48 protein-coding genes (2 of these 48 cut by a window edge) are annotated in these 56,529 nt (G+C 72.4%); 24 read left to right on the top strand and 24 right to left on the bottom strand.

The window, feature by feature from the left end; all coding sequences use genetic code 11:
• The 6 genes from IB242_RS20480 to tkt all read left to right on the top strand — a co-directional run.
• On the top strand, window positions 1-377 hold the 3' portion of the coding sequence (locus IB242_RS20480) for a DUF4381 family protein (protein WP_225540548.1). The gene continues 73 nt to the left of window position 1, outside the view; 377 of the gene's 450 nt are visible here — the last part of the coding sequence; the start codon falls outside the window, past its left edge; its stop codon occupies window positions 375-377.
• A 65-nt stretch (window positions 378-442) separates the two neighbouring features.
• Window positions 443-1,399: a VWA domain-containing protein gene (locus IB242_RS12100; protein ID WP_225540600.1), complete on the top strand. Its 957-nt coding sequence runs from the start codon at window positions 443-445 to the stop codon at window positions 1,397-1,399.
• Window positions 1,396-3,147 carry a tetratricopeptide repeat protein gene (locus IB242_RS12095; protein WP_192279631.1) on the top strand — a complete coding sequence of 584 codons (1,752 nt, stop codon included), beginning with the start codon at window positions 1,396-1,398 and terminating at the stop codon, window positions 3,145-3,147. The genes IB242_RS12100 and IB242_RS12095 overlap by 4 nt, the downstream gene beginning before the upstream one ends.
• Before the next feature lie 68 nt (window positions 3,148-3,215).
• The gene (locus IB242_RS12090) at window positions 3,216-4,865 is read left to right on the top strand and encodes a BatD family protein (RefSeq protein WP_225540599.1); all 1,650 of its coding nucleotides are present in this window, start codon (window positions 3,216-3,218) and stop codon (window positions 4,863-4,865) included.
• A gap of 164 nt (window positions 4,866-5,029) precedes the next feature.
• On the top strand, window positions 5,030-6,373 hold the full coding sequence (locus tag IB242_RS12085; protein WP_192279629.1) for a dicarboxylate/amino acid:cation symporter: 1,344 nt from the start codon (window positions 5,030-5,032) through the stop codon (window positions 6,371-6,373).
• Window positions 6,374-6,619: 246 nt separating this feature from the next.
• Window positions 6,620-8,620 carry a transketolase gene (tkt, locus tag IB242_RS12080; RefSeq protein ID WP_192279627.1) on the top strand — a complete coding sequence of 667 codons (2,001 nt, stop codon included), beginning with the start codon at window positions 6,620-6,622 and terminating at the stop codon, window positions 8,618-8,620.
• Window positions 8,621-9,605: 985 nt separating this feature from the next.
• Here the strand turns inward: tkt and IB242_RS12075 are convergent.
• From IB242_RS12075 to IB242_RS12065, 3 genes are all read right to left on the bottom strand, one after another.
• Entirely contained in the window at window positions 9,606-10,289 is a 684-nt protein-coding gene (locus IB242_RS12075) for a M23 family metallopeptidase (protein WP_192279625.1), read from the bottom strand.
• 40 nt (window positions 10,290-10,329) lie between these two features.
• Window positions 10,330-11,310, bottom strand: coding sequence for a L,D-transpeptidase (locus IB242_RS12070; protein ID WP_192279623.1), 981 nt, complete (start codon window positions 11,308-11,310; stop codon window positions 10,330-10,332).
• Window positions 11,311-11,409: 99 nt separating this feature from the next.
• Window positions 11,410-11,730, bottom strand: a complete 321-nt coding sequence (locus IB242_RS12065) for a BolA family protein (RefSeq protein ID WP_192279621.1) — start codon at window positions 11,728-11,730, stop codon at window positions 11,410-11,412.
• Between the two features lie 222 nt (window positions 11,731-11,952).
• Here IB242_RS12065 and mprF point away from each other — a divergent pair, with 222 nt between their 5' ends.
• Complete coding sequence (gene mprF, locus IB242_RS12060) at window positions 11,953-14,526, top strand: bifunctional lysylphosphatidylglycerol flippase/synthetase MprF (RefSeq protein ID WP_343237139.1); 2,574 nt, start codon at window positions 11,953-11,955, stop codon at window positions 14,524-14,526.
• Window positions 14,523-15,908, top strand: coding sequence for a virulence factor family protein (locus IB242_RS12055; protein ID WP_192279618.1), 1,386 nt, complete (start codon window positions 14,523-14,525; stop codon window positions 15,906-15,908). The genes mprF and IB242_RS12055 overlap by 4 nt, the downstream gene beginning before the upstream one ends.
• A gap of 207 nt (window positions 15,909-16,115) precedes the next feature.
• Here IB242_RS12055 and IB242_RS12050 read toward each other — a convergent pair whose 3' ends face one another.
• On the bottom strand, window positions 16,116-18,062 hold the full coding sequence (locus IB242_RS12050) for an acetyl-CoA hydrolase/transferase C-terminal domain-containing protein (RefSeq protein ID WP_192279616.1): 1,947 nt from the start codon (window positions 18,060-18,062) through the stop codon (window positions 16,116-16,118).
• 124 nt (window positions 18,063-18,186) lie between these two features.
• On the opposite strand from IB242_RS12050, the gene IB242_RS12045 reads away from it, so the two are divergent.
• The 3 genes from IB242_RS12045 to IB242_RS12035 are packed head-to-tail and all read left to right on the top strand — an operon-like array spanning window position 18,187 to window position 20,778.
• Window positions 18,187-18,552: a BlaI/MecI/CopY family transcriptional regulator gene (locus tag IB242_RS12045; RefSeq protein WP_192280533.1), complete on the top strand. Its 366-nt coding sequence runs from the start codon at window positions 18,187-18,189 to the stop codon at window positions 18,550-18,552.
• The gene (locus IB242_RS12040) at window positions 18,545-20,236 is read left to right on the top strand and encodes a TonB family protein (protein ID WP_192279614.1); all 1,692 of its coding nucleotides are present in this window, start codon (window positions 18,545-18,547) and stop codon (window positions 20,234-20,236) included. The genes IB242_RS12045 and IB242_RS12040 overlap by 8 nt, the downstream gene beginning before the upstream one ends.
• A 5-nt stretch (window positions 20,237-20,241) precedes the next feature.
• The gene (locus IB242_RS12035) at window positions 20,242-20,778 is read left to right on the top strand and encodes a hypothetical protein (RefSeq protein WP_192279612.1); all 537 of its coding nucleotides are present in this window, start codon (window positions 20,242-20,244) and stop codon (window positions 20,776-20,778) included.
• A 12-nt stretch (window positions 20,779-20,790) separates the two neighbouring features.
• On the opposite strand, the gene IB242_RS12030 is transcribed toward IB242_RS12035, so the two are convergent.
• From IB242_RS12030 to IB242_RS12000, 7 genes are all read right to left on the bottom strand, one after another.
• Complete coding sequence (locus tag IB242_RS12030; RefSeq protein WP_192279610.1) at window positions 20,791-21,348, bottom strand: flavin reductase family protein; 558 nt, start codon at window positions 21,346-21,348, stop codon at window positions 20,791-20,793.
• A gap of 26 nt (window positions 21,349-21,374) precedes the next feature.
• The gene (locus tag IB242_RS12025; protein ID WP_192279608.1) at window positions 21,375-22,832 is read right to left on the bottom strand and encodes a carbon-nitrogen hydrolase family protein; all 1,458 of its coding nucleotides are present in this window, start codon (window positions 22,830-22,832) and stop codon (window positions 21,375-21,377) included.
• Window positions 22,833-23,120: 288 nt separating this feature from the next.
• Window positions 23,121-23,738: a molybdenum ABC transporter ATP-binding protein gene (gene modC, locus IB242_RS12020; protein ID WP_192279606.1), complete on the bottom strand. Its 618-nt coding sequence runs from the start codon at window positions 23,736-23,738 to the stop codon at window positions 23,121-23,123.
• Between the two features lie 19 nt (window positions 23,739-23,757).
• Window positions 23,758-24,459 (bottom strand): molybdate ABC transporter permease subunit, encoded by a 702-nt coding sequence (gene modB, locus IB242_RS12015; RefSeq protein WP_192279604.1) that lies wholly within the window; start codon window positions 24,457-24,459, stop codon window positions 23,758-23,760.
• 3 nt (window positions 24,460-24,462) lie between these two features.
• Complete coding sequence (gene modA / locus IB242_RS12010) at window positions 24,463-25,242, bottom strand: molybdate ABC transporter substrate-binding protein (RefSeq protein WP_192279603.1); 780 nt, start codon at window positions 25,240-25,242, stop codon at window positions 24,463-24,465.
• 39 nt (window positions 25,243-25,281) lie between these two features.
• Window positions 25,282-26,133 carry a S1/P1 nuclease gene (locus IB242_RS12005; RefSeq protein WP_192279601.1) on the bottom strand — a complete coding sequence of 284 codons (852 nt, stop codon included), beginning with the start codon at window positions 26,131-26,133 and terminating at the stop codon, window positions 25,282-25,284.
• Between the two features lie 85 nt (window positions 26,134-26,218).
• Complete coding sequence (locus IB242_RS12000; protein WP_192279600.1) at window positions 26,219-26,863, bottom strand: OmpW family outer membrane protein; 645 nt, start codon at window positions 26,861-26,863, stop codon at window positions 26,219-26,221.
• A gap of 214 nt (window positions 26,864-27,077) precedes the next feature.
• On the opposite strand from IB242_RS12000, the gene gap reads away from it, so the two are divergent.
• Window positions 27,078-28,079, top strand: a complete 1,002-nt coding sequence (gene gap, locus IB242_RS11995; protein WP_192279598.1) for a type I glyceraldehyde-3-phosphate dehydrogenase — start codon at window positions 27,078-27,080, stop codon at window positions 28,077-28,079.
• Window positions 28,080-28,242: 163 nt separating this feature from the next.
• Here the strand turns inward: gap and IB242_RS11990 are convergent, their stop codons facing one another.
• Window positions 28,243-29,316, bottom strand: a complete 1,074-nt coding sequence (locus IB242_RS11990) for a cache domain-containing protein (protein WP_192279590.1) — start codon at window positions 29,314-29,316, stop codon at window positions 28,243-28,245.
• A 166-nt stretch (window positions 29,317-29,482) separates the two neighbouring features.
• Between IB242_RS11990 and IB242_RS11985 the strand changes: the two genes are divergently transcribed.
• The 3 genes from IB242_RS11985 (at window position 29,483) to IB242_RS11975 (ending at window position 34,997) form a co-directional block, all read left to right on the top strand.
• Entirely contained in the window at window positions 29,483-32,227 is a 2,745-nt protein-coding gene (locus tag IB242_RS11985; protein WP_192279588.1) for a DUF2339 domain-containing protein, read from the top strand.
• A complete protein-coding gene (locus tag IB242_RS11980; protein ID WP_192279586.1) occupies window positions 32,224-33,573 on the top strand; it encodes a DUF3999 domain-containing protein in 1,350 nt (449 codons plus the stop codon). Before IB242_RS11985 ends, IB242_RS11980 begins: the two co-directional genes overlap by 4 nt.
• A gap of 251 nt (window positions 33,574-33,824) precedes the next feature.
• A complete protein-coding gene (locus tag IB242_RS11975) occupies window positions 33,825-34,997 on the top strand; it encodes a phosphoglycerate kinase (protein ID WP_192279584.1) in 1,173 nt (390 codons plus the stop codon).
• Window positions 34,998-35,480: 483 nt separating this feature from the next.
• Here IB242_RS11975 and rnk read toward each other — a convergent pair whose 3' ends face one another.
• The 4 genes from rnk to ahpC all read right to left on the bottom strand — a co-directional run bounded on the left by rnk (window position 35,481) and on the right by ahpC (window position 39,535).
• A complete protein-coding gene (gene rnk / locus IB242_RS11970; RefSeq protein WP_192279582.1) occupies window positions 35,481-35,912 on the bottom strand; it encodes a nucleoside diphosphate kinase regulator in 432 nt (143 codons plus the stop codon).
• Between the two features lie 170 nt (window positions 35,913-36,082).
• The gene (gene oxyR, locus IB242_RS11965; protein ID WP_192279580.1) at window positions 36,083-37,042 is read right to left on the bottom strand and encodes a DNA-binding transcriptional regulator OxyR; all 960 of its coding nucleotides are present in this window, start codon (window positions 37,040-37,042) and stop codon (window positions 36,083-36,085) included.
• Window positions 37,043-37,184: 142 nt separating this feature from the next.
• Window positions 37,185-38,774: an alkyl hydroperoxide reductase subunit F gene (gene ahpF, locus IB242_RS11960; protein ID WP_192279578.1), complete on the bottom strand. Its 1,590-nt coding sequence runs from the start codon at window positions 38,772-38,774 to the stop codon at window positions 37,185-37,187.
• 197 nt (window positions 38,775-38,971) lie between these two features.
• Window positions 38,972-39,535 (bottom strand): alkyl hydroperoxide reductase subunit C, encoded by a 564-nt coding sequence (gene ahpC / locus IB242_RS11955; RefSeq protein ID WP_192279577.1) that lies wholly within the window; start codon window positions 39,533-39,535, stop codon window positions 38,972-38,974.
• Window positions 39,536-39,711: 176 nt separating this feature from the next.
• On the opposite strand from ahpC, the gene prmC reads away from it, so the two are divergent.
• From prmC to pip, 3 genes are all read left to right on the top strand, one after another.
• Window positions 39,712-40,560 (top strand): peptide chain release factor N(5)-glutamine methyltransferase, encoded by an 849-nt coding sequence (gene prmC, locus IB242_RS11950; protein WP_192279575.1) that lies wholly within the window; start codon window positions 39,712-39,714, stop codon window positions 40,558-40,560.
• Between the two features lie 69 nt (window positions 40,561-40,629).
• Window positions 40,630-42,030 (top strand): VOC family protein, encoded by a 1,401-nt coding sequence (locus IB242_RS11945; RefSeq protein WP_192279573.1) that lies wholly within the window; start codon window positions 40,630-40,632, stop codon window positions 42,028-42,030.
• 119 nt (window positions 42,031-42,149) lie between these two features.
• Window positions 42,150-43,091, top strand: coding sequence for a prolyl aminopeptidase (gene pip, locus IB242_RS11940; protein ID WP_192279571.1), 942 nt, complete (start codon window positions 42,150-42,152; stop codon window positions 43,089-43,091).
• Window positions 43,092-43,136: 45 nt separating this feature from the next.
• Here the strand turns inward: pip and IB242_RS11935 are convergent, their stop codons facing one another.
• From IB242_RS11935 to IB242_RS11915, 5 genes are all read right to left on the bottom strand, one after another.
• Window positions 43,137-43,844 carry a DUF2242 domain-containing protein gene (locus tag IB242_RS11935; protein WP_225540542.1) on the bottom strand — a complete coding sequence of 236 codons (708 nt, stop codon included), beginning with the start codon at window positions 43,842-43,844 and terminating at the stop codon, window positions 43,137-43,139.
• A gap of 136 nt (window positions 43,845-43,980) precedes the next feature.
• Entirely contained in the window at window positions 43,981-44,760 is a 780-nt protein-coding gene (locus IB242_RS11930) for an N-formylglutamate amidohydrolase (protein WP_192279569.1), read from the bottom strand.
• A complete protein-coding gene (locus IB242_RS11925; RefSeq protein ID WP_192279567.1) occupies window positions 44,753-45,322 on the bottom strand; it encodes an NUDIX hydrolase in 570 nt (189 codons plus the stop codon). Before IB242_RS11925 ends, IB242_RS11930 begins: the two co-directional genes overlap by 8 nt.
• A 10-nt stretch (window positions 45,323-45,332) precedes the next feature.
• On the bottom strand, window positions 45,333-46,289 hold the full coding sequence (locus IB242_RS11920; RefSeq protein ID WP_192279565.1) for a 5'-3' exonuclease H3TH domain-containing protein: 957 nt from the start codon (window positions 46,287-46,289) through the stop codon (window positions 45,333-45,335).
• Complete coding sequence (locus tag IB242_RS11915; RefSeq protein WP_192279563.1) at window positions 46,286-46,861, bottom strand: nitroreductase; 576 nt, start codon at window positions 46,859-46,861, stop codon at window positions 46,286-46,288. Before IB242_RS11915 ends, IB242_RS11920 begins: the two co-directional genes overlap by 4 nt.
• A gap of 130 nt (window positions 46,862-46,991) precedes the next feature.
• Here IB242_RS11915 and IB242_RS11910 point away from each other — a divergent pair, with 130 nt between their 5' ends.
• From IB242_RS11910 to IB242_RS11900, 3 genes are all read left to right on the top strand, one after another.
• Window positions 46,992-49,214 (top strand): DUF1631 family protein, encoded by a 2,223-nt coding sequence (locus IB242_RS11910; RefSeq protein WP_192279561.1) that lies wholly within the window; start codon window positions 46,992-46,994, stop codon window positions 49,212-49,214.
• Window positions 49,215-49,377: 163 nt separating this feature from the next.
• On the top strand, window positions 49,378-51,699 hold the full coding sequence (locus tag IB242_RS11905) for a DUF1631 domain-containing protein (RefSeq protein WP_192279559.1): 2,322 nt from the start codon (window positions 49,378-49,380) through the stop codon (window positions 51,697-51,699).
• Window positions 51,700-51,792: 93 nt separating this feature from the next.
• Window positions 51,793-52,908 carry an NAD(P) transhydrogenase subunit alpha gene (locus tag IB242_RS11900; RefSeq protein ID WP_192279557.1) on the top strand — a complete coding sequence of 372 codons (1,116 nt, stop codon included), beginning with the start codon at window positions 51,793-51,795 and terminating at the stop codon, window positions 52,906-52,908.
• Between the two features lie 15 nt (window positions 52,909-52,923).
• Here IB242_RS11900 and IB242_RS11895 read toward each other — a convergent pair whose 3' ends face one another.
• The 3 genes from IB242_RS11895 to IB242_RS11885 are packed head-to-tail and all read right to left on the bottom strand — an operon-like array spanning window position 52,924 to window position 54,259.
• Window positions 52,924-53,349 carry a DUF3106 domain-containing protein gene (locus IB242_RS11895; RefSeq protein ID WP_192279555.1) on the bottom strand — a complete coding sequence of 142 codons (426 nt, stop codon included), beginning with the start codon at window positions 53,347-53,349 and terminating at the stop codon, window positions 52,924-52,926.
• 5 nt (window positions 53,350-53,354) lie between these two features.
• Window positions 53,355-53,738, bottom strand: a complete 384-nt coding sequence (locus tag IB242_RS11890) for a hypothetical protein (RefSeq protein WP_192279553.1) — start codon at window positions 53,736-53,738, stop codon at window positions 53,355-53,357.
• Window positions 53,735-54,259, bottom strand: coding sequence for an RNA polymerase sigma factor (locus IB242_RS11885; protein WP_192280528.1), 525 nt, complete (start codon window positions 54,257-54,259; stop codon window positions 53,735-53,737). The genes IB242_RS11890 and IB242_RS11885 overlap by 4 nt, the downstream gene beginning before the upstream one ends.
• Before the next feature lie 232 nt (window positions 54,260-54,491).
• Between IB242_RS11885 and IB242_RS11880 the strand changes: the two genes are divergently transcribed.
• The 3 genes in view from IB242_RS11880 to IB242_RS11870 are tightly spaced (each overlapping or abutting the next) and all read left to right on the top strand, a layout consistent with a single transcriptional unit that may run on beyond the window.
• The gene (locus tag IB242_RS11880; RefSeq protein WP_192279551.1) at window positions 54,492-54,800 is read left to right on the top strand and encodes an NAD(P) transhydrogenase subunit alpha; all 309 of its coding nucleotides are present in this window, start codon (window positions 54,492-54,494) and stop codon (window positions 54,798-54,800) included.
• The gene (locus IB242_RS11875) at window positions 54,797-55,291 is read left to right on the top strand and encodes a hypothetical protein (protein ID WP_192279549.1); all 495 of its coding nucleotides are present in this window, start codon (window positions 54,797-54,799) and stop codon (window positions 55,289-55,291) included. Before IB242_RS11880 ends, IB242_RS11875 begins: the two co-directional genes overlap by 4 nt.
• Window positions 55,288-56,529, top strand: partial view of an NAD(P)(+) transhydrogenase (Re/Si-specific) subunit beta gene (locus IB242_RS11870; RefSeq protein ID WP_192279547.1) — the 5' portion only. 213 nt of this gene lie beyond the right edge of the window; only the first 1,242 of its 1,455 coding nucleotides appear in the window; it begins with the start codon at window positions 55,288-55,290; its stop codon lies off the right edge, out of view. Before IB242_RS11875 ends, IB242_RS11870 begins: the two co-directional genes overlap by 4 nt.

Raw genomic sequence — 56,529 nt, 5'->3', positions numbered from 1 at the left:
GCTGGTGGCTGCTGGCCGGCGCGCTGCTCCTGCTGGTGCTGCTGGCCGCGGGCTGGCACGGGTGGCGGCTGCGCCGGCGTCGACGCTGGCAGCGGATGTTCGCCAGCGAATGCGGCGCAGGCACGCCGTCGGAGCGTGTGGCCGCGATGTCGGCGTTGCTGCGCCGTGCCGCGCGCCGCGCCTGTCCGGGCAGCGAACAGCTGCAGGGCGAGGCCTGGCTGGCCTGGCTGGACGGCGAGGGCACTGCGTTCACGCAGGGAGAGGGACGGCTGCTGCTGGACGGGCCGTTCCGCCCAGGCATCGAGCAAGCAAGCTGCGAGCGGGTCACCGCGCTGGCGCAGGCGCGCTTCGTCGCACTGATGGAGCGTCGCCGGTGAGCGGATGGCTGCCCGCCTGGCCGGGCGACTGGCTGGCCGACTTCGCCGGGTTCGCCTGGCCGTGGATGTGGCTGCTGCTGCCGCTGCCGTTGCTGCTGCGCCGGGTGCTGCCGCCACGGCGCAGTACGGCGGCCGCGCTGCGCGTGCCGCCGGGGATGGCACTGCCGGCAGCGGCGGCGTCCAGGCGCCTGGTGTCGCTGCGGCACGGGCTGTGGCTGCCGCTGCTGGCGTGGAGCCTGTTGTGCGCCGCCGCGGCCCGCCCGCAACTGCTCGGTGCGATGCAGGTGCCGCCGCAGCAGGCGCGCCAGCTGATGCTGGCGGTCGACCTGTCCGGCAGCATGGCCGAGAACGACATGTACCTGGGGGGCCGCCCGGTCGACCGCCTGACCGCCGCCAAGGCGGTGATCGCCGACTTCCTGCAGCGCCGCGCCGGCGACCGGGTCGGCCTGCTGGTGTTCGGCCAGCGCGCCTACATGCTGACCCCGCTGACGCTGGACCTGGCCTCGGTCCGCGACCAGCTGCGCGACAGCGTCGCCGGACTCGCCGGTCGCGAGACCGCACTGGGCGACGCGATCGGGCTGGCGGTCAAGCGCCTGCGCGAGCAGCCGCCCGGCCAGCGCGTGCTGGTGCTGCTGACCGACGGCGTGAACACCGCCGGCGTGCTGGAGCCGCTCAAGGCGGCCGAACTCGCCCAGGCCGAAGGCGTGCGCGTGCATACCATCGCCTTCGGCGGCAATGGCGGCGGATTCTCGGTGTTCGGGGTGCCCATGCAGGTGTCCGGCGGCGAGGACGTCGACGAGGAGACGCTGCGCACCGTGGCCAGCCAGACCGGCGGGCGCTTCTTCCGCGCCCGCGATACCGAGGAACTGGCCGGCATCTATGCCGAACTCGACCGGCTGGAGCCGGTGGCCGCTGCGGCGGCGCCGGTCCGGCCGAGAATCGAGGCGTATCCGTGGCCGCTGTTGCTGGCCGGGCTGCTCGGCGGCGTGGCCGTCCTGTCCGCCCTGGGGCGCAGGCGATGAGCGACTGGCTGCCGATGCTGCATTTCCAGCGGCCGTTGTGGCTGTGGGGACTCGCGCTGCTGCCGCTGCTGGCCCTGGCCTGGTGGCGGCTGACCCGCCGCGGCGATCCCTGGCGCGACGCGGTCGATCCGCACCTGCTGCCGCATCTGATCGAGCCGGCGCCTGGGCGCGGCTGGACCGGCCCGGTGCTGGGCATGCTGGCCGCCGCGCTCGGACTGCTCGCCCTGGCCGGACCGGGCTGGCGGCAGGAGGCGCAGCCGCGCTGGCAGTCGCATGCGCCGCTGGTGGTCGCCTTCGATCTGTCCTCGGCGATGACCACCCCGGACCTGCCACCGTCGCGCCTGCTGCAGGCGCGGGCCAAGCTGAGCCGGCTGCTGGCGCAGCGTGTTGGCGGCGACATCGGCCTGGTCGCGTGGGCGGAGGATGCGTTCACCGTGGCACCGCTGACCGGCGATGCGTCCAACGTCGCCCTGTTCGTCGATGCGCTGTCGCCCGAGGTGATGCCGGTCGATGGCCAGCGCCCCGCCCGTGCCATCGCGCAGGCCTCCGCGCTGCTGCGCCAGGCCGGCTTCTCCAGTGGCGACATCCTGCTGCTGGGCGGCACCGCCGACGCCGCCGCGCGCGATGCGGCGGCCCAGGCGCTCGCGCAGGGCTATCGGGTGTCGGTGCTCGGATTGGGCACGGCCGAAGGCGCATTCCACCGCGACCGTGGCGGCCAGCTCCGGCGCGCCGTGCTGGAGGCCGACGCGCTGCGCGCGCTCGCCCGGGCCGGCGGTGGCCGCTATGCCGCGCTGACCACGGACGACGCCGACCTGCAGGCATTGGGCGTGCTGCAGCCGCCGGCCGAAGCGCTGGTACAGGACGATGCCGCCGGCGCGCGCGGCTGGCTCGACCAGGGCTACTGGCTGCTGCCGGCGCTGCTGCTGCTCGTGGCGCTGGGATTCCGTCGTGGCGGCCATGCCGTGGGCGCGGTACTGCTCGCGGTGCTGCTGGTCCCGGCGACGGTGCCGCCGGTGCAGGCGGCCGATGGCAGCCTGTGGCAGCGCGCCGACCAGGCCGCGCAGCGCCGGCTGGAGGCGGGCGTACAGGCCTATCGCGCAGGCGATTTCGCGGCCGCGCAGCACGCGTTCGAAGGCCAGCCCGGCGCCGAGGCGCAGTACAACCTGGGCAACGCGCTGGCCCGGCAGGGCCGGTACGACGAGGCGATCGCCGCCTACGACCGTGCCCTGGCCGCGCGCGCGGGCATGGCCGACGCGCAGGCCAACCGCGCGGTCGTCGAGGCCGCGCGCCGGCGCCAGCAGCAGGCCGGCGGCGGCACGCCACCGCCATCCGGTGACGGCGGGTCCGGACAGAATCAGGCGCAGCAGCAGGGCGACGGCGAAGCTGGACGCGATGCGCCGCCGCAGGATGAACCCGGGCAGCCGGCCCCGCCGTCCGACGACCGTGGCGAGCGCGGCAATGCGCCTGCGCGGGAGGGCGAACCACCACCACGGGCCGAGGATGCAGAGGCGGCACGACGCCAGCAGGAGGCCGATGCCGCCCAGCGCGAACGGATGCGCCAGGCGCTGGAGGCGCAGGGCGAGGCGGCTGCCGGCGAGGACCAGGCCGCGCAGCAGCCGAGTGCGGAGGTCCGTGAGCAGCGGCAGGCGCGCGAAGCCTGGCTGCGGCGCGTGCCCGACGACCCGGGCGGCCTGCTGCGGGCGAAATTCCAGATCGAACACGAGCGCCGACGCAGGGAGGGGCGATGACCCAGGGCAACGAACACGCGCGGTCCCGACACGTCGACCGACGGCCGCGCCGCGTCGCGTTCCTGCGGATGGCCACCGCGCTGTGCATGCTGTCCGCGCTCTGCGCGCTGCTGCCGGCGTCGGCCGCGACCCGCGCGTGGCTGGACCGCGCCACCGGTGTGGAAGGCGAGCCGGTCACGCTCAACATCGAGACCGACCAGCAGGGCGTGGCACCGGATTACACGCCGCTGCAGCGCGATTTCGCCCTCGGGACGCCATTCCGCAGCCGGACATCGGGTGGGGCCGGGCAGGTGTTCGGCATCGCACTGACGCCGCGTCGCAGTGGCCTGCTCGAGGTGCCGCCGATCCGGGTGGGACGCGAGGCCAGCGCGCCGATGCGGCTGCAGGTCGATGCCGCGCCCGCGGCGGCCAGCAGCGACGCGCAGGTGTTCGTCGAAAGCAGCGTCGACGACGCCGCGCCCTACGTGCAGCAGAGCGTCGGCGTGACGGTGCGCCTGCATTACGCGGTGCCGCTGCTGTCGGGCGAGCTGACCCAGGATGCGCCAGCCGGCGCATCGCTGCAGCGGGTCGGCGACGACGTGCAGAGCACGCGCCAGATCGGCAACCGCCGCTTCAACGTGGTCGAGCGCCGCTACCTGCTGGTGCCCGAACGCAGCGGCCCCCTGCAGCTGCCGGCGGCCCGCTTCCGGGGCCAGGCCGCGGGCGGGTTCTTCGACGACATGTTCGGCGAGCGGCGCGAGCTGTCCGCGCAGTCGGCGCCGCGGCAGCTGCAGGTGGCCGCGCAGCCGGCGGCCGCGGCCCAGCCCTGGCTGCCGCTGCACGGCCTGCGGCTGCGCTACGTCGCGGCGCCGCAGCAGGCGCGTGCCGGCGAGGCGGTGGAGCTGGTGGTCGAGGCGGTGGCGCAGGGCGGCACCCAGGCGCTGTTCCCCGAGCTGCCTGTCCCGGAACTGCCGGGTGTGCAGGTCTTCGCCGAGCCGGCGCAGTTCGCCGAACGTTTCGTCGACGGCGCCCCCGAGCTCACCGTCACCCGGCGTTTCGCGCTCGTCCCCGGCGCCGCCGGCAGCCTGCGGATCCCGGGGCCGGCGCTGTCGTGGTGGGACGTCGGCGCCGGTGCCGCGCGCCGCGCCAGCCTGCCGCCGCTGACCCTGGAGGTCGCCCCGGCGGCGGCCGTGGGCGCGCGTGCGCCGGCCCGCCATCCCGCCGACGTTCCGCCCCCTGCGGACGACGCGATCGTGGCACAGGACGAGGACGCGGGCGCCGTGTCCTGGCCGTGGCGCTGGATCGCGCTGGGCCTGGCGCTGCTGTGGCTGGCGACGCTGGGATGGGCGCTGCACCTGCGGCGGCAGGCGCCGGCCGGGGTGCTGCCAGCCTCCGGCCCGGTCGCCGGGAGCGTGCCGGTGATGACCCGGGCCGACCTCAGGCGCGCGCTGGATGCCGGCAGTTTCGAGGACGTGGTGGCCTGCCTGCGGCGGATGCGCTCGCCGATGCCGGTCGATCTGGATGCGCTGCTGGTCAGTCTGGACGATGCTGCGCAGCGCGAGGCGCTGGAGCGGATGCGGCGCGCGCTGTGGGCCGACGATGGCGCTCCGGCGGACGCGCGTGCGGCGCTGCGCAGTGCGTTCCGTACCGGTCCGGTCTGGCGCGCGGAGCCGGCGCCAGTGCGTGCGGCACTGCCGCCGCTGTATCCGGAACGGGCCGGCCGCCGCCCGGCCGGGTAAGCGGCAGGGGCCTCCCTCGGTTGCACGCACGGAATGCTGCAGTGCGACGGCCGGCGGCCGTTGCCCGAGTGTTCGCCGACGATCGCAGGTGTTGAGGTGCGGCGTGTAGCACCGCACCGCCGCTTTGACTAAGCTGCCGGACGCACTCACGTCAGGAAGCCCCGATGGTCGACCGCTCCGCCACCCCCAGGAAACGCTGGCCCCTGCACTGGAAGATGGGCGTCGGCTTCGGCCTGGGCCTGCTGTTCGGCCTGATCGTCCACAGCACGGTCGGCGGCGACTCGAGCTGGGTGACCGCGTTCACCCGCTACGTCACCACGCCGTTCTCCAGCCTGTTCCTCAACCTGATCTTCATGCTGATCGTGCCGCTGCTGTTCTCGGCACTGGTGATGGGCGTGGCCGAGATGGGCGACATCCGCGCGCTGGGCCGGATCGGCTGGAAGACGCTGGCGTGGACGGTGATCCTGTCGGGCATCGCGGTGCTGCTGGGCCTGGTCCTGGTCAACCTGCTGCAGCCCGGCGTGGGCGTGGACCCGGCGCTGGCCGAGCAGCTGCTGACCCAGAACGTCGAGCGCAGCCGCGAGATCGTCGCCAGCGTCGGCAGCCAGCCGCAGGGCATCGACATGCTGCTGTCGATCGTGCCGAGCAACGTGATCCGCGCCGCGTCGGACAATGGTTCGATCCTGGCGCTGATGTTCTTCGCGGTGATGTTCGGCGTCGGCATGGTGCTGGCGCCGGCCGAGAAGGTGGCCACGCTGAAGAGCGGCATCGAGGGCATCTTCGAGATCTCGATGACGCTGATCGGCCTGGTGATCCGCCTGGCGCCGTACGCGGTGTTCTGCTTCATGTTCAACCTGGCCGCGGTGTTCGGCTTCGAGCTGCTGATCCGCCTGGGCGCCTACGTGGGTGTGGTGGTCCTGGCGCTGGCGCTGCACATGTTCGTGGTCTATTCGCTGGCGGTGCGCTTCGCCGGCCGCTCGCCGCTGAAGTTCTTCCGCGACACCCAGGAAGCCTCGGTGATGGCGTTCTCGACCGCGTCGAGCAACGCGACCCTGCCGACCGCGCTGCGCGTGGCCGACCAGATGGGCCTGCCGAACAAGGTCTCGCGCTTCGTGCTGACCGTCGGCGCCACCGCCAACCAGAACGGCACCGCGCTGTTCGAGGGCGTGACGGTGATCTTCCTCGCCCAGTTCTTCGGCGTGGACCTGACCCTGGGCCAGCAGTTCATGGTGATGATGGTCTGCATCCTGGGCGGCATCGGCACCGCCGGCGTGCCGTCGGGCTCGCTGCCGGTGGTCGCGCTGATCTGCGCGATGGTTGGCGTCGATCCGATCGGCATCGGCCTGATCCTGGGCGTGAACCATTTCCTCGACATGTGCCGCACCACGCTCAACGTGACCGGCGACCTGACGCTGGCCACGCTGGTGTCGCGCGGCGAGCGTGCCGATGTCGAGGTGCCCGGCGTGGTGATCGAGGCGCCGCCGGGCGAGCGCCCGCGCCTCGGATGACCCGCAGACGAGGCCGCCCAGTGCGGCCTCGTTTCTTCTGCGGGCGTGATTCCACGCGCTCGCATTGCGTGGATGCGCGATTGCGTCGAGGCGGCCCGCGCCGCTGGCGCATGCGCCTGCGCATGGTGGCCCGGGGTGCGCGGCGACGATGATTTTCGTGCCGAGGGACGGGACACGGGCGGACAAGGGATGGGACAATGGGCCGCCCGCAGTCCGCGGCCGCCACCCGCCACGACGAACCGCCACATGACCAAGCCCACCCGCCGCCAGCTGGCGAATGCCATCCGCTTCCTCGCCGCCGATGCGGTCCAGGCCGCCAACTCCGGCCACCCCGGCATGCCGATGGGCATGGCCGACATCGCCGAAGTGCTCTGGAACGATTACCTGCGCCACAACCCGGGCAATCCGCACTGGTTCAACCGCGACCGCTTCGTGCTGTCCAACGGCCATGGCTCGATGCTGCAGTACGCGCTGCTGCACCTGAGCGGCTACGACCTGCCGATCGAGGAGCTCAAGCGCTTCCGCCAGCTGCACAGCAAGACCGCGGGCCATCCCGAGCGGCACGAGACCCCGGGCGTGGAGACCACCACCGGTCCACTCGGTCAGGGCTTCGCCAACGCCATCGGTTTCGCGCTCGCCGAGAAGCTGCTCGCGCAGCGCTTCAACCGCCCCGAATTCGAGATCGTCGACCACCGCACCTGGGTGTTCATGGGCGACGGCTGCCTGATGGAAGGCGTGTCGCACGAGGCCGCGTCGCTGGCCGGCACCTGGGGCCTGAACAAGCTGGTCTGCTTCTGGGACGACAACAGGATCTCGATCGACGGCAACACCGACGGCTGGTTCACCGATGACACCCCGGCACGCTTCGAGGCCTACGGCTGGAACGTGGTGCGCGGCGTCGACGGGCACGATCCGGACAGCATCAAGGCCGCGATCGACAGCGCGCTGGGCCAGTTCGACAAGCCGACCCTGATCTGCTGCCGCACCACGATCGGCTTCGGTTCGCCGAACAAGGCCGGCAAGGAATCCAGCCACGGCGCCCCGCTGGGCAAGGACGAGCTGGACGCGACCCGCAAGCAGCTGGGTTGGGAATACGGCCCGTTCGAGATTCCGGCCGAGATCTACGACGGCTGGCGCGCCAACGGCACCGGCACCTTCCGCCAGGCCGAGTGGGAGCAGCTGTTCGACAAGTACGCCGCGCAGTTCCCGGCCCAGGCCGAGGAGCTGACCCGCCGCTCGCACGGCGAGCTGCCGGCCGACTTCGTCGCCAAGGCCGATGCCTACATTGCCCAGGTCCAGGCCGAAGGCCCGACCATCGCCTCGCGCAAGGCCTCGCAGCTGGCGATCGAGGCGTTCGCGCCGCTGCTGCCGGAAATCGTCGGCGGCTCTGCCGACCTGGCCCATTCCAACCTGACCCTGTGGAAGGCCAGCAAGTCGGTCGCCAGCGACGACCCGAACGCCAACTACGTGTACTACGGCGTGCGCGAGTTCGGCATGACGGCCATCGCCAATGGCCTGGCGCTGCACGGCGGCTTCATTCCGTTCGATGCGACCTTCCTGGTGTTCAGCGACTACGCGCGCAACGGCGTGCGCATGGGCGCACTGATTCCGGCGCATGCGATCCACGTCTACACCCACGACTCGATCGGCCTGGGCGAGGACGGCCCGACCCACCAGCCGGTCGAGCACCTGGCCTCGCTGCGCTACATCCCGAACAACGACGTGTGGCGCCCCTGCGATGCGGTCGAGTCGGCGGTCAGCTGGAAGGCCGCGATCACCCGCAAGGACGGCCCGAGCTGCCTGGTGTTCAGCCGCCAGAACCTGCCGCATCAGCCGCGCGATGCCGGCCAGGTCGCGGCGATCGAGCGTGGCGGTTACGTGCTGGCCGACGCCGAGGGCGGCAGCCCCGACGTGATCCTGCTGGCCACCGGTTCCGAGGTCGGGCTGGCGGTCGAGGCGAAGAAGCAGCTGGATGCGCAGGGCCTGAAGACCCGCGTGGTGTCGATGCCGTCGACCGACGTGTTCGACCGCCAGGATGCGGCCTACCGCGAGTCGGTGCTGCCGAACGCGGTGCGCAGGCGTGTGGCCATAGAGGCCGGCATCACCGCCTTCTGGCGCCAGTACGTGGGCCTGGACGGTGCGGTGATCGGCATCGACTCGTTCGGCGCCTCGGCACCGGCCAACGAGCTGTATGCCTACTTCGGCATCACCGTCGAGAAGACGGTCGAGGCGGCGAAGGCGCTCTGAGCGCAGTCGGTGCAGATGGAGCGAAAAGGCCGGCGCAAGCCGGCCTCTTCGTGTGCGGGATCGGCCATGGCGACTCCGGCCAGTGACGGAGCAGGAATGCCGGGCACGGCCGGGATCGCTCCTTCACCAGCAGGGAGGCCGCTTGAGGCCGACCCCTTGGCCGGTGACGCGTTGGGTGCGACGGTCGAGAAGGCGGTCGGGGCTGGGGCCCCTCCTACAGGGGAAGAGAGCTGCGCCTGCAGGAGGCCGCTCGAGGCCGACCGCGTGGCTGGTGATGCGTTGGTTGCGACGGTCGAGAAGGCGGTCGGGGCTGGGGCCCCTCCTACAGGGGGAAGAGAGCCGCGCCTGCAGGAGGCCGCTTGAGGGCGACCGCCTGGCTGGTGATGCGCTGGTTGCGACGGTCGAGAAGGCAGTCGGGGCTGGGGCCCCTCCTACGGGGAAGAGCCGCGCCTGTAGGAGGCCGCTCGAGGCCGACCGCGTGGCCGGTGATGCGTTGGTTGCGACGGTCGAGAAGGCGGTCGGGGCTGGGGCCCCTCCTACAGGGGAAGAGAGCCGCGCCTGCAGGAGGCCGCTCGAGGTCGGCTGCCTGGCCGGTGATGCGCCGGTTGCGATGGTCGAGAAGGCGGTCGGGGCTGGGGGCCCTCCCACAGGGGTGAGAGAGCCGCGCCTGGTAGGAGGCCGCTCGAGGCCGACCGCCTGGCCTGTGATGCGCTGGTTGCGATGGTCGAGACGGCGGTCGGGGCTGGGGCCCTCCTACAGGGGGAAGAGATCCGCGCCTGTAGGAGGCCGCTCGAGGCCGACCGCCATGCCCGGTGATGCCATTGGCGGTGACGAAGGCAAGTGCGCCAGAGCCTCCATCGCCTGCGCGCGCGGCCCGCTGATCCGGCTCGATGCGATGGCTCGCGACGGGACGGGATGGATCTCGGTGCCTGCCTGGAACGACGGTCTTCCTGCGGGACGGTGGCCTGCAGTGGGCGTCGATAATTCAAGGCAGCGGCTGCTCGCCGCGCAGGATCGGGTAGGGATTGATCGCCGCGCCTTCCCACCAGTGCCGCTCGGGGCCGAGCACGAAGATCGCGAAGTGCAGGTGCGGCGCATCGGCGTTGGCGTTGCCGGTGGAGCCGACATGGCCGATCACCTGGCCGCGGCGCACGCGCTGCTGCTCGGCCAAGCCATCGGCGTAACGCTCCAGGTGCGCGTAGTAGTAGGCGAACCGGCCGCTGCGGTCGAACTGGTAGATGGTCAGCCCGCCGCGCTCGCTGTCGAACAGCTTCTCGATGTGGCCGTCGGCGACCGCGAGCACCGGCGTGCCGGCCGGCGCCATGATGTCGATCGCGTCGTGCACGCGGCCTTCGCCGCGCGCATCGGTGAAGGTGTCATGCAGCTGCGCGAGGTCCACGCCCTGTACCGGAAGCAGCAGGGCGGGGGATGCGTTGGAACCCACCGGGCCGACCGGTGCCGCCGGTGCGGCGGCAAGGGCAGGCGTCACCGCGGGCGGCGGCGGGTCGCGTTGCGGTGCGAGCGGCGTGGCGTCCATCGGTTCCGGACCCGGGGGCGGTGTCGCCGCGCTCGCGGACACGTCGATCAGGCGCAGGCCTTCGCCACTGCGCCATCCCAGCGCGAGCAGGGCGAGCGCCACGCACAGCAGCGCCGACAGCAGCAGTTTCATCGACGACCTCCGGTGGCATCGCATGCGCTGGGCATGGGCTTCATTCCTGCAGGGTGACCGGCACGCTGCTGTCGACCGCCGCGGCCACCGCTGCGGCGTCCCAGTTGGTCAGGCGGATGCAGCCGTGCGACTGGGTCTTGCCGATGCTGCGCGGCTCGGGCGTGCCATGGATGCCGTAGTGCGGCTTGGACAGGTCGATCCACACCGTGCCGACCGGATTGTTCGGACCCGGTGCCAGCGTCGCCTTGCTGTGGGCCGGATCGGCGTCCCAGAACAGCTCGGGGTTGTAGTGGAACGTGGGGTCGCGCACCACGGTGGCGATCTTCCACTCGCCGATCGGCAGCGGGTCGTGTTCGCTGCCGGTCGAGGCCGGGTACTGGGCGATGACCGCGCCCTGCGCGTCGAGCAGGCGCAGCACCGAATCGCTGCGGTCCACCACCACGCGTGCGGCCTTCGGCGGCGCCCCGGAGGCGATGGCCGGCACTTTCAGCACGGTGCCGGCACGGGCCGCGTCCAGCCCGGGGTTCAGGCGCGCCAGCAGGGCCGGGCTGGCATGGAAGCGCTCGCCCAGTGCTTCGGCGAGCGAACCGAAGCCCAGCGTCTCCAGCTTCGCTTTCTCCATCATGTCGTCCGGTAGTGCGGCATATGGACCGGCGACGTCTCCGGCGGTCAGCGTGTAGTCGACCAGCACCGGTGCGGCGTCGCGCTCCAGCGCGGCCCAGGTCGCCGCGTCGGCCTCGCCGGTGACCGGCAGGTCGTGCGCGGCCTGGAAGCCGCGCAGCGCGCGCTGCTGGTTCGATCCGGCCATGGCGTCGATCTCTCCCGGCGAGAAGCGCGCGCGGTCGAGCAGCACCTGCAGGCGCAGCAGCGCCGCATCGCCTTCGCGCTGCGTGCGGTCGTCGGCGGAGGCGGCCAGTGTGGCCTTGTCGGTGTCCGCTCCCCAGGCGGCGGCGGGAAGCGCCGCCAGCAGGGCGGCCAGGGCGAGACGATGGACTGACATGGACCACTCCGGCGGGAACATGCCGCTACGCTGCGGTCATGCGCGCAGTGCCGGCGTGAACGCCGGCGGTCCTTGTTCAGGCGTGGAGGGCGGCCGTGGCGGCAGGGTGCCGCGGCCGGATCAGGACGTGCGCGCCAAATCGTGCTTGCTGCCGCCGCGGCAGGTCGGGGAGTCCGGGACGCTGCTGTCGGCGGCCCATTCCTCGGGCGTGTGCGTATGCAGGGCCAGCGCGTGGACCTGCTGCATCAGTCCGCCCATCGCGGCGTACACCGCCTGGTGGCGCTGGAGCAGGCGCTTGCCGGCGAAAGCCTCGCTGACGATCACGGCCTTGTAGTGCGTCTCCAGGCCGCGGCTGTGCATGTGGCTTTCGTCGAGCACCTCCAGGTGCATCGGCTGGAGCGTCTGCAGGGCGTGGCGGATCTGGTCTGCGCGGGTATTCATCTGCGATTTCGTCGGAACGGGCGGCGGACGCGGGCGTCCGTTGCACAGGATGGTGGCATGGATCGCCGATTCAATGCCTTGCGCCGTCCGACGGCCCGATCCGGCGGCGCCGGACCCGCGTGCGCGGGACAGCGCCGGCGCGGCGGCGGCGTGCTTCAATAGCGCCCGCGGATTCCCCCTCTCCCCAACCCGACCCGTCCCCGCATGTCGCAGCAGACGTCCGTGCAAGAAGCCACCGACGCGGATGCGGGCTGGCTCGCCAGACTGGTGCGCTGGCGCCGCTGGTGGATCGGAGCGGGGCTGGCCGTGCTGCTGGTGCTGCTGGGACTGGCCCTGCACGGTCTGTGGCGCGAGCTGAGCTACGCGCAGATCGTGGCCGCGGTCCGGGCCACTCCGATGCGCGACATCGCGCTGGCCCTGCTTGCCACCCTCATCAGCTTCCTGGCGTTGAGCGGCTACGACCATGCTTCGCTGCGCTACGTCGGCGTGCGGCTGCCATACCGCACGGTGGCGCAGACCTCGTTCATCGCCTACGCGCTGGCCAACACGATCGGGCTGGGCGTGTTCACCGGCGGCGCGGTGCGCATGCGCCTGTATGGCGCGGCGGGGGTCGAGGCCGGCCAGGTGTCGCGTGCGATCGCCTTCAACGCCGCGGCGTTCGGGCTGGGGATCAGCGCGGTCGGCGCGTTCGGCGTGCTGGTCAACGCCACCGCGATGGCGGCGATGGCCGGCGTGCCTGCCTGGCTGCTGCAGGGGGCGTCGCTGCTGGTGCTGGCGCTGCTGGGCGGACTGCTGCTGGCGCGCGGCCGGACATGGCGCAGCCGGCGCATGGCGCGCTGGGTCGAGCGCCTGCCGGGGCGGCGCCTGATGCTGGAACAGCTGCTGTGGTCGGCGCTGGACATCCTGGCCACCGGCGCGGTGCTGTGGCTGCTGCTGCCTGACGGCGCGATCGGGTTCCCGGTGTTCATCGGCTTCTATGCCGCGGCGCTGGTGCTGGCGGTGATCAGCCATGTGCCCGGCGGCCTGGGCGTGTTCGAGGCCACCATGCTGCTCGCCCTGGGCGGGCGGGTGCCGGCCGAAACCGTCGCCGGCGCGCTGGTGCTGTACCGGCTGATCTACTACGTGCTGCCGCTGCTGCTGGCGTTGGGCCTGCTGCTGCTGCACGAGGCGCGGCACGGCATCGCCGCGCCGGTGGCGCAGGCGGCGGGGGCGTTGCTGCCGCGGCTGCTGGCCGCCTACACGCTGGTGGTGGCGGTGGTGCTGCTGGTCTCCGGGGTCACCCCGGCCGGGCTCGAGGCGACCGCCGTGCTGGCCACTTGGGCGCCGCTGCCACTGGTGGAGGCGGCGCACTTCCTCAGCAGCGTCGCCGGCCTGGCGCTGCTGTTCGTCGCCCGCGGCATGCTGCTGCGGCTCGACGCGGCGTGGTGGGCCGGCCTGCTGCTGGCTGGTGCCGGCCTGCTGCTGGCGCTGCCCAAGGGCCTGGCCTGGTCGGAAGTGGCGATCCTGGCGCCGCTGGTGCTGGCGCTGCTGCTGTCGCATCGCCGCTTCGACCGGCGCGCCTCGCTGCTGGCGGTGCCGTTCAGCGGCGGCTGGCTGCTGGCGATGGGCGCGATCGTGGCGGCGCTGGTGGTGCTGCTGTTCTTCGCCTACCAGGATGTGGAGTACGGCCGCCAGCTGTGGTGGCAGTTCGAGTTCGACGCCGACGCGCCGCGTTCGCTGCGTGCGCTGGTGGCGATCGCGCTGCTGGCCCTGGCGGTGGCGCTGTACCAGCTGCTGCGGCCGAGCCAGCCGGTGCTGGAGCCGGCCGGTGCCGAGGAGCTGGCGCGCGCGGCGGCGATCGTGCGCGCCCAGGACGACGCCGATGCCGGCCTGGCGCTGGTCGGCGACAAGCGGTTCCTGTTCTCCGACGACGGCAGGGCGCTGCTGGCCTACGCGCGGCGCGGGCGCAGCTGGGTCGCGCTGTCCGATCCGGTCGGCCCCGAGCCGCAGTGCCGCGAGCTGGTCTGGCGGTTCCTGGCGATGGTCCACGAAGGCGGCGGACGTGGCGGCTTCTACCAGGTCCGGCCCGACCGCCTGCCGGCCTATCTCGACGCCGGCCTGCGCCTGCTCAAGCTCGGCGAGTACGCCTACGTGCCGCTGGCCGGGTTCTCGCTGGAGGGCAAGGCGCGCTCCGGGCTGCGCTACAGCGTCAAGCGCGCCGAGCGCGAAGGGCTGGACTTCGAGCTGGTGCCGCCAGCGGGCGTGCCGGCGGTGCTGGAGGAGATGCGTGCGGTGTCCGATGCCTGGCTGGCCGCGCACCGCACCGCCGAGAAGCGCTTCTCGGTGGGCGCCTTCGTCGACGCCTACGTCGGCCGGCAGACCGTGGCGCTGGTGCGCCAGCACGGGTGCCTGGTGGCGTTCGCCACGGTGCTCGACACCGACACCCGCAGCGAGGCCAGCATCGACCTGATGCGGCATGTCTCGCCGATGCCCTACGGCACGATGGATTTCCTGTTCGTGCGCCTGATGCTGCACTTCGCGCAGGCCGGCCATGCGCGCTTCGGCCTGGGCATGGCGCCGCTGTCGGGCATGGCGTCCGGGCCGCTGGCGCCGTACTGGCACCGCGCCGGCCGGCTGCTGTTCGCGCATGGCGAGGAGTTCTACAACTTCCGCGGCCTGCGCGCGTTCAAGGAAAAGTTCGAGCCGCAGTGGGAGCCGCGCTACCTGGCCACGCCGGGCGGGGTGGCGCCGCTGCTGGTGCTGGCCGACATCGCCGCGCTGATCGCCGGCGGCCTGAAGGGAGTGATCGCCAAATGAGCCGATGGATGCCCGCGCTGCTGGCGCTGCTGTGGCTGGTGGCACCGCCGCTGCAGGCGCGCGAGCGCTTCGACCATGGCCGCTTCGAAGACGTGGCGCTGTATCGCCCGGACGGCGCCACCCGCGGCGTGGTGCTGCTGCTGTCCGGCGCCGATGGCTGGAACGCGCACGCCGACGGCCTGGCGCAGCGCCTGTCCGCCGACGGCCTGCTGGTGGCCGGCATCGACTGGCCGCGGCTGCGCGCGGTGCTGCACGCGGACGGCGGCGACTGCGCGCTGCCCGATGGCGACCTGGAGAATTTCTCGCACTGGCTGCAGGGCTACGTCCGCCTGCCCGGCTACCTGCCGCCGGTGCTGGTCGGCGAGGGCGACAGCGCGCCGCTGGCCTATGCGATGGCCGCACTGGCCGAGCCGGACGTGTTCGCCGGTGCGGTCAGCCTGGGCTTCGTGCCGTCGCTGGACATGGGCAAGCCGCCCTGCCGCGGGGCCGGCACGGTGTTCGACGCACCGGCTGCCGGCGCGCGCGTCGCGCTGCGTCCGGTGCCGACGCTGGCCACGCCGTGGCTGCTGCTGCAGGGCGGCGAGGATGCACGCTTTCCGCCGGAGCAGGCGCGCCGGTTCGCGGCCGCGATCGATGGCGCCGCCGTCGCCGAACTGCCGGGCGTCGCCCACACCCTGGCGCCGGACCGCTGGTGGCCGCGCCTGTCGGCGGCGGTGTCGGCGCTGTCGCGGCGCGCTGCCGGCCGCGCGCCGCCGGTCGACGCCGGGCTGGCCGGCCTGCCGCTGGTCGACGTGCCGGCGCAGCAGGCCGGCGACACCTTCGCGATCCTGCTCAGTGGCGACGGTGGCTGGGCCGGGCTGGACAAGGAAGTCGCCGCCGCGCTGGCCGCGCGCGGCGTGCCGGTGGTCGGCTTCGATTCGCTGCGCTACTTCTGGCAGGCACGGACGCCGCAGGGGCTGGCCGACGACCTGGACCGCATCATCGCCCACTACGCCGTGCGCTGGCAGCGGCCGAAGGTGCTGCTGATCGGTTATTCGCAGGGCGCGGACGTGCTGCCGTTCGCGCTCAACCGCCTGTCGCCCGACGCGCGTGCGCGGGTCGAGCGCAGCGTGTTGATGGGGCTGGGCCAGCGGGCCGCGTTCGAATTCCATCTCGGCAACTGGATCGGCCGCGAGCGCGACGACACCCTGCCGATCCTGCCCGAGGCGCGCCGGCTGGAGGCCGCACGCACGCTGTGCATCCGCGGCGAGGGCGAGGACGCCTCGCTGTGCCCGTCGCTGGCACCGGCGCATGCGCGGCAGCTGGTGCTGCCCGGTGGCCACCATTTCGACGGCGACTACGCGCATCTGGCGGACGCGATCCTGGCGCCGCCGCAGCCCTGATCCCTGGTCGCGCACGCCGGCGCCGAGGTGCGTGGCGCGCAGCGCATCGCCGATGCCGGCGCGAGGCGGGCGCGCACCCGCCGGTGCGATGTCGTCGGCCAGCCGCGCGGCGATGTCGCTGTACGCCGCCACGACCCGCGCCGGTGAAGCCGGCCGCTGCCGCAGTTCCCGCATCGCGCGTGCCGGGACGCGCGACGCGACCGGCCCTCAGCGCGCCGTGGCCGCAAGTGCCAGCCGCAGCAGCCGGGTCTGCAGCCAGCCCTGCATGCCGCGCGCGGTGTCCAGCGCCATCCGCTGCATCGCGGGCGCATCGTCGGGCGTGGTCGTGGTCATCGCCCGCCACAGCGTCGCGAGCCTGCCGCCGCGGCTGGCGGTGCGCTGTTTCAGCCAGCCCAGCGCCCGCGCCAGGCGCTGCTCGACCTCGCTGAAATCGCTGCCCAGCGGATAGTCCGGCAGGGTGCCGTCGTCGCGGAACGGCGCCAGCCGCTGCCGCAGCGCGTCGGGCGTGTTGCGCGCGAGGGCATCGGTCCGACCGCTGCCCTCGCCGAGCTTGAGGTCGGCGCGCGCGCGTTCGAGCAGTCCGCTGCGGAAGCGGGTGTCGCAGATCGCCGCCATCGCCAGCACGCAGTCCTCGTCGGCGGCATGGCGCAGGTCGGCGATGCCGTACTCGGTGACGTACAGGTCGCGCAGGTGGCGCGGGATGGTGGTGTGGCCGTAGTTCCAGCGGATGTTGGAGGCGGCGCCGGCACCGCCGTCGCGCACCGCGCGCAGCATCAGCACCGAGCGGGCGGCGGGCAGCGCGTGGGCCATCGCCACGAAGTTGTACTGGCCGCCGACGCCGGACACCACGCGGCCGTCGTCGAGCGCGTCGGACACGGCGGCGCCGAGCGCGGTGGCCATCATGCAGCTGTTGAAGAAGCGCGCCTGCACGCGCTGCATCCGCTCCAGGCCCTCGTCGTTGCCGTAGAGCTGGTTGACCTCGCTGATGCGGCGCATGCCGATGCCGCGGCGCTGGTCCTCGGGCAGGTCGCGCAGCCAGTCGTAGAACTCCGGGGAACCCAGATAGAACGCGCCGTGCAGGTACTCGCCGTCGCGTTCGAGCCGGGCGCGGTCGCCGAGGTTGGCGCTGCCGTCCGCCAGGCGCTGCATCAGCGCCGCATCGTCCACCACCCGGCGCCGGATCACGCCGGTTTCGACCAGACGCTTGAAGCCTTCGTTGATCATCTCGCTGCAGCCGTACAAGCCGGTCTCGAACGGATCGAGCCCGCCGCTGGCGAGCACGGCCGGATGCCGCTCCAGCTCCGGATCCAGCGCCGCCAGCACCTGGCGGTAGCGCGCGTTGTCGGTATGACGCAGCACCAGCGCGTGGCACAGCGCGTCGGCCAGCGCGCCGATACCGATCTGCAGGGTGCCGCCGTCGCGGACCAGCGCGCTGGCGTACAGGCCGATGGCGTGGTCGGCGTCGGTGACCGGCTGGCGTGGCAGCGCGAACAGCTGCGGATGCGGGCCTGGCGGGTCGATGACGATGTCGAAGAACCCGTCCGGCACGACCGCGCTGCCGCCCAGCCATGGCAGCTGCGGATCGATCTCGGCCACCAGCAGCGGACGCGCCAGGCCGCGCGCGCCGATCGCATCGACCAGATCCTCGGTCATGTCGGTGTTGCAGGAGAACGAGAGCCGCTGCCCGCCGGGTTCGCGGGCCACCTTCTGCACGATCAGGTTGATCCCGCGGCTGGCCACGGCATCGGCCGCATGCGTGTAGTTGAGGCTGGCGTAGCGGCGCTGCGCCTGGCGCGAGCCGAGCAGCGCGCCGGACTGCATGTAGAACTCCTCGACCTCGACGTGCGCCGGCAGCGCGTCGCGGCGCATCGCCTGCACGTAGGCCAGGCGCGGGAAGTCCTCGCCGAAATGGCGCTTCAGGAACGGCCCGAGGAAGCGCGCCTGCAGGCCCTTGCCGGCCGGGGGCGGATCCAGCGACAGGGCGGTGTACAGGTGCAGCGGCCGCTGCGGATCGGCGGCGATGCGTGCGTACAGCGTGTTGAGCAGCCGGTGCGGCTTGCCCAGCCCCAGCGGGGCGCCGACACGCAGGGCGGGCGGAAGCCGCGACAGGATGTCCTCGACCGCCGCGTCCAGATCGGTGTGGAGTGTCTGCATGCGCGGAAGCATAGGCGATGGCCGGTGGGCGGGTCGTCTGCAGGCGTCGGGCGACGCTTGACACGGCTTTTGTTTACGCATGTAATCGATAAAAATTACATGTGTAAACGGTGGTGGTCCGATGATTCCGATCAGCGATGCCGAGGCGATGGTGATGGAGGTGCTGTGGGCGTCGAGCCCGCGCAGCGCCGAGGAGGTGATCGCCGCGCTGGCCGGCCCGACCGGCTGGGCCGAGCCGACCATCAAGACCCTGCTCAACCGTCTGCTCAACAAGGGCGCGATCGACGCGGAGCGCGACGGGCGCCGCTATCTGTACAGCCCGCTGCTGCAGCGCCAGGCGTGGGTGCGGAGCCAGAGCGAAGGCCTGGTCGAGCGCCTGTTCGGCGGGCGCGTGGCGCCGCTGGTCGCGCACTTCAGCGAGCAGGGCCGGTTGTCGGCGGACGACATCGCCGAACTGCGGCGGCTGCTGGAGGACCTGGGCGATGAGTGAGCTGCTGCAGTCCCTGGTCGAGGCGACGTTCGCCGGCAGCGCGGCGGTGCTGCTGGTGCTGGTGCTGCGGCGTCCGCTGCGCGCGCGCTTCGGCGCGGTGGCCACCTATGCGCTGTGGAGCTGCGTGCCGGCCGCGTTGCTGGCGGTGCTGCTGCCGGCCGCGGTGGTCGATGCCCCCGGCGCGGCGGTGTCCTGGGCAACGCCGCTTCAGGCGGCGATCGCCGCGGCACCGGCACCGGCCGCGCGCGTGGATCCCGCGCCCTGGCTGCTGGCGCTGTGGGCCTGCGGTGCGGTCGCGATGCTCGCGCTGCTGGCCTGGCGGCAGTCCCGCTTCGTGCGCGCGCTCGGCCCGCTGCAGCGGCGCGGCGATGGCTGCTGGCAGGCGCGTGTCGATGCCGGCCTGCCGGCGGTGATCGGCGTGCTGCGCCCGCGGATCGTGCTGCCGGCCGGGTTCGAGGTGCGCTACCTGGCGGACGAACAGGCGCTGATCCTGCAGCACGAGCGCCTGCATGTCCGCCGCGGCGACCTGCAGCTCAACGCGCTGGCCGCGCTGCTGCAGTGCCTGGCGTGGTTCAACCCGCTGGCCTGGATCGCGCTGCGCCGCTTCCGCCTGGACCAGGAACTGGCCTGCGACGCGCGGGTGCTGGCCGGCGACCCCGCCATGCGGCGGCGTTACGGCGAAACCCTGCTCAAGACCCGGCTCGATGCCGGGCCGGTTCCGCTGGGCTGTCACTGGCAGCCGATCCATCCACTGAAGGAACGCATCGCCATGCTCGGACATCCCGTTCCCCGCCGGACCACCCGCCTCGCCGCCAGCGCGCTGGTCGCGCTGCTCGCCCTCGGCAGCGGCTTCGCGGCCTGGGCGCTGCAGCCGGCCGACACGCGCCCCGCTGGCGCGGCCGGCGCGGCGGCGGGCGATCTCTACCACGTGGACGTGCGCCTGGACGTGGACGGGCATGCACGCCAGTTCGCCCTGCGCGAACACGCCGGCACGACGTTCGGGTTCCGCTCCGAAGAAGGCGACACGGCCTGGGCGATCGAGATGCGGCTGACACCCGAAGCCGATCCGGCGCTGGTCCGCATCCAGGCCGATCTGCAGGCCGATGGCACGCTGCTGTCCAGGCCGGAACTGGTGGCCAGGCTCGACGAGAAGGCGGGCATCCAGGTCAGCACGCCCGACGGACGCTCGGTGTTCGCGCTCGACGTGACCGTGCGCCGGCTCGATGCGCCGGTCGCCAGCGCGGGCGGCCCGCGGCCGGCGATGCCTGCCGACCGTCCGCCGCCGCGGTATCCGCGCAGCGCGCTGGCCGAAGGACTGTCGGGCGAGGTGCTGCTGGTCGTCGACGTGGATGCGGAAGGCGCGGTGCGCGATGCGCGGGTCGAGCGCGCCACGCCCGTGGGCGTATTCGACGCGATCGCGCTGGAGGCGGCACGGCAGTGGCGTTTCCAGCCGGCGCGCGATGCGGCCGGCCGGGCGGTGCCCGGCCAGGTGCGGGTCCCGCTGCGCTTCGATTCGGGCATGACCGCCAGCGCCGCGCCGGCGGGGGCCGCTGCGGACGACGGCATGCGCTGGTTCCTGCTCGATGCCGGAGTGGCGTCCGAATCGGTCTGCGACGAGGTCGTGCGCGTGCCCGCCGATGCCCGCGTCTACTGCGGCATCCGCAACGCCCAGGCGGCGAGGTGACGGCGATGGTGGCGGTCCGCATCGGCAGCCTCGGCCTGGCGATCCTGCTGCTGGCCGGTTGCACGACCCGCAGCGCCGGTGTCGAACAGCGGATGATTCTGCCGGTCGGCGCGCAGCGACACGAGATGGCCGATCACCAGGCCTTCGTGTTTCCGGCACCGGATGGCAACCAGCCCCCGGATTTCCCGAAAGGGTACGCGCCGTCCGAACTGCCGCCGACCACGCTCTGCGCATCGCTGGTGGTCGAACGCGACGGCAGCGTGCGCGATGTCGCGCTGCTCGACGATCCGCAGTGCGCCAGCGCCGCGCAGGCCCCGGCCCTGGCGGCCGCGGTGACCGCGGCGCTGGCCGACTGGCGCTTCTACCCGGCGCTGCTGTGCACCTACCCGGATGCGGCGACCCGCGAGCGCGACTGGACGCCGAGCGCCTGCACCGGCGGCGCCAGCGAGGCCCGCGCGGTGGCGGTGACGCTGGCCTACGCCTTCACCTTCGAGGTCAGGCAGGGCAGACGCCGGGTCGGCGCCGCGCGCATGGAGCGCTGAGCGCGCGGCCGCCTACTGCTCGAGCATGTCCGCGCGGAACAGCCGCCGGCGCGACACGGTGCGCCCGGCGACCATGAAGCGGCCTTCGCCGAGGTAGTGCAGGGTGGAGGGATCCTTCGGCCGCGGCGCGACGTGCGCGGCGACCACGCGCCAGACGAACAGCGGGTAGTCGGCGGTGATCCGGGTCTCGTGCAGCCGGCATTCGAAGCTGGCGTGGCACTGGCCGATCAGCGGCGCGGCGACCTCGCGGCCGGGCTGCGCGTCCAGGCCGAAGCGCGCGAACTTGTCGACGTCCGCGCTGCTGCAGTTGCCGATCCCGACCACGGTGTCGAGCAGGTCGGCGGTCGGCAGGTTGATCACGCATTCGCGGCTGCGCCGCGCCAGCCGGTGGCTGTGGTTGGCCTCCCAGATGTAGGTGCCGACCAGGTCGTAGCCGAGCATCATGTGCCAGCCGAGCGTCATCACCGCGCGCTCCTCGCGCCAGGCGGTGCTCAGCAGCACGACCGGGCCAGGCTCCAGGTAACGGCGGACCCGGTCGACCGGGAAGGACTGTCGGCGGCGGACGGGCATCGGCGTGCCTGGGTGCGGCGGGAGCCTCAGCCTGCGCGCGGCGTGGTGGCGGGGGCGTGACCGCGACGCAGGCTCGCCAGCCACAGCGCCAGCGCGGCGAGGGCGCAGAGCAGGCCGAACAGGTCGCCGATGCGGGCATAGGGCGTGGCCGCCGGCGTCGCCAGCGGCAGGTCGGCGACCAGCGTGGCGCCGGGCATCGGCGCGCTCGAGGTCTCGGCGACGACCCGGCCCCAGCCGTCGCTGACCGTCAGCAGGCCTTCGCGGGCGGCGCGGACCACCGCGTGCCCGTTCTCGACACCGCGGACCAGGGTCATGCGCGCGCCCATCCAGGCATCGACGTAGGCGAAATCCCAGGCCGGCACCAGCATCAGGTCCACCGCCTGGCGTCCATAGCGGTGGCCGACGCTGGCGAAGTGCATGTCCTTGCAGATCGCCAGGCCGACGCGCAGCCGGTCGATCTCCTGCACGGCGGTCCGGCTGCCATGCCGGTAGCCGTCGATGCGTTCGGGCGGCGCCAGGCGCAGCTTCTCGTAGTCCTGGTGCAGGTGGCCGTCCGGCCCGAACAGCCAGGCCTGGTTGCGTGCGGCGACGCCGTCGTCGATGCCGATGCCGACCTCCAGCCACACCGCATGCCGGCGCGCCAGCGCCGCGAACCGCGCCTGCCAGGCCGGTGCGGCGGCCGGCGTGACCACCGCGATCTTCTCCGGCAGCACCAGCAGCGCGGCGTCCTGTGCGGCCAGCTGTGCGACCAGACGCGCGTAGCCGTCCAGCACCGACCCGGCATGCGCCGGCGAGGCGTGGAGGCCGACCGCATCGTCGATCGAGGCCAGGCCGACGCGCAGCGTGTCGCCTGGGGCATCGGGTGCGGCATGCAGGCGCAGCGCGCCGTAGCCGAAGGCCAGGCCGGTCAGTGGCAGCGCCAGCAGCAGCGCGGCCAGCCGCTGCCGCGGCGGCCATCGCGTGACCAGCAGCAGGGCCAGCGCCGAGGCCGGCAGCGACAGGACGAACAGCACCGCCGGCGTCCCGCCCAGTGCGGCCAGCTGCAGCAGCGGCAGCCGCCCGGCCTGGCTGTAGGCCGCGCTGCCCCATTGCCCGTCGGGCAGCAGCCGGCCCATCGCCAGATCCAGGCCGGCCCACAGCAGCGGGTAGGCCAGCACGGTCCAGCCGGCGCCGAAGCGCAGCGCGACCCGGCGGCTGCCGACGATCACCAGCCACCAGGGCGCGGCCATGCCCACGGTCATCAGCAGCGCCGCCGGCCAGGGCGCCAGCAGGCGCAGGTAGCCGGTGTAGGCGCTGGCCGCGACCAGTGCGCCCAGCCAGACCGCCGCGTGCGCCAGCCAGGTGCGCTGCAGCGACAACGCCAGCCACAGCAGCGGCGCCGGCGCGATCCAGATCCACTCCGGATCCGGCACCGGGCCCACGCCCGGACGCAGCAGGAGGCCGGCGACCAGCCCGAGCGCGAGCGCCACGGGCGTGCGTTGCACGCGGGGCAGGAAGGACGGAGGAGGCATCTGGATGGCTCGGACGGGAGACGGCAGCATCGCCGTTGCCTGCCCGCCTGCCACAGTGCCGGTCGTCACCGGATGCCGGTGCGGTGCACCTGGCAGGCAGGGCAGTGCGGGAGCCGGTCCTGCGCTGCCAGGCCGATCGCCCGGGTGCCGGCCGCATCTGCGCTGTGCTGCGGTCCGCACGGCGATGTCCCGGCAGCGATCGGGCGACCCTGCTCGCCGCCGCAGGCCGCGGCGCGTGCGGACAGCGGACGCCGCTGCCACTCAGTCCAGCACGTGCACCGCATCGGCCAGCCGCCGCACCTCGTCCGGATGGTGGCTGACGTACAGCATCGGCAGGCGGATCTCGTCGCGCACGCGCTGCAGCCACGGGATCAGTTCCTCGCGCCGCGACTGGTCCAGCGCCGACAGCGGCTCGTCGAACAGCAGGATCGCCGGCTGCGAGAGCAGGGCGCGGCCGATCGCCACGCGCTGGGCTTCGCCGCCGGACAGGTGGCGGGTGCGCCGCTCGAGCAGCTGGCCGATGCCGAGCAGGTCGACCACCGCGTCGAAACCGAAACGCGCCTGGCCGTCGCGACCATGCCGGCCGTAGCCGAGGTTGCGGCGCACATCCAGATGCGGGAACAGGCGCGCATCCTGGAACACGTAGCCGATCCGCCGCCGGTGGGTCGGCAGGTCGATGCCGGCCGCGCTGTCGTACAGGGTGCGCCCGTCGATCTCGATGCGGCCAGACTGCGGCCGCAGCAGCCCGGCGATGGCGTTGAGCACGGTGGTCTTGCCGGCGCCGGAGTGGCCGGTCAGCGCGACCACGCGGGCGTCCTCCTCCACCCGGACATGGCGATGGAAACCGCCGCGGCGCAGCTCCACGTCGATCCTCAGCATGCCGGTCCCCCCGTGCTGCTCATGCATCCTCCTGGGTGTCGCGGCGCTGGCGCCGCACCAGCCATTCGGAGAACAGCAGCGCGCCCAGCGAGATCACCAGCGCGACCGCCGCCAGGCGCCAGATCGCCGACTCGCCGCCGGGGACCTGCAGCAGGCCGTAGATCGCCGCCGACAGCGTCTGCGTCTCGCCGGGGATGTTGGAGACGAAGGTGATGGTGGCGCCGAACTCGCCCAGCGCCTTGGCGAAGGCCAGCGCCGCGCCGGCCACCAGGCCCGGCCAGGCCAGCGGCAGGGTGACGGTGGCGAACACGCGCAGCGGCGAGGCGCCGAGCGTGGCCGCGGCCTGTTCCAGGCGCCGGTCCACGTTCTCCATCGACAGCCGGATCGCGCGCACCATCAGCGGAAAGCCCATCACCGCGCAGGCCAGCGCCGCACCGGTCCAGCGGAACGCCAGCACGATGCCGAAGGTGTCCTCCAGCCAGCGCCCGGCCGCGCCCTGGCTGCCGAACAGCACCAGCAGCGCATAGCCCATCACCACCGGCGGCAGGACCAGCGGCAGGTGCACCAGCGCGTCCAGCAGCGCCTTGCCGGGGAAGCGGCCGCGCGCCAGCAGCCAGGCCACGGCGATGCCCGGCGGCAGGCTCGCCGCCGCCGCGACCGCCGCCACCTTCAGGCTCAGCGCGATCGCGGTCAGTTCTTCGGGGCTGAACCAGGCGGCCACGGATCAGTCGGTGAGGGTGAAGCCGCGCCGCTCGAAGATCCGGCGCGCCTCGGGCGAGGCCAGCCAGCGCACGAACGCGGCCGCCTGCGGGCCGCCACGGTCCAGCGCCGCGGCCGGATAGACGATCGCGGCGTGGCTGGAGGGCGGGAAGGTGGCGACCACGCGCACCTTCGGCTCGGCTTCGGCGTCCGAGCCATAGACGATGCCCAGCGGCACCTCGGCGCGCGACACCAGCATCAGCGCCGCGCGCACGCTGTCGGCTTCGGCCAGCTGGCCGCTCACCGCGTCCCAGTGGCCCAGGTGCTCCAGCGCCTCGCGCGCGTACTTGCCGGCCGGCACGCTCGCGGTCTGGCCCACCGCCAGCCGCTTGCCCGCCAGCGCGGCCACCAGGCTGCCGCTGCGCGCCAGGTCCACGCGCACGTTGCTGCCGGCCGGTGCCACCAGCACCAGGCTGTTGCCGAGCAGGTTGCGGCGGGTACCGGCGGCGAGCGCGCCGTGCCGCTGCACGTGGTCCATCCATTCCTGGTCGGCGGAGATGAACACGCCGGCCGGTGCGCCCTGCTCGATCTGCCGGGCGAGGGTGGAGCTGGCCGCGTAGGACACGCGCACCGTGGTGCCGGTCTCGCTCCGGTAGCGGGCGGCGGCCTCGTCCAGCGACTCCTTGAGGCTGGCGGCGGCGAACACGGTCAGCGGCTGTCCGGCCTGGGCGCTGGCGGGCGGCGTGGCGATGCTGCCCAGCAGGGCCAGCAGCGGGAGCAGGGCGAGGCGGATCAGCCGGGACATCGCGGTATCTCCTGTGGGGCAGGCAAGTGTATCGGTCGCTCAGCCGTGGCCGAGCGCGCCGTTGAGCACCGCGGCCAGGCGCGCGCCGCCGTCGCGCAGCTGCTGTTCGATGGTGCCCGCGTGGCGGGCCACGTAGGCTTCGTCGAGCACGTGGCCCTGCGGATAGAAGCCCGGCGCCAGGGTGATGCGGCAGGACTGTTCGGCCCAGGCCTGCGCCGCGCCGACCGGCACCGGCGAGTGCGCGGGCGGCGCCGGCAGCTGCCTCAGCCGCGCCAGCCAGGCGTCTTCGTCCAGGCCCTTGGCGTTGAGCAGGCCGCTGTCCCAGAACGCATGCAGGTTGCTGCCGCGCGCGCGGAAGTTGACCTGGTAGTCGTTGCCGCCGCGGTCGTGCGCGTGGCCGGCATGCAGCGGCTGGTGCACGTCGCCGACGAAGTGGACGACGAACTTCAGCGCGTTGAGCCTGCGCTCGCGGCTGTTGCGCGGGTCGGCCAGGATCCGGGTCTGCGCCTCGATCGCGGCGACCACGCAGTTGCCGCGCGGGCAGTCGCGTGCGGCCTCGTACACGCAGCCGGATTCGCCGATGTTGACGTAGTGCCAGCTGGCCGAGCGCCGGCCCAGGCCGGGGTCGCTGCCGCGCAGGTTGTCGGCCCAGGTCGCGATGCCGGCCAGCGAGGGATCGGCCTCGCCCTGCAGCAGCTGCGCGATGGCCGCGCGGGTCTGCGGCGAGAGATCGTCTTCGGCCAGGCGTGCGACCAGACGGTGCCCGAGCGGGCCCCACGCCTGTGCGGGCAAGGCCACCGACACGGCGAGCAGGCCAAGAAGAAAACGCGCCGCGAACGTGCGCGACGCGCCGGAGAAAACGGAAGAAGCGGGGGCGGTGGTGTGTGTCATGCCCGGCACTGTAACCGACACGCACGACCGCCCCAGCAGCAACACCTGTCCGGTCACGCTCCCGCATGGCGGGAACGTGGCGGCATCAGAACTTCATGACGTAGGCCAGGCCGTAGACCATCGGGTCGATCTTGGCGGTGCCCAGCTTGGCGCCGTTGACCTTGACCTCGGTGTCGATGTCGGCCCAGCGCACGTCCACGCGCAGCGCGCCCTTCTCGCTCAGCGCGAAGTCCAGGCCGGCGTGGGCGGCGACGCCCCACGAGTCTTCCAGCTTGACCTTGGTGCCGGCCAGCGCGCCCTTCTCGTCGGTGCCGAAGAAGGTGGTGTAGTTCACGCCCACGCCCACGAACGGGGTGACCTTGGAGCTGTTGGCGAAGTGGTACTGCAGCGAGACGACCGGCGGCAGCTGCTTGGTCTCGGCGACGGTGCCGACGCCGGCGATGCTGATCTCGTGCTTGAACGGCAGCGCGGCCAGCACTTCGATGCCCACGTTGTCGGCGATGAAGTACTCGAAGGTGATCGTCGGCTTGACGTCGCTGTCGACCTTGGTCGGCAGGGCGCCCAGGCCCAGCGCCGCACCGTTCAGGTCGCCGGCGTCGGAGGTCGGGTCGACCACGTGCGCGCCGACGCCGAGGGTCCACTCGCCCTTGGACTGGGCCATGGCGGGAGCGGCGGCGACGGCCAGGGCGAGGGCCAGGCCGCTGATCAGGAGGGAGGAGGTCTTGCGCATCGTTGTTGCTCTCGGTGGTCGGTGGAATGTGCGCGCAGTGTTCTCCTGCGGCGTTCACCCCGCCTTGATCCTGATCAACTTCCACGGCCCGGGTCAGCGTGCGCTCATCGCCGGCGTGGAACGCGCCGGCCGCGTGCGGAGCGCCTGCTAGAATGGCCGCCCCCGTTCCATCCACCAGGGCCGCGCCGGGGCGAGGCCGCAGGAGTCACGAGTAATGGCGATCAAGGTTGGCATCAACGGCTTCGGCCGCATCGGCCGCAACGTGCTGCGTTCCGCCGTGCAGAATTTCGGCGACGACATCGAGATCGTCGCGATCAACGACCTGCTGGAACCCGATTACCTGGCCTACATGCTGCAGTACGACTCGGTGCATGGCCGCTTCAAGGCCGAGGTCAAGGTCGAAGGCAACACCCTGCTGGTCAACGGGAAGAAGATCCGCCTGACCCAGGAACGCGACCCGGCCAACCTGAAGTGGGACGAGGTCGGCGCCGAGGTGGTGATCGAATCCACCGGCCTGTTCCTGACCAAGGACACCGCGCAGAAGCACCTCGATGCCGGCGCGAAGAAGGTGATCCTGTCGGCGCCGTCCAAGGACGACACCCCGATGTTCGTCTACGGCGTCAACCACGACACCTACAAGGGCGAGGCCATCGTCTCCAACGCCTCGTGCACCACCAACTGCCTGGCCCCGCTGGCCAAGGTCGTGCACGACAAGTGGGGCATCAAGCGTGGCCTGATGACCACCGTGCATGCCGCCACCGCCACCCAGAAGACCGTCGACGGCCCGTCCAACAAGGACTGGCGCGGCGGCCGCGGCATCCTCGAGAACATCATCCCGTCCTCGACCGGTGCGGCCAAGGCGGTCGGCGTGGTGATCCCCTCGCTCAACAAGAAGCTGACGGGCATGAGCTTCCGCGTGCCGACCTCGGACGTGTCGGTGGTCGACCTGACCGTCGAGCTGGAGAAGGAAGCCACCTACGCCGAGATCTGCGCCGAAGTGAAGGCGCAGAGCGAAGGCGCGCTGAAGGGCATCCTCGGCTACACCGAGGACAAGGTGGTGGCCACCGACTTCCGCGGCGAGACCTGCACCTCGGTGTTCGACGCCGAGGCCGGCATCGCGCTGGACGGCACCTTCGTCAAGCTGGTGTCGTGGTACGACAACGAGTGGGGCTACTCGAACAAGTGCCTGGAAATGGTCAAGGTCGTGGCGAAGTAATCGCCATCGGCTGCGGATCGATACGACCCCCGGTTCGCCGGGGGTCGTGCGTTGTGGGGCGCGAAAACGCATGCCGCCCGCGGGTTCCGGCAAGGCACGGCGCCGATGTGGCGCCGGCCTTGGCGCGGTGGGCGGTGGCTGCCGGCGCGGTGCCCTGCAGCGGCTACAGGGCCTGCAGGATCAGCGAGTGCCAGCCGGTGCGGTAGGTCTCGTAGCCGGGCGAGGCGGCATGGGCGATGCAGTAGGCCCGGCCCTGCAGCTGCGTGACCAGCGCACCGCGCGTGCCGGCGAACAGCGTGCCACGCTCGGCGAAGTCGATCGGCTCGGCCGGCAGCCCGGACGAGTCGGCCAGCACGTTGCCGCCGCCATCGACGATGGCCACGCGGCTGCGCTGCCACTCCTGCTCGGACAGCGGCGTGCGCTCGACGATGGTCTGGGCCAGCGCATCCCAGCGGAACACGATGCCCAGCACGCCCAGCAGGCGGCCATCGATGCGGCCGTCCTCGCGCACCGCGCAGGAATAGACCAGCACCCGCTCGCCGCCGGCCAGCACGCTGGCATGCACGCCCTGGAAGCCGAACTCCTCGCCGCTGCGGGTGCGCATCGCCGAGGCGAACCAGGCCTGGTCGGCCACGTCGCGGCCGGCCGAGGCGTACTGCGCGGGGCGGCCGTTGGCCAGGACGCGGCCATCCGGCGCGGCCAGCACCAGGTCGAAATACACCGTGTACGAATCCAGGATCTGGCCCATCCGGCGCGAGGCATGGGCCAGTTCCGCCGCGCTGCTGCCGGGCCTGGCGGCAGCGACCACGGCCGCATCGGTGGCCCACCAGCGCACGTCGCAGCTGCGCTCGTAGAGGTTGCGGTCGATCAGATCGATGTTGCCCAGTGCCAGCCCGGTCAGGCGGGTGCGGCGCACGTCGCGCTCCAGCCGCGCCAGCGAGCCGCTCATGTCGACGCTGCTGCTGTCGGCCAGGCGCGCGATCTCGCGGGTGGTGTCGGCGACCCGCCGCGACAGGCCGTCCATCTCCTCGGCGATCACGCCGAAGCTGCGCCCGGCCGCGCCGATGCGGACCGACTCGATCCGGGCGTTCATCGAGATCACGTGGGTGGTGCGGTTGATCTCGTCGATCCGCTGCAGCGAACGGCGCAGCTGCTCGAGCAGCGATCCGGACAGGTGGGCGACCTCGCGGATGTGGTCGTCGACGCTGGCGTCAGGCACGGAGGCTGGGGTGGTCATGGGGTCCTGGTGGGGTGGGGGCCACCCTCCCCGGCGGCATCCGGCCTATCGGCGCGCCCGCGCCCGACTTGAGACGCTGCGCGCGGTTCGCGGGCCGGCCCGATCCCGCACCTGCCGCCTTGCCGGTAGCATGGCCGGGCGCCGCGTCGGCGCACAGGGAGGTGGCATGGAGCTGATGTTGGTCCTGCTGGGCCTGGCGGTGCTGGCGATGCCGATACTGCTGGTGTTCGCGCTGGTGAGCGTGGCCGGGCTGAAGCGCAGGGTGGCCGCGCTGGAACTGCGGCTGGAAACGTCCGAACCGGCGTCCGCGCGTGCGCGGCCCGGGGCGTCCGCCCCGCAGGCATCGGCCGTGGATGCCCCTCCCGTGCCCGACACCGTCGCCCCGGCCATGCCGGACGCGCCGCGCGACACGGCTGCCGACAGCTGGCTGCCGCCACCGGTCCTGGTCGGGGTCGTGCCGCCGCCGCTGCCCTCTGCCGCCGCGGAGCCGCCGGCGGGTACGCCATCGCCGGAGCGGCCAGCCGCGGCCGACGCCGCCGCGACGGCCACGGTGCGTGGCCCGGCCGTCACCGGTGCTCCGCGCGGTCCCGCGCCGCCATCGCCGCTGGAGGCGGTGCTGCGCGCGGTCAAACGCTGGTTCACGGTCGGCAACATCCCGGTCAAGATCGGCATGCTCGTGCTGCTGGCCGGCGTGGCCGCGCTGCTCAAGCACGCCAGCGACCAGGGCCTGCTGTCGATCCCGATGCCGCTGCGCCTGGCCGGCATCGCCGCGGTGGCGATGGGCGGGCTGGTGTTCGGCTGGATCCGGCGCGAGCGCCAGCGGGCGTTCGCGCTCAGTCTGCAGGGCGGCATGATCGGCGTGCTGCTGCTGACCGTGTTCGCCGCGTTCAAGCTCTATGGCCTGATCCCGGCCGGTGCCGCGTTCGCGCTGAGCATCGTGCTGGTGGCCGGCGTGGGTCTGCTGGCGGTACTGCAGGACGCGCGTGCGCTGGCGGTGCTGGCGCTGCTGGCCGGCTTCCTGGCGCCGATCTGGCTGTCCACCGGCAGCGGCAACCACGTGGCGCTGTTTTCGTACTACGCGGTCCTGAACGTCGCCATCGTCGGCATCGCCTGGTTCAAGTCCTGGCGTATCCTCAACCTGCTCGGTTTCGCGTTCACCTTCGGCATCGGCACGCTGTGGGGCGCGCTGTCGTACCGGCCGGAGCATTTCGGCAGCACGCAGCCGTTCCTGCTGCTGTTCTTCCTGCTGTACCTGGCGGTGCCGCTGCTGTTCGCGCGGCGCCAGCCGGCGTCGCGACGCGATCTGGTCGATGGCTGCCTGGTGTTCGGCACGCCGCTGGTGGCGTTCTCGCTGCAGGCCGGGCTGATGTGGGGCGACCGGCTGCCGCTGGCGTTCTGCGCGCTGGGCGTGGCCGCGCTGTACGCGCTGCTGGCGCGCGTTTGCCTGGGCCGCGGCCCGCTGCGCGTGCTCGGCGAGTCGTACGCGGTGCTGGCGGTCGGCTTCGCCACGCTGGCGGTGCCGCTGGCGCTGTCGGCGCATGCCACCGCCAGCGTGTTCGCGCTGGAAGGCGCCGCACTGGTCTGGCTCGGCCTGCGCCAGCGGCGGTGGCTGCCGCAGCTGGGCGGCACCGCGCTGCAGCTGGCGGCGGCGCTGGCCTGCCTGGCGGGTGTGGATGCCGACGTGGGCGATGCGCTGCCGCTGCTCGATGCGACCTTCCTCAGTGCGCTGCTGATCGCGCTGGCCGGGTTCGCCTCGGCCTGGGCCGCACGCGCGCATGGTGCGTCCGCCATCGCGCTGGTCTGGTACCTGTGGGGTCTGGGCTGGTGGTGCGGCAACGGCGCGCAGGAAATCGCCGGCGTGGTCGACACGCGCGCAGTGCCGCATGCGCTGCTCGCCTTCGCGGCGGTCACCCTGTGGCTGGCGGCGGAGGTGCATCGCCGGCGCATGGCCATGGCTCTGGTGGTGACCGTGCTGGGCGGCGTGCTGGCGGCGTTCCCGCTGGCGCTGCTGCAGGCCATCGCGCTGGCGCACCCGCTGGCCGGCGATGGCCTGTGGGCGTGGCCGCTGTTCGCGCTGCTCGGCGCGCGCGCGCTGTACTGCGTGGCCGGGATGCGGCCGGACAGCGCCATCCTGTTCGCCTGGTGGCTGCTGTGGCCGCTGGTGCTGTCCTGGTCGGCGGCCTGGTGGGGCGGCACGCTGGCGCTGGGCGCGGGCTGGCAGGCGCTGCTCGCGGCGCTGCCGTGGCTGGGCCTGGCGCTGGTCTCGCTGCTGCGCTGGCGCTGGCTGGCCTGGCCGCTGGGGACCGGTTTCGATGCGTGGCGGGCAGCGTGGCAGACCACCTGTTTCGCGATCCTCGCCGCGGGCTGGATGCTGGCGCTGACCCAGCCGGCCGGCGCCGCGCCGCTGCCGTGGCTGCCGCTGCTCAACCCGCTGGAGCTGGCCCAGCTGGCCGCGCTGCTGCTGGCCGCGCGCTGGCTGTGGTCGCCAGCCGCGCCGGCACCGCTGCGGCACTGGCGGCTGGCGCTGGTCGCCGCCGCCGGCTTCGTGCTGGTCACCGTGTCGACCCTGCGCGGCGTGCACCACTGGGGCGGGCTGGCCTGGGCGCCCGAGCTGCTGTCCGGCAGCCTGGCGCAGACCGCCTTGACCGTGCTGTGGAGCGCGCTGGGCGTGGTCGGCTGGGTGGTCGGCTCGCGCCGCGCGCGTCGCGGACTGTGGCTGGCCGGCGCGGTGCTGATGGGCGTCGTGCTGGCCAAACTGGTGCTGGTCGACCGCCAGCATCTGGGCAACCTGCTGGGCATCGCGTCCTTCATCGTCTACGGCCTGCTGTGCACGGTGATCGGCTACCTGGCGCCGGCTCCTTCGCGGCAGGCGCCCGCCGACCGCTCCGACTCCGAGGAACGCATCGCATGAGATCCCTGCTGAGCCTGCTGCTGGTCCCGGTCATCGCCACTGCCGGCGAACGCGGCGATTACGCCCGGCAATGGGCGCTGAGTCCGGCCGAGGCGGAGGCGGGTGCCTACCGGGTGGTGCTGGACGAGGCGGTGTACCGCAGCGCGATCGATCCGGCGCTGCGCGATGTCGAGGTCTTCAACGCAGACGGGCAGGCGCTGCCGGGCGCGGTGTTCGCCGCCGACGAGCCGCAGGCGCAGGCGCCGCGCGCGCGCGCGCTGCCGTGGTTCCCGTTGCCTCCGGCCGCCGCGGCCGGCGGCGCCGACCTGCGCCTGATCGCCGAACGCGATGCGTCCGGCCGCGTGCAGCGGGTCGAGGCTTCGGTCGCGTCCGCACCGGCGGCGGACGGGACCCAGTGGCTGGTCGATGCCAGCGCACTCGGCGAGGCGCCGCGCGCGCTGCTGATCGACTGGCCGGATGCGGCCGCGCCGTTCGAGCTGGCCTACCGGGTCGATGGCAGCGACGACCTGCGCAGCTGGCGCACGCTCAATCCCGGCACGCCGCTGCTGGACCTGCGCCGCGACGGGGCGCGCCTGCAGCAGCGCCGCATCCCGCTCAACGGACAGGCGCGCTACCTGCGCCTGCTGCCGGCGCGTGCCGGGCAGCCGACGCTGGCGCTGGACGGCGTACGCGCGGAACTGGCGCCGGCGCCGGTGGTGGCCGACCGGCAGTGGCTGGAGCTGCAGGGCCAGCGACGGGACGACAGCGGCAAGCCGGTGTTCGAGTTCGAACTGCAGGGCCGTTTCCCGGTGACGCGCGTCGACGTGCGCCTGCCCGGCAACAACGCGCTGGAGTGGACGCTGCACAGCCGCGACAGCCGCGATGCCAGCTGGACCTGGCGGGTCGGGCCGTGGATGGCCTACCAGGTCGGTCAGGACGGGCAGTCCGAACCGCGTGCGCTGAGCGCGCCGGTCCGCGACCGCTACTGGCGGCTGACCCCGGCCACGCCGGTCGGCGCCGGCGTGCCGGACCTGCGGCTGGGGTACCGCAGCGAGGTGCTGGTGTTCCTGGCGCAGGGCCAGCCGCCGTATGCGCTGGCGGCGGGCAGCGGCCGCGCGCTGCGCGGCGACGCGCCGATCGGGCCGCTGCTGGACGCGCTGCGCCGCCGGCATGGCGAAAGCTGGCAGCCGGCGTCGGCCAGCCTCGCCGCCGATGCCGAGGAACTGGCTGGCCAGGCCGCGCTGTCGCCGGCGCCACTGCCGCGCGACTGGACCAACCTGCTGTTGTGGGCGGTGCTGGTGCTGGGCGCCGTGCTGGTGGCCGGGTTCGGGCTCAGCCTGCTGCGGCAGCGTCCGCCCGCGGAATGAGCGGTGCCTGCGGCCCGGGCGCGTTCCGGACTGCAGGCGCTCCATGGGCGCCGCGTGGTGCGATGCCGTGCCGTCGAGCGTCCACGTGACGGCATCCGGCAGGTCGGTATCCACGGATCATCGGCACCGGCGCGCCGGTTTGCCGCGGTGGGCCGCCAGCCACGACAATGGCCGGGATCGTCGCGCCCATGCGCCGCGCATGCGGCCTGCACGGTAAAGCGCCTCCTCCCACGTAGACCAGCGAGCATTCGATGACCATCCTCCGCATGACCGACCTCGACCTCTCCGGCAAGCGCGTGCTGATCCGCCAGGATCTGAACGTGCCGATCGACGACGGCCGCATCACCTCCGAGCAGCGCATCACCGCCTCGGTGCCGACGATCCGCGCAGCGCTGGAGAAGGGCGCGGCGGTGATGGTGACCTCGCACCTGGGCCGCCCGAAGGAAGGCAGCTGGAGCGAGGCCGACTCGCTGGCCCCGGTGGCCGCGCGTCTTTCGGAACTGCTGGGCACCGAGGTGACGCTGGTGCGCGACTGGGTCGATGGCGTCGAGGTCGCGCCGGGCCAGGTCGTGCTGCTGGAGAACTGCCGCATGAACGTCGGCGAGGGCAAGGACGACGAGGCGCTGGCGAGGAAATACGCCGCGCTGTGCGACGTGTTCGTCATGGATGCCTTCGGCACCGCGCACCGCGCCCAGGCCTCGACCCACGGCGTGATCCGCTTCGCCCCGGTCGCCGCCGGCGGCCCGCTGCTGATGGCCGAACTGGACGCGCTGGCCAAGGCGCTTGATGCGCCGGCCAAGCCGCTGCTGGCGATCGTGGCCGGCAGCAAGGTCTCGACCAAGCTCGAACTGCTGGCCAACCTGGTCGGCAAGGTCGACCAGCTGATCGTCGGCGGCGGCATCGCCAACACCTTCATCGCCGCGGCCGGCCATGGCGTCGGCAAGTCGCTGTACGAGGCCGACCTGCTCGACACCGCGAAGAAGATCGTCGCCGATGCCAGGGCGCGCGGCGCCGAGATCCCGCTGCCGACCGACGTGGTCGTGGCCAAGACCTTCGCCGCCGATGCGCAGGCCACGGTCAAGGCCGTCGATGCGGTCGCCGAGGACGACCTGATCCTGGACATCGGCCCGGACACCGCCGCGCATTACGCGACGCTGATCGCCAACGCCGGCACCGTGGTCTGGAACGGCCCGGTGGGCGTGTTCGAGTTCGACGCGTTCGGCAAGGGCACCGAGGCGCTGGCGCGCGCGATCGCCGCGTCGAAGGCGTTCTCGATCGCCGGTGGTGGCGACACCCTGGCCGCGGTCGACAAGTACGCCATCGCCGACGAGGTCAGCTACATCTCCACCGGCGGCGGCGCCTTCCTCGAGTTCCTCGAAGGCAAGACCCTGCCGGCCGTGGCCGCGCTGGACGCGCGCGGCTGATCCACCGCGGCGCCCGGGCCTGCCGGGCGCCCGCTGCGGCATCCTTCACCGTGCATCCTCGATGGCGTCGGGTCCTGACCGGCGCCGCGCTGCGGAGAGCGTGCCGGGGGACGAGGCGCGGTCGGGTCCTCAATGGATGCATGCGCCGGCCCGTTCCATCCGGGTCCATGCGCCGGACCGGGCTGCGGTCCGGTGGCGCGCGTCATCGGCCGTGCCGGTGCACGGCGGCGCGGGCTGCGTGATCGTGAAGAAGACGAACGGCGGTCGCAGTGGGCTGCGTTGTGCATGACGACATCCGTGCCCGGTGGCGTCGCGCTCCCAACGCGCGAGGCCACCATCGTGCCGGGCCCGATGCCACCACGCGTCGCGCAGCGGCATCGACGCCAGAGGTGCCCGATGCGGCAGCGCCGGACGCCAGGAAAAGAGCGGAGTGTCGAGGAGCAGGGCCGGCGCACGCCGTACGACGCCGGCCGTGTCGGCGCGTCAGCGGTGCAGGTCGCCGGCCGCTTCGGGCTGGTAGCGCACCGACCTGACGGTCAGGTTCAGCGGGCGGCCGCCGGGCGCGTCCCAGACGATCGACTGGCCGACCGACAGGCCGATCAGCGCACTACCGACCGGTGCCAGGATCGACACGCGATGACGGTCCACGTCGGCTTCGTTCGGATAGACCAGGGTCAGCACATGGCGCTCGCCGCTGCTGGTGTCTTCGCATTCGACCTGGGAATGCATCGTGACCACGTCGGCGGGGACGCGCTCGGGCGGCAGCACGTCGGCGCGGTTGAGCTCGTCCATCAGCGCGAGCGCGGCAGGATGGCGGCTGAGGGCGGGGGAATCGAGCAGCGCTTCCAGCCGGGCGAGATCGCGGCTGGACACAATGATCGACGGCGGCAGGCCGCTGGTGGGCTGGTTGGACATCGTGGCTCCTTGGATGCGCATGACGCGCGGACGAAGAAAAGGCGGTGCGTCGCCGCTCCGCCTTGGATCTACAGGTTGTGGTGGCAACGCTAGCCCGGAATCGCGCGGGCTTCAAGCATCCGTGGTCCCGATCTTCAGCCCGGTGTTCAGGACGGGCCGCAGGCCCGCGTTCAGGCCTGCCCGGGCCGCATCGCGCCCACACCGCGTGGCGCCTGCGCCGGCACGCTGTCGGGCGACAGCAGGTCGTCCGGCAGCTCGCGGAAGACCTGCGCCAGCTGCTCCAGGAAGGCCGACATCGCCGAACTGCGCCGCCATACCATCGCGATGCTGCGGCTGGGATGCGAGTCGTCGAAGCGCAGCAGGTGGATGTTCTCCGAGCGCGCGACCGGCGGCTGCACCGCCAGCGTCGGCAGCAGGGTCACGCCGACATTGGCCGCGACCATCTGCCGCAGCGTTTCCAGGCTGGTCGCACGGAACTCGGTCTTCTCCAGCGCGCCGGACAGGCGGCACACATCGAGGGCCTGTTCGCGCAGGCAGTGGCCGTCCTCGAGCAGCAGCAGGCGCTGTTCGGACAGTTCCTCGAGCCGCAGCGAGTCGCGCTCGGCCAGCGGATGGCCGTCGGGCACCGCCAGCAGGAAGGGCTCGTCGAACAGGAACTCGGCATGCAGCTGGTCGTCGTGCACCGGCAGCGCCAGCAGCGCCGCGTCGAGCTTGCCGTCGCGCAGGCGCGCCAGCAGCTCGTCGCTCTTCTCCTCGACCAGCAGCAGTTCCAGCTGCGGGAAGCGGCCGCGGATGCGCGGCACCACATGCGGCAGCAGGTACGGCGCCAGCGTCGGAAAGATGCCCAGGCGCACGGTGCCGGCCTCCGGGTCCTGGCTGCGCCGCGCGGCTTCCTTCATCTGCTCGACCTCGGCGACGATCCGTCGCGCGCGTTCGGCGGCCTCGCGGCCTGCGGGCGTCAGCATCACCTTGCGCGGCGCGCGTTCGACCAGCGGCACGCCAAGCTCGTCCTCGAGCTTGCGGATCTGGGTCGACAGGGTCGGCTGGCTGACGAAGCAGGCGGCCGCGGCGCGGCCGAAATGCTTGTGGTCGGCCAGGGCCACCAGGTATCTGAGATCGCGCAGGTTCATTGCAGCTTCCCTCCAGTCGCTGTCGGGCGGCACGTACCTACTGTACGTCCGTTCCCGTCCGCCGCGGCGCGCAGACGGCACCCGCGGAAAAACCTGTCCGGCGACCCGCGGGGCACGGTGTCGCCGGCAGGCGGGACGTCGCTCAGGCCGCCTCGGTGACGGGCTCGCTCTTCGGCGCCGAGCTGCGGATCAGGTGGTCGAACGCGGCCAGCGCCGCCTTCGAGCCTTCGCCCATCGCGATGACGATCTGCTTGTACGGCACCGTGGTGCAGTCGCCGGCGGCGAACACGCCCGGCACGCTGGTCTGGCCGCGGTCGTCGACGATGATCTCGCCGCGCGGGCTCAGCGCCACGGTGCCCTTGAGCCACTCGGTGTTGGGCAGCAGGCCGATCTGCACGAACACGCCTTCCAGCTCCACACGGTGGCTGTCGCCGCCGGTGCGGTCCTTGTAGACCAGACCGGTGACCTTGCTGCCGTCGCCCAGCACCTCGGTGGTCTGCGCGCTGGTGACGATGCGCACGTTGGACAGGCTGCGCAGCTTGCGCTGCAGCACTTCGTCGGCGCGCAGCTGGCCGTCGAACTCGACCAGGGTCACGTGGGCGACGATGCCGGCCAGGTCGATCGCGGCCTCGACGCCGGAGTTGCCGCCGCCGATCACCGCCACGCGCTTGCCCTTGAACAGCGGGCCGTCGCAGTGGGGGCAATAGGCCACGCCCTTGTTGCGGTACTGGTCCTCGCCGGGCACGTTCATCTGCCGCCAGCGCGCACCGGTGGACAGGATCACGCTCTTCGACTTCAGCGACGCGCCGTTCTCGAGTTTGATCTCGACCAGGCCATCGGCGCCGGCCGGCACCAGCGCGCTGGCGCGCTGCAGGTTCATCACGTCCACCTCGTACTCGCGCACGTGCTGCTCCAGCGCCGCGGCCAGCTTCGGGCCCTCGGTGTGCGGCACCGAGATGAAGTTCTCGATCGCCATCGTGTCCAGCACCTGGCCGCCGAAGCGCTCGGCCGCCACGCCGGTGCGGATGCCCTTGCGCGCGGCATAGATCGCCGCCGCGGCACCGGCCGGGCCACCGCCGACCACCAGCACGTCGAACGCGGCCTTCTTCGCGATCTTCTCGGCATCGCGCCTGGCCGCGCCGGTGTCGAGCTTGGCGACGATCTCCTCCAGGCCCATGCGGCCGGCGGCGAAGACTTCGCCGTTGAGGAAGATCGTCGGCACCGACATCACCTCGCGCGCCTCGACCTCGTCCTGGAACAGGGCGCCGTCGATGGCCACGTGCTGGATCCGCGGGTTCAGCACCGCGGCCAGGTTCAGCGCCTGGACCACGTCCGGGCAGTTCTGGCAGCTCAGCGAGAAATAGCTCTCGAAGCGGTAGTCGCCGTCCAGCGCCTGCACCGCCTCGATCACCTCGGCGGTGGCCTTCGACGGATGCCCGCCGACCTGCAGCAGAGCCAGCACCAGCGAGGTGAACTCGTGGCCCATCGGCAGGCCGGCGAAGCGCAGCGAGATGTCCTGGCCGGGGCTGGTCAGGGCGAACGACGGCTTGCGCTCGGCATCGTCGCGGCGGACCTCCAGCGAGATGCTGGCCGACAGGCCGTCGATGTCCTGCAGCAGCTCCAGCATCTCCTGCGAGGCGGCGCCGTCGTCGAGCGAGGCGACGATGTGGATCGGGCGGGTCACGCGCTCGAGGTAGGCCTTGAGCTGGGTCTTCAGATCGGCGTCCAACATGGCGTGCGGCTCCTGTCGAAAGGCAAGGGGAGGGCGTCGTGCCGCTGCGGCAGGCAGGGCATCGGAGCGGTGGAAGTGGACCGGAGCCGACGCGGGCCTGCGTGGCGCGGGCGGCGTGGGCGCGATGGCTCCGGTCCACTCCCGCCAGGGGCGGGAGGGAACCCTCCCCGCACGGGGCGCGGGGAGGGCAGGACGGCTTAGATCTTGCCGACCAGGTCCAGCGACGGTGCGATGGTCTTGGCGCCTTCCTTCCACTTGGCCGGGCATACCTGGCCCGGGTTGGCGGCGACGAACTGGGCAGCCTTCAGCTTGCGCAGGGTCTCGGAGACGTCGCGGGCGATCGCGTTGTCGTGGATCTCGAGGGTCTTGATCACGCCTTCCGGGTTGATGATGAAGGTGCCGCGCAGGGCCAGGCCTTCTTCCTCGATGTGCACGCCGAACGCGCGGGTCAGCTTGTGGGTCGGGTCGCCGACCAGCGGGAACTGGGCCTTGCCGACGGCCGGCGAGGTCTCGTGCCACACCTTGTGCGAGAAGTGGGTGTCGGTGGTGACGATGTAGACCTCCGCACCGGCCTTCTGGAACTCGGCGTAGTTGGCGGCGGCGTCCTCGACCTCGGTCGGACAGTTGAAGGTGAAGGCGGCCGGCATGAAGATCAGGACCGACCACTTGCCCTTCAGGCTGGCGTCGGTGACTTCGATGAACTCACCGTTCTGGAAGGCGGAAGCCTTGAACGGCTGAACCTGGGTATTGATCAGGGACATGAGGGGTCCTTTGGGTTGGTGGGGAACGGAGGCCATCGTAGGCAGGATCGATAGATATCTCAAATCGATTGATGGCATTGGATAGATAGGTTTTGTCTATCGTTGTGCGATAGCCACGCTTTGCTGCGTCGCGCAAGGATTGGCAATGGCGGCGCGCTGGTCCATCGTTGCGCGCCATGAATGACACACTCGACCGCGTCGACGCGGTGTTGCGCCATGGCGCCGACCGGATCGGGCGCACCGATGCCGAGCCGCTGCTGCTTCACGCACTGGGCCGCGACCGCGCGTGGCTGTTCGCGCATGCCGCCGATCCGGTCGATCCGGACGTGCGGGCGCGCTTCGATGCGCTGGTCGAGCGTCGCGCCGCCGGCGAGCCGGTGGCCTACCTGACCGGCCGCCGCGGCTTCTGGACCCTGGACCTGGCGGTCGGCCCGCAGACCCTGATCCCGCGCCCGGAAACCGAGCGTCTGGTCGAGCTGGCGCTGGAGCGGCTGCCGGACGGCGAACCGCTGCGGGTGGCCGACCTGGGCACCGGCAGCGGCGCGATCGCGCTGGCTATCGCCAGCGAGCGGCCATTGACGGCGGTGATCGCCACCGACGTCGCCAAGCCGACCCTGGCCATGGCCGTGGCCAATGCCCGCGATGCCGGGCTGGACAACGTCTGGTTCCGCCGCGGCCACTGGTTCGCCGCGCTGGGGCGCGAGCGCTTCGACCTGGTCGCCAGCAATCCGCCCTACATCGCCGACGGCGATCCGCACCTGGCCCAGGGCGATCTGCGCTTCGAACCGGCCGGCGCGCTGGCCTCGGGCGCAGACGGGCTGGACGCGATCCGCGAGATCGTCGCCGGCGCGCCGGCGCATCTGGTGCCCGGCGGCTGGCTGCTGCTCGAACACGGCTGGGACCAGGGCGCGCCGGTCCGCGCGCTGCTGGCGGCTGCCGGCTTCATCGACGTGGCCACCGAGCAGGATCTGGAAGCACGCGACCGGGTCACGCTCGGACGGCTGCCCGGCGGTCCTGCCCGCTGACCGACCCCTTCCGCGGCACCGGCGACGGGCCGCACCTTCACCGATGCACTCTTCCCGGACGCTTTCCCGATGACCGCTTCCTCCCTGCTTGCCCCGGACGAGATCCGGGCCCGCTTCTCGCGCGCGATGTCGGACATGTACCGCGCCGAGGTCCCGTTGTACGGCGACCTGATGGCCCTGGTGGCCGACGTCAATGCCGGCGCGCTGGCCGCCGATCCGGCGCTGGGCGAGCACCTGGCCCTGACCGGCGAGATCGAGCGGCTCGATCTGGAACGCCATGGCGCGATCCGCCTTGGCACCGCCGCCGAGCTGGCGACGATGCGCCGGCTGTTCGCGGTGATGGGCATGGAGGCGGTCGGCTATTACGACCTCACGCCCGCCGGCGTGCCGGTGCATTCGACCGCGTTCCGCGCGGTGCACGAGGCCTCGCTGGGCTACAGCCCGTTCCGCGTGTTCACCTCACTGCTGCGGCTGGAGCTGATCCCCGACGCCGCCCTGCGCGCCGAGGCCGAGGCGATCCTCGCGCGGCGGGCGATCTTCACCCCCGGCGTGCGCGAACTGATCGCGATCGCCGAGCGCCAGGGCGGGCTGGACGAGACCCAGGCCGCGGCCTTCGTCGCCGAGGCGCTGGAGACCTTCCGCTGGCACAGCGAGGCCACCGTCGATGCGGCCACCTACAAGCGCCTGCACGACCAGCACCGGCTGATCGCCGACGTGGTCGCGTTCAAGGGCCCGCACATCAACCACCTGACCCCGCGCACGCTGGACATCGATGCGGTGCAGGCCGGCATGCCGGCGCGCGGGATCACGCCCAAGGCGGTGATCGAAGGGCCGCCGACCCGGCGTCATCCGATCCTGCTGCGCCAGACCAGCTTCAAGGCGCTGCAGGAAGCGGTGGCCTTCGTCGGCGACGACGGTGCCGAACAGGGACATCACACCGCGCGCTTCGGCGAGATCGAGCAGCGCGGTGCCGCGCTGACCGCGCAGGGCCGCGCGCTGTACGACCGCCTGCTGGGCCAGGCGCGCGCCGTGGCGGGGCCGGCCAACGAGGCCAACGCCGCGCACTATGCGCGCACCCTGGCCGAGCACTTCGCCGCCTTCCCGGACGATCTGGCGCAGATGCACGCACAGGGCCTGGCCTGGTTCCGCTACTTCGTCACCGATGCCGGCCGTGCCGCCGCCGGCACGCTGGGCGCGACGATGCCGCTGCAGGCGCTGCTCGATGCCGGCCTGCTGCGCTACGAGACGCTGGTGTACGAGGACTTCCTGCCGGTCAGCGCGGCCGGCATCTTCCAGTCCAACCTGGGCGAGGGCGGCACCGCCGACTACGACGCCGCGGCCAACCGCGCCGGCTTCGAGCAGGCGCTGGGCGCGGCGGTGCTGGACGAGATCGCGCTGTACGCCGACAGCCGCGCGCGCTCGCTGCAGGCCTGTGCCGCGCAGCTTGGCGTGGAGATCGTCGAGGCCTGACCGGGCGGGAAAGGACGGCCGCGCCACGTCGGCGCTCCGTGGCATCGCCTGGCAGACGCGATTAGCAGGATCTTTCGCCGCGCTCCGTAGAATCGGCGGCGGCTTTCCAAGGACACACCATGCGCACGCTCTATCCCGAGATCGAACCGTTCGACACCGGCACGCTGCAGGTCGACGACCGCCACAAGCTGTACTACGAACAGTGCGGCAATCCGCAGGGCAAGCCGGTGGTGCTGCTGCACGGCGGCCCCGGCGGCGGCATCAGCGCCAAGATGCGCCGGTTCCACGACCCGGCGAAGTACCGCATCGTGCTGTTCGACCAGCGCGGCTCGGGCCGCTCGACCCCGCATGCGGACCTGGTCGACAACACCACCTGGGACCTGGTGGCCGACATCGAGAAGCTGCGCGAGGCGCTGGGCATCGAACGCTGGCAGGTGTTCGGCGGCAGCTGGGGCTCGACCCTGGCGCTGGCCTATGCCCAGACCCACCCGCAGCGGGTGACCGAACTGGTCCTGCGCGGCATCTTCATGCTGCGCCGCTGGGAACTGGAATGGTTCTACCAGGAAGGCGCCAGCCGGCTGTTCCCGGATGCGTGGGAGCACTACATCGGCGCGATCCCGCCGGTGGAACGGCATGACCTGATCTCGGCCTTCCACCGCCGCCTGACCAGCGACGACGAGGCCACCCGCCTGGCCGCGGCCAAGGCATGGAGCGTGTGGGAAGGCGCGACCAGCTTCCTGCACGTCGACGACGACTTCGTGAACAGCCACGAGGATCCGCAGTTCGCGCTGGCCTTCGCCCGGATCGAGAACCACTACTTCGTCAACGGCGGCTTCTTCGAGGTCGAGGACCAGCTGCTGCGCGACGCGCACCGCATCGCCGACATTCCCGGCGTGATCGTGCATGGCCGCTACGACGTGGTCTGCCCGCTGCAGAGCGGCTGGGACCTGCACAAGGCCTGGCCCAAGGCGCAGCTGGAGATCACCCCGGCGTCGGGCCATTCGGCGTTCGAGGCGGAAAACACCGACGCGCTGGTGCGGGCGACAGACCGCTTCGCCTGAGGCAGCAGCCGGGCCGGCAGCGCGAGCGCCGGCCCGGGGGCGGCATCATTCGTCCTGCGCCGGGACCGGCTGCGGGGCCGGTGCGGCCTCGGCCGGAGGCGCCGGCAACGACAGCGGCGCCTGCGACACCGGCTGCTGCTCGGTGCTGGCCGGGGCGGTCTCCGCCGGGGCCGGCTGCGGCACCTGGAACATCGGGAACAGCCTCGGCTGGGCGGTGGCCGCCGGCGGTGCCGGACGCTCGATCTGCTCGGGCAGGAAGCGCGACAGCACGGCGAAGAAGCGCTTGTAGAACGCCTCCTCCTGCACCGTCTCGCTGGCCACCTTGACCAGCGAATCGTCGGTGGAGCCGATCGGCAGCGACAGCGAGCCCAGCGCGCTCACGCCCAGGCTGGCCGAAGTGTTGCTCTTGCGCAGCGCGTAGCGGTCCTGGACCGCGTTGACGAACACCACGGTCTGCTGCTCGCCACGCAGCTGCGGCATGCACACCGCGCGGAACTCGACCTGTTCGTGGCTCTCGTCGCGCGGCTGGAAGTACTTGCGCGCCTCGACCACGTCGCCTTCGGCGCGACCGACGACGAAGCCCTGGCTCAGCAGCGCGCGGCGCGCGGCCTCGCAGGTCTGCGACGGCGAATGGTCGTAGCTGCGCGAATAGGTGTTGGACGAATCGAAGGCTTCGCTGGCCAGGCGCGGATGCTTCTTCTGGGGCAGCATCCCGCAGCCGCCGAGCAGCAGGGCGATCAGGGATGCGGACAACAGGGGAAGTGAGCGGGGGCCTGGCATCATGCGTGAGTGCTGAGGGGAGCAACCGCGCGAGTATGCCGGATCGCGGCGATCGTGCGCGTATGTGGGCATGAAACCGTTACCGGCGTTGCGAACGCGTTAATCGAGCTCATGCGAACGCCGGCTCCAGCTGCGCGAACAGGCGTTGCAGGCGCAGCGCCCACAATGCCTGGCCATCGGCATCGGCGATCAGGTCCTGGCGGATCTCCAGTTCCACGTGCGGCAGTCCGCGCCGTTCGCCATGGACGTTGATCGCGTAGTCGCTGGCATCGGTGACCGCATAGGGCTGGTTGTCGCCGACCACCAGGTCGCCCTCGGCCTGCAGCGCGTCGCGCAGCGCATGCGCCAGCCGCGCGTCGCGGTTGTAGAGCACGCCGCAGTGCCAGGGACGGTCGATGCCGTGCATCGACGGGGTGAAGCTGTGCAGGGTGACCAGGAGGGTCGCCCGCGCCTGGGCCTGGCGCTGGTCGAGCGCCTCGACGATGCGCGCGTGGTAGGGCCGGAAGATCGCCTCGGCGCGCGCGGCGCGCGCCGCGTCGTCCAGGTCGAGGTTGGCCGGCACCGGGGTGCCGTCGCTGGCGGTCACGATCGAGGTCGGCGAGATCAGCGGCCGGTTGCAGTCGATCACCAGCCGCGAGTAAGTCTGCAGGATGGTCCAGGCGTCCATCGCCTCGGCCAGGCGGGCGGCCACGCCGGCCACGCCGATGTCCCAGCCGATGTGGCGGTCGATCTCGCCGGGAGGCAGGCCGAGGTCGCCGAGCGCGCGCGGGATCGCCTGGCCGGCGTGGTCGACCACCAACAGCCACGGCGATGCGCCGTGCGGACGGTGCAGGGTGAACGGTGCCGGGTCGCCCGGCTGCAGCAGCATGCCCATGCCGGCCTCAGACATCGCGCGGGCTGCCGTCCAGGTTGTGGTCGATCATCCACAGACCCGCCCAGAGCTTGGCGTCCAGTTCGTAGCCTTCGCCGATCTTGCCGGCCAGCCAGGCGGCGGCCTGCGCGCGCGGGATCTCGTGCACGGTGATCGCCTCGCTGGCGTCGCCGCCGCCTTCGCCGACCCGGCGCAGGCCGGTGGCACGGACGAAGGCGATCTTCTCGCTGCTGGCGCCGGAGGAGGTCGGGCCGATCATCAGGACCTCGGCGCGTTCGGCGGTCCAGCCGGTCTCTTCCTCGAGCTCGCGGATCGAGGATTCCTCGATCGACTCGCCGGCGTGCTCGTCGCCGACCAGGCCGGCCGGCATCTCGATCGTGCGTGCCTGCAGCGGCACGCGGAACTGTTCGACGAACAGCACCCGGTCCTCGGGCGTGACCGCGATGATGATCGCCGCCAGGCCGCCCGCATGGACCCGTTCGGAATACTCCCACGTGCCACGCACCACCATGCGCTGGTAGCGGCCTTCGTAGACCACGCGTGGGGTGGACTCTGTGCTGTTGCCGGTCGTGTCGTCCATGCGTCGAATGCTAAACGGGAATCGATGACGGCGCCGCGTCGGGCAGCCCCAGCCCGGCGGCCTGCAGCAGCCGGCGCCGGGTCATCGGCCCGAACCGCAGGCTGGCGACCAAGCCGTCGAGCATGGCCGCGTCGGCGGCTGCGCGCAGCGCGACCGGGCCGTCGTAATCCAGCGGTGCATCCAGTGCGATCGTGGTCAGCTGCCGGCACAGCAGGGCCAGTTCGCGCTGCGCCCGCAGCCGCACGGCCGCCTGCGCGGCACCGCGCAGGCGCAGGAAGGCGACCTCGTCGACCCGCTCCAGCAGCGCGTCCAGGGTGCCGAAATGCGCCAGCAGGATCGCCGCGGTCTTGGCGCCGATCCCGTTGACGCCGGGGATGTTGTCGACCGCGTCGCCGGTCAGGGCCAGGTAGTCGGCGATCTGCCGCGCTTCCACGCCGTGCCGCGCCTTGACCCCGTCCATGCCCCAGCGCTGGTTGCGGGCGTAGTCCCACTGCTCATCGTGCCCGTCCAGCAGCTGCGACAGGTCCTTGTCCGCCGAGACGATCACGCCGCGGTGGCCGGCGGCGCGGGCCCGGTACAGGGCGGTGCCGATCAGGTCGTCGGCCTCGTAGTCGTGGTGGGCGAGCACGCTCAGGCCCAGCGCCGCGCACAGCGCCTTGCAGTGGGCGAACTGGCGGCGCAGTTCTTCCGGGGCCGGCTCGCGGTTGGCCTTGTAGGCCGGGTAGATCCGGTGCCGGAAGCAGCTGTCCAGCGCCTCGTCGAACGCGATCACGATGTGCTGCGGCCGCTCGCGCTCGAGCAGGTCGAGCAGGAAGCGCGCAAAACCGTGCACCGCGTTGGTCGGCCAGCCCTGGGCGTCGCGGAACTCGTCGGGCATCGAATGCCAGGCGCGGAACACGTACAGGCTGGCGTCGACCAGGTACAGCGGCGGCAGCGGAGCCGGCAGCGCCGGCGCGACCACGCTCATGGCTGCCAGTCCTGCAGCAGCAGGGACGGGTCGGGGCGGTCGCGCTCGGGCGCCTCCTGCCGGGGCGTACCGATATGGATGAAGCCCACGATGCGTTCGTCCCCGGCCAGGCCCAGCGTCGCGGCCACGTCGGCGTCGTAGGCCATCCAGGCGGTCAGCCACTGCGCGCCGAAGCCGCAGGCCTGGGCCGCCTGCAGCAGCGCGAAGCAGACGCAGCCGGCGGTCAGCAGCTGCTCCTGCTCGGGCACCTTGTGGTCCTGCTGCAGGCGCGCGATCACGATCACGACCAGCGGGGCGTGCGAGAAGCGCTCGCGGTCCTTGTCCACCACCGCCGGCGGCGCCTGCGGGTCGCGGGCCAGGCTGCGCCGGGCCAGGATCTCGCCCAGCGCATGCCGGGCATCGCCCTGGATCGTCAGGAACCGGAACGGCACCAGCTTGCCGTGATCGGGCACGCGCACGGCCGACTGCAGCATGCGCAGCAGGGTGGCCTGGTCGGGCCCGGGCACGCCGAGTTGCTTCGAGGGCACGGAGCGGCGCGCATCGAGGGCTTGCAGCCCGGAAACTGTGTGCATAATCTCGTTTCGCTACATTCTGGTGCGGGTCTGCCGACAGTATAGGCAGCACGTCCGGCATGGGCTCCGGCACGCGGGCGCCGGGCCGGCGCTCCGTCGCCCAGGTGCCCCACGACCACTTTCGAGGCCGATGCAGACCCCGCCGTTCGCCGACGACCTGGCCAGCCGCAATCCCGACCTGCTGAACCAGGTGCGGGAGGCGATCCTGCTGCCGCTCTCCGATGCCTTCGCCGCCGAACTGGACGGGCTGGGCACCGGGCTGTTCCAGCTCGCCGACGCGGCGGTGCCACCGGCCCAGGGCGAGTACCTGGATGCGATCCAGGAGCTGCGCCGCGACCGCGAATCGCTGATCGCCCGTTTCCGCGCGCACCTGGCCAAGGCCTGGCAGGGGCTGGAAGGCGGCCGGCCGGTGTCGGTCGAGCGCACCTTCGCCCGCGGCAACGACCTGGTGCTGGTGGCCGAGCAGGAGCTGGACGTCCGCCTGGCGGTGCGCAACCTGGCCGGCGCGGTCCAGCAGGCCTGGCGGCCGGAGCTGATGCGGCTGGACCGCTATCTGGGTTTCATCGCCGGCGGCCTGCGGCTGGACATCGATTCCAATCCGATCGGTCCCGAGCACCTCGGCGCGGCGATGCATGCGGCCTTCACCGGTGCCCGGGTCAGCGTGCGCGCGCAGCTGGCCGCCATCGCGCTGTGCGAGCCGGGCATGGTCGAGCGCGTCGGTGCGCTGTATTCGATGCTCGAGGCGCGGCTGGTGACCCTGGTCCGCGACCTGGAGATGCCGGCCGGCGGCCGGCGCCGTGGCGGCATCCCCGTGGCCGGGAGCGCCGAGGCGGCCGGGACCGAGGACTGGATCGCGCGCTTCTTCAGCCGCTGGGACGGCGCGCGTGGCGCGACCGGCGCCGTAGCGGCGGGGATCGACGTGCACGCCCGCGACGAGCGCGAACTGCTGCCGCCGGAGCTGCGGCGCATGCTGCAGGCATCGCGCCGCGTCCGCGACCGCTTCCGCAGCGCGCTGTCCGACGCCCGGACCCGGCGCGCGCTGTCGCAGCGCGAACTGCTGTCGATCCTGTCGTTGCTGCAGATCGAGCCGCATGCCGGCTACGACACCATCGCCGCCTCCGGCGCGCTCTCGCAGGGGCTGTACCGGGAGATCCTGACCCAGGCGTCCAGGCTCGGCCTGGATCCGGCCACGATCCGTCTGGACCATGCCGACGAGGACATCCTCGACCTGGTCGCGCTGCTGTTCGAGTCGATCCTGGCCGAGTCCCACCTGCAGCCGGACCTGCGCCCGGTGATCGGGCAGCTGCTGGTGCCGGTGGCCAAGGTCGCGCTGCAGGATCCGCGCCTGTTCGCCCGCGACAGCCACCCGGCGCGGCGCCTGCTCAACCTGCTGGCCGACGCCTGCGACGGCAACCCCGGCGAGTCGGCCGCCGAGCTGGCGCTGCTGGCGCAGGCGCGCGCCGCCAGCCAGCGGGTCGTGGCCGGCTTCGACGAGCACCAGGGCGTGTTCCTGGCGGTGGAGGCCGAGTTCGGCGCGTACTGCGAGCAGTACCGGCGGCGCGTGGAGATCGCCGAGCGCCGGGCCGCCGAACTGCAGCGTGCCGAGGAGCGCCGGGTGCAGGCGCGCCAGCGCGCCGCGGCGGAGCTGGAGCGGTTGACCCGCGGACGCCATCTCCCGGCCGCGCTGCACGATTTCCTGGCCCGGCCCTGGCTGCAGCAGGTCGAGCGGCTGGCGCTGCGCGACGCCGAGGCCGGGCTGGCCGAGAGCATCGCCCTGGCCGACGCGATCGTGGTGGCTGCCGATCCGGCCGGCACCGGTCCGCGCGCCGACGCGGCCTGGGCGCAGACCCGGATGCCCGCGCTGCAGCGCTGCTACAGCGAGGCGGGCATGCCGGCCGATGCGGCCGCGGCGGCCGCCGCAGCCTTGTCGGACGTGCTGCTTGGCGTGGCGCGCGGCGACCTCGCGCCGCTGGTAGCGGCCGCGACCGTGCCCGAATCACCGCCGGCGCCGGTCGAGGCCGAGCCTTCGCCGATCCCGGACGAACCGCCGGAGGCCATCGGCTTCGACCTGGAAACGGTCGAGTACTTCCAGACGCTCGCGCTGGGCAGCTGGCTGGACTTCGTCGACCGCGAAGGCCGGGTGCAGCCCGGCAAGCTGGCCTGGGTCAGCCCGATTTCCGGCAAGCGCATGTTCGTCAACCGGCGCGGCGCGCGCTTCTGCGTGGCCACCCCGGAGCAACTGGCGGCGATGGTCCGGCTCGGACGCCTGCGCCAGCACCGCGAGGACGACGCCTTCTACAGCGCGATGCAGGCGGTGGTCGACCGCCTCGGGCCGTCCGTCCAGGCGGCCTGAATCGCCGGCAACGCCCTGTGCCGCAAGGGATTCGGCCGTTCCGCGGCCCGTGATTTGCCCACTGGATCACGGTCGTCATCACGGCCGGCGCGTACGATGCAGCAGCGGAATCCCCGAGCCGCACCCGCCCGTCCCCCCAACTGCCCCTCCCGGAGCAGTGCGCATGAGCACCCCCACCCCTGATCCGCTCCACCACCACGCCCGCGACGCGATGTTGCTGGCGCAGGTGCGCGATGGCTTTCTGCCCGCGCTGGGCGATGCGTTCTCCGCGGCGGTCGCGCGCTACGACGATGTCCTGTTCGATCGCGCCGAACGGGCCGGGGGATCGCAGCTGCTGTTCCTGGACGGGATGCGCGAACTGCGCCGCAAGCGCGATGCCGTCTCCGGACGGTTCCGCACGCGCCTGTCGCAGGCGTGGCTGGCGCTCGAATCGGGCCAGCCCGAATCGGCCGAGGCGACGCTGTCGGCGGGCGAGGGCGGGTTGAGCCTGGTGGCCGAACACGAACTGGAATCGCGGCTGGCGGTGCGCACCCTGGCGGCCGGGCTGCTGCGCGACCACAAGCAGGTGCTGATGCGCATCGACCGGCGCCTGGGCTGGATCGCCGGCGGCCTGGAGCTGGATGCCGACCGCAATCCGGTCGGGCCCGAGCACATCGGCGTGGCCGTGCACGAAGCCTTCGCCATGGCCGAGCTGGCGCCGGAAGTCCGGCTGGTCCTGATCAAGCTGTGCGAGCGCGACCTGGCGCAGACCATGGCCAAGCTCTACGACGCGCTCGATCAACGCCTGCTGCGGGCCGGGGTGCTTCCTGGCGGCGGTGGCGCCGCGCGCAGGCCGGCGCGGCCGCGCCGCGGCGATGCGCCGTCGATGGCCGAGGATTTCGCCGCCGGCCAGGGCGGCTGGGGCGAACCCGGCGTGGGCGAGGACATGTCACCGGCGTGGGCGGCGCGCTTCATGCAGCGCTTCTCCGAGACCCGCGGCGGCTTCGCCGCGGCCGGCGACGCGGCCGCGCCCGGCAATCCCGCCGCGCCCGGCATGCTGCTGGACGCGCTGCACCAGATGCTGCAGCAGAGCCGCGACCTGCGCGGCGCGGTCGACCAGGCCGCCGATGGCATCGCCAGCGCCCAGTCGCAGCAGCGGCCGCTGAGCCAGCGCGAGATGCTGTCGGTGCTGTCGCTGCTGCAGGCCACGCCCAGCGCGACCCTGCACGCCGCGATCGGCGACGAGCGCGAGTCGCTGTCGCAACGGCTCAAGAGCGAGGTGCTGTCCAGCGCCAGCCAGCTCGGCGTCGACCCGTCGATGGCCCGGCTCGACCCCAAGGACGAGGACGCGATCGATCTGGTCGGCATGCTGTTCGACGTGCTCCTGGACGAACGCGACCTGGCCGGGCGCCCGCGCGAACTGATCGGCCGGCTGGTGGTGCCCTTCGTCAAGGTCGCGCTGCTGGACCGGCGCATGTTCGTGCAGAAGACCCATCCGGCGCGACGCCTGCTCAACGCGCTGGCCGAGGCCTGCGAGGGCAACCAGGGCGAGAGCGCGGCCGAGCGCACGCTGCTGGCCAAGGTCGAGGAGATCATCGAGCGGCTGGTCGCCGAGTTCAACGAGAACCTGGCGATCTTCATGACGCTGGAGGAGGAGTTCCGCGACTTCCTCGAGCAGCACCGCCGCCGGATCGAGATCACCGAACGCCGCGCCGCCGAGATCCAGCGCGGCCAGGAGCGGCTGGAGCTGGCGCGCACCCGCGCCGAGAGCGAGCTGGAGATGCGCATCGACGGGCTCGACCTGCCGCAGGCGGTCAGTGGCTTCCTGTGCAATCCCTGGCAGCACCACCTGACCCTGACCCTGCTGCGCGACGGCGACGAGAGCGATGCCTGCGCCGAGGCGCTGGCACTGGCCGACGGCCTGCTGGACGAGCTGGACGAGGCGCGTCGCCACGTGGTCGGCAAGGTCTGGCTGCAGCAGTGGCAGCCGGCGCTGCGCCGCGTGTTCGCCAGCGTCGGCGTGCATGGCGACGCGGCGGAAGTGGCGATCGCCGCGCTGCACGACACGCTGCAGGCCGTGGCCGCCGAGCGGCCGGAACTGGAGAAGGCGCTGCCGGAACTGCCGCAGGTCTCGCTGCCGCAGCCGGCGGCCGCGGTCGAGCGCAGCCCGATCGAGCTGGCCGGTGGCATCGATGCGCTGGATTTCGACAACGCCGATGCCGACCACATCCGCGCGCTGCCGATCGGCACCTGGCTGGATTTCATCGACAAGGACGGCCGCGTGCAGCCGGGCAAGCTGTCTTGGATCAGTCCGATCTCCGCGCGCCTGCTGTTCGTCAACCGCCGCGGCGTGCGCTTCTGCGTGGCCTCGCCCGAGGAGCTGGCGGTGATGATCCGGCTTGGGCGCCTGCGCAAGCACATCGAGGACGATGGCGCCTTCGACAGCGCGATGCAGGGCGTGATCGACCGCCTCGACATCCACCCGGGGCCGGTGACGCTGCACTGAGCCGCCTCGCCGCCTGTGCCGCGCCGGCATGCGGCGCACCACGCCCCCGCCTTTGCTAGCATCGGCCCGATCCCAACCGGGCGAGGGGCAGGCATGGCGGTGGAAGTGCTGGTACTGCGCGAGGCGGCATCGGGCGAGCGTCGCGTGGCGGCGACCCCGGAGACGGTGCGCAAGATGACCGCGCTCGGTGCGCAGGTCGTGGTGGAGGCGGGTGCAGGCGAGCGGGCCGGCATCGTCGACCAGGCCTATCTCGATGCCGGTGCACGCCTCGCCGGTGCGGACGCCCGCTCGACGGCGGCCCTGGTGGTCTGCGTGCAGCCGCCGCCCGGCGAGACGATCCAGGCGCTGGCTCCGGGCGCGGCCCTGGTCGGCATGCTGCATCCGCAGGCCGATCCGGCGCGCGAAGCGGCGCTGCGCGCGCGCGGCGTGCTGGCCTTTCCGCTCGAACGCCTGCCGCGCACCACCCGCGCGCAGTCGATGGACGTGCTCAGCTCGCAGGCCGGCATGGCCGGCTACAAGGCCGTGCTGATCGGCGCGCAGCTGGCGCCGCGGTTCTTCCCGATGCTGACCACCGCCGCCGGCACGATCCGTCCGTCGAAGGTGCTGGTGGTCGGCGCCGGCGTGGCCGGGCTGCAGGCGATCGCGACCGCGCGCAGGCTCGGCGCGCAGGTCGAGGGCTTCGACGTGCGCCCGGAAACGCGCGAACAGATCGAATCGCTGGGCGGCAAGTTCCTCGACCTGGGGGTGAGCGCGGCCGGCGAGGGGGGCTACGCGCGCCAGCTGACCGACGAGGAGCGCGCGCTGCAGCAGCAGCGCCTGGCCGACCATCTCAAGGGGATCGACGTGGTGGTCTGCACCGCCGCCGTGCCGGGACGGCCGGCGCCGAAGATCCTGTCCACCGCGATGGTTGCCGGCATGCGGCCGGGCAGCGTGGTGGTCGACCTGGCCGCCGAAACCGGCGGCAACTGCGAGGCCACCCGCCCGGGCCAGACCATCGACCTGCAGGGCGTGACCATCGCCGGCCCGCTGGACCTGGCCAGCATGGGTGCGATCCACGCCAGCGAGATGTACGCGCGCAACGTCTACAACTTCGTCGCGCTGTTCCTGGCCGGCGACGGCCTGGCGTTCGACTGGAACGACGAACTGCTGGCCAGGACCGCCTGGCCGCAGGCGCCGGTGGCCGTCAGCGAGGCGCCCGCCGTCGTCTGAGCGGGGCGGCGGCCCTCAGCGCTGCCGGTCCCCGCCGCGGTTCTCGCGCAGCCACTGCTCGCGCTGCTCGGGCGACATGTGCTCCCAGCGTTCCTGGAACCGGGTGCGCTGCTCCGGCGTCATCTTGCGGGTCTGGATGAAGATCACCCGGGCGCGCTCGCGTTCCTCCGGCGGCATGTTGTCGAAGCGACGCATGCCCCGGCGCGCCTTCTCGCGTTCCTCCGGCGACATCGCCTTCCAGCGCTGCGCATGTTCGAGCATGCGTGCACGCTCGTCGGGAGCGGCATTCCAGCGCTCGCGCACCGGCGCGATCAGCGCCTCGCGTTGCTCCGGGCTGAGCTTGTCCCAGGCTGGCAGTGCGGAGGGCGGTGCGGTCTGCGCGAGCCCGGCCAGCGGCAGCGCCAGGAGCAGCACGAGCAGGGGGACATGTCGTTTCTTCATCGCCATCACTCCATCGCCAGGGCCGGCGCTTCGGAGGCCAGCCACAGGTAGAAACCGGGATCTTCCTGCAACGGCTCGACCACGCTGGTGGTCAGGTCGGCGTCGTCGGCCATGCCGGCAACGGCGGCGGCCGTGGCCGTAGGCGCAGGCGCCGGGTGCGGCGCCGGCGCATCGCCCAGCTGCAGGCCCACGGCCACCGCCAGCACGGCCGCGCAGGCGGTGCCGGCCAGCCAGCCGCCGCGCTGCAGCCAGCCCTGACGGGCCGGTGTTGCGGTGGCGGCGCGCCGGGCGTCGCGCAGCCGGCGCAGCACCTCCGGCGAGGTGTGCGCCAGCGCGCTGGCGTGCAGGGTCCGGGCATGCCGGTCGACGGGGTCGGGTCCGGTGGTCATCGGACATCCTCCAGTTGCAGATTCAGGGCCTGCCGCGCACGCGACAGGTGGGTCTTGACCGAGCCTTCCGAGCAGCCCATGGCGCGGGCCGTGGTCGCCACGTCCAGATCCTCGAGCACACGCAGGGTGAAGGCCTCGCGCTGCCGGGCCGGCAGGGTGCGCAGCGCCTGCACCAGCCGTGCGTAGGCCTGCTGACGGGCGTGGCTCTCGGCAGGACCGGCATCGGGATCGGCCCAGTCGATGCGGCTGTCCTCGGCGCGCTCGTCGTCGCCGGCCGGTTGCAGCCAGCGCAGCCGGAAGCGCGCGCGGCGCTGCATGTCGATGATGCGGCGGCGCAGGATGCTCCAGAACAGCGGTTGCCACTCCTGCGCCGGCCGCTGCTGGTACCGGAGCATCTTCAGCATCGCGTCCTGGACCGCGTCCAGCGCGTCCTCGCGATGGCGCAGGCCGATCTCGGCGAAGCGGAACGCGCGTGGCCCGGTCTCGGCCAGGAACGCATCCAGCGACGCCCAGACCGGCATCGCCGCGGGCGCATCGAGCAGGGGATCGGTGGTCACCAGCACAGCTTAGCCTCCGGCACGGATGCGGCGGGGGCTGGTCTGGTCGATGTCCGGAGGGTGGCGCGCATCGCGGGATCCGATCGTCGTCTCTGCAGCGGACAAACGCTCCGCCGGCGTCATGGTTGACAGCGGCACCGGTTCAGGCAGCGGTTATGATGCGCCGATGGGGCGCCTGGCTCCGGGGAGGACGCGGATGAACGACGGTTTCGTTGCGCTGTACATCTTCATGCTGGCGGCCATCGCCGGCCACGTGATCATCTCGCGGGTGCCGGTGATCCTGCATACCCCGCTGATGTCGGGCTCCAACTTCATCCACGGCATCGTGCTGATCGGCGCGATGGTGGTGCTCGGCCATGCCGACACCACGCTGGAGAAGGCGATCGGTTTCGTCGCCGTGCTGCTGGGCGCGGGCAACGCCGCCGGCGGCTACGTGGTGACCGAACGGATGCTGGAAATGTTCAAGAGCAGCAGGAAGCCGCCGGCCAGGGATGGCGACCAGTGAGCCGGCCGCACATGCCGGCCACCTGGCGCAGTCCGCGCAGGCTGTTCCATGCGGTGAGCTACCTGCAGTACCCGTTCATGCTGCTGGCCTGCTTCCATGTGATCCGGCCCTATTTCCAGGGCTTCGCGTCGATCTTGGAGGACTTCAACCTCACCCTGCTGTTCGCGGGAGTCGGGATCGGCTTTTCCTCGCTGCAGGATCCGACCACCACCCAGAACGAGGTGTCGCGCCAGGTCTGGGAGGATCCGCGCAAGGGCAGCCTGGCCATCGGCATCATCACCGGGGTGGTCGTGTTCTCGATCGGCGGTGGGCTGGCGGGCCTGTACGTGGCCGAAGGCACGGCCTGGTCGCAGATCGCGATGGGCCTGGTCGGCCTGGGGCTGGGCATGTTCGGCCTGCTCAAGACCGCCATCGAGATGTTCGAGCACCATCGGCTGGACAGGAATCCATCGCGTGCCGTGCATCCGGCGGAACAGGGGGAAGGCGCATGAGCGGGGGCGAATTCGAGGTCAGGGCGTGGCTGGTGGGTGTGAGCTACCTGGTGGCGGCCACGCTGTTCCTGCTGGGGCTGCAGCGCATGGCATCGCCGGCGACCGCGCGCAGCGGCATCCGCTGGGCCGGCTGGGGCATGCTGATCGCCACCGCGGCCACCTTCTTCCTGCCCGGGCTGCACAATCTGCCGCTGATCGTCACCGCGCTGGTGCTGGGCACGGTCACCGCCTGGGTGTCGGGCAAGAAGGTGGCCATCACCGACATGCCGCAGATGGTGGCGCTGTACAACGGCATGGGCGGCGGTTCGGCCGCGGCGATCGGCGCGGTGGAGCTGCTGCGCTTCGCCGACCTCGCGGGCCGCGACACCACGCATTGGAGCGCCTCGGCCATCGCCGACCTGGCGGCACGACAGCCGTCGACCACGGTGCTGACGCTCGCGGTGATCGGATCGGCCATCGGCGCGGTGTCGCTGTCCGGCTCGATCGTCGCCTGGGCCAAGCTGGACGGGCGTCTGGACCGGCGCGTCACCTTCCCGGGGCAGCAGGCGTTCAACCTGCTGGTGGCCGTGGCCATGGCCCTGCTGGGTGCGTGGGCGGCACTGAGCCTGCAGCCGGCGGTGATCGTCGCGTTCTTCGTTGTGGCGCTGGCGCTGGGCGTGCTGATGACCCTGCCGATCGGCGGCGCGGACATGCCGGTGGTGATCTCGCTTTACAACGCGTTCACCGGGCTGGCGGTGTCGTTCGAGGGCTACGTGCTGGGCAACGAGGCGCTGATCATCGCCGGCATGATGGTCGGCGCGGCCGGCATCCTGCTGACCCGGCTGATGGCCAAGGCGATGAACCGGCCGATCAGCGGCGTGCTGTTCGGCAGTTTCGGCGGGGGCGGACAGGCGCAGGAGATCAGCGGGGCGCAGAAGCCGATCGAGGCCGGCGACGTGGCCGCGATGATGGCCTACGCCGAGCGCGTGGTGATCGTGCCCGGCTACGGTCTGGCGGTGGCCCAGGCCCAGCACAAGATCTGGGAGCTGGCGCAGCGGCTGATCGAGCGCGGGGTCAAGGTGAAGTTCGCGATCCATCCGGTCGCCGGACGCATGCCAGGGCACATGAACGTGCTGCTGGCCGAGGCCGGCGTGCCCTACGACCTGATCGTCGACATGGACGACATCAACCCCGAGTTCCCGAACACCGACGTATCGCTGGTGATCGGCGCCAACGACGTGGTCAACCCGGTGGCCAAG

Origin of the sequence: Xanthomonas sp. XNM01 (assembly GCF_014851915.1) — a bacterium.
GTDB lineage: Bacteria > Pseudomonadota > Gammaproteobacteria > Xanthomonadales > Xanthomonadaceae > Pseudoxanthomonas.
This window is presented reverse-complemented; position numbering and strand designations above follow the sequence as displayed.

Coding starts and splice junctions, on each gene's coding strand:
- IB242_RS11925 (WP_192279567.1), bottom strand. CDS start 45,322: ATGGACGACACGACCGGCAACAGCACAGAGTCCACCCCACGCGTGGTC.
- IB242_RS11900 (WP_192279557.1), top strand. CDS start 51,793: ATGGCGGTGGAAGTGCTGGTACTGCGCGAGGCGGCATCGGGCGAGCGT.
- IB242_RS12070 (WP_192279623.1), bottom strand. CDS start 11,310: ATGTTCCCGCCGGAGTGGTCCATGTCAGTCCATCGTCTCGCCCTGGCC.
- IB242_RS12085 (WP_192279629.1), top strand. CDS start 5,030: ATGGTCGACCGCTCCGCCACCCCCAGGAAACGCTGGCCCCTGCACTGG.
- IB242_RS12075 (WP_192279625.1), bottom strand. CDS start 10,289: ATGAAACTGCTGCTGTCGGCGCTGCTGTGCGTGGCGCTCGCCCTGCTC.
- IB242_RS11885 (WP_192280528.1), bottom strand. CDS start 54,259: ATGCCGGTCTGGGCGTCGCTGGATGCGTTCCTGGCCGAGACCGGGCCA.
- IB242_RS11905 (WP_192279559.1), top strand. CDS start 49,378: ATGAGCACCCCCACCCCTGATCCGCTCCACCACCACGCCCGCGACGCG.
- ahpC (WP_192279577.1), bottom strand. CDS start 39,535: ATGTCCCTGATCAATACCCAGGTTCAGCCGTTCAAGGCTTCCGCCTTC.
- gap (WP_192279598.1), top strand. CDS start 27,078: ATGGCGATCAAGGTTGGCATCAACGGCTTCGGCCGCATCGGCCGCAAC.
- IB242_RS11930 (WP_192279569.1), bottom strand. CDS start 44,760: ATGTCTGAGGCCGGCATGGGCATGCTGCTGCAGCCGGGCGACCCGGCA.
- IB242_RS12050 (WP_192279616.1), bottom strand. CDS start 18,062: ATGCAGACACTCCACACCGATCTGGACGCGGCGGTCGAGGACATCCTG.
- oxyR (WP_192279580.1), bottom strand. CDS start 37,042: ATGAACCTGCGCGATCTCAGATACCTGGTGGCCCTGGCCGACCACAAG.
- ahpF (WP_192279578.1), bottom strand. CDS start 38,774: ATGTTGGACGCCGATCTGAAGACCCAGCTCAAGGCCTACCTCGAGCGC.
- IB242_RS12040 (WP_192279614.1), top strand. CDS start 18,545: ATGAGTGAGCTGCTGCAGTCCCTGGTCGAGGCGACGTTCGCCGGCAGC.
- tkt (WP_192279627.1), top strand. CDS start 6,620: ATGACCAAGCCCACCCGCCGCCAGCTGGCGAATGCCATCCGCTTCCTC.
- IB242_RS11920 (WP_192279565.1), bottom strand. CDS start 46,289: ATGAGCGTGGTCGCGCCGGCGCTGCCGGCTCCGCTGCCGCCGCTGTAC.
- modA (WP_192279603.1), bottom strand. CDS start 25,242: ATGTCCCGGCTGATCCGCCTCGCCCTGCTCCCGCTGCTGGCCCTGCTG.
- IB242_RS11890 (WP_192279553.1), bottom strand. CDS start 53,738: ATGACCACCGGACCCGACCCCGTCGACCGGCATGCCCGGACCCTGCAC.
- IB242_RS12000 (WP_192279600.1), bottom strand. CDS start 26,863: ATGCGCAAGACCTCCTCCCTCCTGATCAGCGGCCTGGCCCTCGCCCTG.
- IB242_RS11880 (WP_192279551.1), top strand. CDS start 54,492: ATGAACGACGGTTTCGTTGCGCTGTACATCTTCATGCTGGCGGCCATC.
- rnk (WP_192279582.1), bottom strand. CDS start 35,912: ATGTCCAACCAGCCCACCAGCGGCCTGCCGCCGTCGATCATTGTGTCC.
- IB242_RS11980 (WP_192279586.1), top strand. CDS start 32,224: ATGAGATCCCTGCTGAGCCTGCTGCTGGTCCCGGTCATCGCCACTGCC.
- IB242_RS12055 (WP_192279618.1), top strand. CDS start 14,523: ATGAGCCGATGGATGCCCGCGCTGCTGGCGCTGCTGTGGCTGGTGGCA.
- IB242_RS12095 (WP_192279631.1), top strand. CDS start 1,396: ATGAGCGACTGGCTGCCGATGCTGCATTTCCAGCGGCCGTTGTGGCTG.
- IB242_RS11910 (WP_192279561.1), top strand. CDS start 46,992: ATGCAGACCCCGCCGTTCGCCGACGACCTGGCCAGCCGCAATCCCGAC.
- IB242_RS12035 (WP_192279612.1), top strand. CDS start 20,242: ATGGTGGCGGTCCGCATCGGCAGCCTCGGCCTGGCGATCCTGCTGCTG.
- IB242_RS11945 (WP_192279573.1), top strand. CDS start 40,630: ATGACCGCTTCCTCCCTGCTTGCCCCGGACGAGATCCGGGCCCGCTTC.
- IB242_RS12100 (WP_225540600.1), top strand. CDS start 443: ATGTGGCTGCTGCTGCCGCTGCCGTTGCTGCTGCGCCGGGTGCTGCCG.
- IB242_RS11915 (WP_192279563.1), bottom strand. CDS start 46,861: ATGCACACAGTTTCCGGGCTGCAAGCCCTCGATGCGCGCCGCTCCGTG.
- IB242_RS12030 (WP_192279610.1), bottom strand. CDS start 21,348: ATGCCCGTCCGCCGCCGACAGTCCTTCCCGGTCGACCGGGTCCGCCGT.
- IB242_RS11895 (WP_192279555.1), bottom strand. CDS start 53,349: ATGAAGAAACGACATGTCCCCCTGCTCGTGCTGCTCCTGGCGCTGCCG.
- IB242_RS11990 (WP_192279590.1), bottom strand. CDS start 29,316: ATGACCACCCCAGCCTCCGTGCCTGACGCCAGCGTCGACGACCACATC.
- prmC (WP_192279575.1), top strand. CDS start 39,712: ATGAATGACACACTCGACCGCGTCGACGCGGTGTTGCGCCATGGCGCC.
- IB242_RS11985 (WP_192279588.1), top strand. CDS start 29,483: ATGGAGCTGATGTTGGTCCTGCTGGGCCTGGCGGTGCTGGCGATGCCG.
- IB242_RS12090 (WP_225540599.1), top strand. CDS start 3,216: ATGGCCACCGCGCTGTGCATGCTGTCCGCGCTCTGCGCGCTGCTGCCG.
- IB242_RS12005 (WP_192279601.1), bottom strand. CDS start 26,133: ATGACACACACCACCGCCCCCGCTTCTTCCGTTTTCTCCGGCGCGTCG.
- IB242_RS12065 (WP_192279621.1), bottom strand. CDS start 11,730: ATGAATACCCGCGCAGACCAGATCCGCCACGCCCTGCAGACGCTCCAG.
- modC (WP_192279606.1), bottom strand. CDS start 23,738: ATGCTGAGGATCGACGTGGAGCTGCGCCGCGGCGGTTTCCATCGCCAT.
- pip (WP_192279571.1), top strand. CDS start 42,150: ATGCGCACGCTCTATCCCGAGATCGAACCGTTCGACACCGGCACGCTG.
- IB242_RS11975 (WP_192279584.1), top strand. CDS start 33,825: ATGACCATCCTCCGCATGACCGACCTCGACCTCTCCGGCAAGCGCGTG.